The 57103-nt window shown below is 59.0% G+C and carries 50 protein-coding genes, 2 tRNA genes and 4 pseudogenes (2 of these 56 cut by a window edge); 28 read left to right on the forward strand and 28 right to left on the reverse strand.

Annotated elements, in window-relative coordinates:
- The 3 genes from C4J91_RS01460 to C4J91_RS01470 all read right to left on the reverse strand — a co-directional run.
- On the reverse strand, positions 1 to 361 hold the beginning of the coding sequence (locus C4J91_RS01460; protein ID WP_124360827.1) for a CHASE2 domain-containing protein. 983 nt of this gene lie to the left of the window's left edge; 361 of the gene's 1344 nt are visible here — the first part of the coding sequence; the start codon lies at positions 359 to 361; the stop codon falls past the left edge of the window.
- Between the two features lie 124 nt (positions 362 to 485).
- Positions 486 to 1484, reverse strand: coding sequence for an NADP-dependent oxidoreductase (locus tag C4J91_RS01465; protein ID WP_124360828.1), 999 nt, complete (start codon positions 1482 to 1484; stop codon positions 486 to 488).
- Positions 1485 to 1542: 58 nt separating this feature from the next.
- Positions 1543 to 2331: an SDR family oxidoreductase gene (locus tag C4J91_RS01470; protein WP_124360829.1), complete on the reverse strand. Its 789-nt coding sequence runs from the start codon at positions 2329 to 2331 to the stop codon at positions 1543 to 1545.
- A 192-nt stretch (positions 2332 to 2523) separates the two neighbouring features.
- Here C4J91_RS01470 and C4J91_RS01475 point away from each other — a divergent pair, with 192 nt between their 5' ends.
- A complete protein-coding gene (locus C4J91_RS01475; RefSeq protein WP_124365091.1) occupies positions 2524 to 3099 on the forward strand; it encodes a TetR/AcrR family transcriptional regulator in 576 nt (191 codons plus the stop codon).
- Positions 3100 to 3146: 47 nt separating this feature from the next.
- On the opposite strand, the gene C4J91_RS01480 is transcribed toward C4J91_RS01475, so the two are convergent.
- The 6 genes and pseudogenes from C4J91_RS01480 to C4J91_RS01500 form a co-directional block, all read right to left on the reverse strand.
- A complete protein-coding gene (locus C4J91_RS01480; RefSeq protein WP_124360830.1) occupies positions 3147 to 3428 on the reverse strand; it encodes a GNAT family N-acetyltransferase in 282 nt (93 codons plus the stop codon).
- A gap of 10 nt (positions 3429 to 3438) precedes the next feature.
- Positions 3439 to 4212, reverse strand: a pseudogene (xerC, locus tag C4J91_RS01485) (tyrosine recombinase XerC); the annotation flags it as partial.
- Positions 4173 to 4322: a hypothetical protein gene (locus C4J91_RS27475; protein ID WP_164484501.1), complete on the reverse strand. Its 150-nt coding sequence runs from the start codon at positions 4320 to 4322 to the stop codon at positions 4173 to 4175. The gene C4J91_RS27475 and the pseudogene xerC, both read right to left, overlap by 40 nt.
- A gap of 250 nt (positions 4323 to 4572) precedes the next feature.
- Positions 4573 to 5001, reverse strand: a pseudogene (locus C4J91_RS01490) (DUF4158 domain-containing protein); the annotation flags it as partial.
- A gap of 158 nt (positions 5002 to 5159) precedes the next feature.
- Complete coding sequence (locus C4J91_RS01495) at positions 5160 to 5423, reverse strand: bacteriocin immunity protein (RefSeq protein ID WP_124360831.1); 264 nt, start codon at positions 5421 to 5423, stop codon at positions 5160 to 5162.
- Positions 5423 to 7540, reverse strand: coding sequence for an S-type pyocin domain-containing protein (locus C4J91_RS01500; protein ID WP_124360832.1), 2118 nt, complete (start codon positions 7538 to 7540; stop codon positions 5423 to 5425). Before C4J91_RS01500 ends, C4J91_RS01495 begins: the two co-directional genes overlap by 1 nt.
- Before the next feature lie 320 nt (positions 7541 to 7860).
- On the opposite strand from C4J91_RS01500, the gene C4J91_RS01505 reads away from it, so the two are divergent.
- The gene (locus C4J91_RS01505; protein ID WP_124365092.1) at positions 7861 to 8628 is read left to right on the forward strand and encodes a DNA adenine methylase; all 768 of its coding nucleotides are present in this window, start codon (positions 7861 to 7863) and stop codon (positions 8626 to 8628) included.
- A 50-nt stretch (positions 8629 to 8678) separates the two neighbouring features.
- Here the strand turns inward: C4J91_RS01505 and C4J91_RS01510 are convergent, their stop codons facing one another.
- Together C4J91_RS01510 and C4J91_RS01515 are read right to left on the reverse strand one after the other, a co-directional pair.
- Positions 8679 to 9029 (reverse strand): hypothetical protein, encoded by a 351-nt coding sequence (locus tag C4J91_RS01510; protein WP_124360833.1) that lies wholly within the window; start codon positions 9027 to 9029, stop codon positions 8679 to 8681.
- A 150-nt stretch (positions 9030 to 9179) separates the two neighbouring features.
- Positions 9180 to 9255: transfer RNA gene (locus C4J91_RS01515), tRNA-Thr, on the reverse strand.
- A gap of 328 nt (positions 9256 to 9583) precedes the next feature.
- On the opposite strand from C4J91_RS01515, the gene bcsQ reads away from it, so the two are divergent.
- Positions 9584 to 10477: a cellulose biosynthesis protein BcsQ gene (gene bcsQ, locus C4J91_RS01520; protein WP_124360834.1), complete on the forward strand. Its 894-nt coding sequence runs from the start codon at positions 9584 to 9586 to the stop codon at positions 10475 to 10477.
- A gap of 241 nt (positions 10478 to 10718) precedes the next feature.
- Here bcsQ and C4J91_RS01525 read toward each other — a convergent pair whose 3' ends face one another.
- From C4J91_RS01525 to C4J91_RS01545, 5 genes are all read right to left on the reverse strand, one after another.
- Positions 10719 to 11906: a methyltransferase gene (locus C4J91_RS01525; protein WP_124360835.1), complete on the reverse strand. Its 1188-nt coding sequence runs from the start codon at positions 11904 to 11906 to the stop codon at positions 10719 to 10721.
- On the reverse strand, positions 11887 to 12576 hold the full coding sequence (locus C4J91_RS01530; RefSeq protein WP_124365093.1) for an ABC transporter permease: 690 nt from the start codon (positions 12574 to 12576) through the stop codon (positions 11887 to 11889). The genes C4J91_RS01525 and C4J91_RS01530 overlap by 20 nt, the downstream gene beginning before the upstream one ends.
- A 38-nt stretch (positions 12577 to 12614) precedes the next feature.
- Complete coding sequence (locus C4J91_RS01535; RefSeq protein WP_065883173.1) at positions 12615 to 13310, reverse strand: ABC transporter permease; 696 nt, start codon at positions 13308 to 13310, stop codon at positions 12615 to 12617.
- 74 nt (positions 13311 to 13384) lie between these two features.
- Positions 13385 to 14137, reverse strand: a complete 753-nt coding sequence (locus C4J91_RS01540; RefSeq protein WP_057725474.1) for an ABC transporter substrate-binding protein — start codon at positions 14135 to 14137, stop codon at positions 13385 to 13387.
- A gap of 13 nt (positions 14138 to 14150) precedes the next feature.
- Complete coding sequence (locus C4J91_RS01545) at positions 14151 to 14924, reverse strand: ABC transporter ATP-binding protein (RefSeq protein ID WP_124360836.1); 774 nt, start codon at positions 14922 to 14924, stop codon at positions 14151 to 14153.
- A 554-nt stretch (positions 14925 to 15478) separates the two neighbouring features.
- On the opposite strand from C4J91_RS01545, the gene gabP reads away from it, so the two are divergent.
- Entirely contained in the window at positions 15479 to 16870 is a 1392-nt protein-coding gene (gene gabP / locus C4J91_RS01550; protein WP_124360837.1) for a GABA permease, read from the forward strand.
- Between the two features lie 117 nt (positions 16871 to 16987).
- Here the strand turns inward: gabP and C4J91_RS01555 are convergent, their stop codons facing one another.
- Positions 16988 to 17401: a hypothetical protein gene (locus C4J91_RS01555; RefSeq protein WP_124360838.1), complete on the reverse strand. Its 414-nt coding sequence runs from the start codon at positions 17399 to 17401 to the stop codon at positions 16988 to 16990.
- A 140-nt stretch (positions 17402 to 17541) separates the two neighbouring features.
- On the opposite strand from C4J91_RS01555, the gene C4J91_RS01560 reads away from it, so the two are divergent.
- From C4J91_RS01560 to C4J91_RS01610, 11 genes and pseudogenes are all read left to right on the forward strand, one after another.
- Entirely contained in the window at positions 17542 to 18507 is a 966-nt protein-coding gene (locus C4J91_RS01560; protein WP_124365094.1) for an arsenic resistance protein, read from the forward strand.
- An 86-nt stretch (positions 18508 to 18593) separates the two neighbouring features.
- Entirely contained in the window at positions 18594 to 20201 is a 1608-nt protein-coding gene (locus tag C4J91_RS01565; RefSeq protein WP_124360839.1) for a glycosyltransferase family 39 protein, read from the forward strand.
- 238 nt (positions 20202 to 20439) lie between these two features.
- The gene (locus tag C4J91_RS01570) at positions 20440 to 22158 is read left to right on the forward strand and encodes a ShlB/FhaC/HecB family hemolysin secretion/activation protein (RefSeq protein WP_124360840.1); all 1719 of its coding nucleotides are present in this window, start codon (positions 20440 to 20442) and stop codon (positions 22156 to 22158) included.
- Between the two features lie 31 nt (positions 22159 to 22189).
- Complete coding sequence (locus tag C4J91_RS01575; RefSeq protein WP_124360841.1) at positions 22190 to 32572, forward strand: filamentous hemagglutinin N-terminal domain-containing protein; 10383 nt, start codon at positions 22190 to 22192, stop codon at positions 32570 to 32572.
- 15 nt (positions 32573 to 32587) lie between these two features.
- Entirely contained in the window at positions 32588 to 32836 is a 249-nt protein-coding gene (locus C4J91_RS01580; protein ID WP_124360842.1) for a hypothetical protein, read from the forward strand.
- A 210-nt stretch (positions 32837 to 33046) separates the two neighbouring features.
- A pseudogene (locus C4J91_RS01585) lies at positions 33047 to 33340 on the forward strand (IS4 family transposase); the annotation flags it as partial.
- An 83-nt stretch (positions 33341 to 33423) separates the two neighbouring features.
- Positions 33424 to 34572, forward strand: coding sequence for a DDE-type integrase/transposase/recombinase (locus tag C4J91_RS01590; protein ID WP_124360843.1), 1149 nt, complete (start codon positions 33424 to 33426; stop codon positions 34570 to 34572).
- Positions 34573 to 34621: 49 nt separating this feature from the next.
- Positions 34622 to 35521: pseudogene (locus tag C4J91_RS01595) on the forward strand (IS4 family transposase); the annotation flags it as partial.
- Positions 35522 to 35590: 69 nt separating this feature from the next.
- Positions 35591 to 35728 (forward strand): DNA/RNA non-specific endonuclease, encoded by a 138-nt coding sequence (locus C4J91_RS28020; RefSeq protein WP_164484505.1) that lies wholly within the window; start codon positions 35591 to 35593, stop codon positions 35726 to 35728.
- A complete protein-coding gene (locus C4J91_RS28025) occupies positions 35689 to 35847 on the forward strand; it encodes a DNA/RNA non-specific endonuclease (RefSeq protein ID WP_124360845.1) in 159 nt (52 codons plus the stop codon). The genes C4J91_RS28020 and C4J91_RS28025 overlap by 40 nt, the downstream gene beginning before the upstream one ends.
- Positions 35847 to 36176 (forward strand): hypothetical protein, encoded by a 330-nt coding sequence (locus C4J91_RS01610; protein ID WP_124360846.1) that lies wholly within the window; start codon positions 35847 to 35849, stop codon positions 36174 to 36176. The genes C4J91_RS28025 and C4J91_RS01610 overlap by 1 nt, the downstream gene beginning before the upstream one ends.
- Positions 36177 to 36241: 65 nt before the next feature.
- Here C4J91_RS01610 and C4J91_RS01615 read toward each other — a convergent pair whose 3' ends face one another.
- Complete coding sequence (locus tag C4J91_RS01615; protein WP_124360847.1) at positions 36242 to 37435, reverse strand: IS4 family transposase; 1194 nt, start codon at positions 37433 to 37435, stop codon at positions 36242 to 36244.
- Between the two features lie 176 nt (positions 37436 to 37611).
- Here C4J91_RS01615 and C4J91_RS01620 point away from each other — a divergent pair, with 176 nt between their 5' ends.
- Both C4J91_RS01620 and C4J91_RS01625 read left to right on the forward strand, forming a co-directional pair.
- Positions 37612 to 38097 carry a hypothetical protein gene (locus C4J91_RS01620; protein ID WP_124360848.1) on the forward strand — a complete coding sequence of 162 codons (486 nt, stop codon included), beginning with the start codon at positions 37612 to 37614 and terminating at the stop codon, positions 38095 to 38097.
- Positions 38098 to 38475: 378 nt separating this feature from the next.
- On the forward strand, positions 38476 to 38706 hold the full coding sequence (locus C4J91_RS01625) for a hypothetical protein (protein WP_124360849.1): 231 nt from the start codon (positions 38476 to 38478) through the stop codon (positions 38704 to 38706).
- Positions 38707 to 38887: 181 nt separating this feature from the next.
- Here the strand turns inward: C4J91_RS01625 and C4J91_RS01630 are convergent, their stop codons facing one another.
- The 5 genes from C4J91_RS01630 to C4J91_RS01650 all read right to left on the reverse strand — a co-directional run bounded on the left by C4J91_RS01630 (position 38888) and on the right by C4J91_RS01650 (position 43457).
- Positions 38888 to 39559: a hypothetical protein gene (locus tag C4J91_RS01630; protein WP_124360850.1), complete on the reverse strand. Its 672-nt coding sequence runs from the start codon at positions 39557 to 39559 to the stop codon at positions 38888 to 38890.
- 169 nt (positions 39560 to 39728) lie between these two features.
- Positions 39729 to 39804: transfer RNA gene (locus C4J91_RS01635), tRNA-Phe, on the reverse strand.
- A gap of 103 nt (positions 39805 to 39907) precedes the next feature.
- Positions 39908 to 40180, reverse strand: a complete 273-nt coding sequence (locus C4J91_RS01640) for an oxidative damage protection protein (RefSeq protein ID WP_124360851.1) — start codon at positions 40178 to 40180, stop codon at positions 39908 to 39910.
- Positions 40177 to 41244, reverse strand: coding sequence for an A/G-specific adenine glycosylase (mutY, locus tag C4J91_RS01645; RefSeq protein ID WP_124360852.1), 1068 nt, complete (start codon positions 41242 to 41244; stop codon positions 40177 to 40179). The genes C4J91_RS01640 and mutY overlap by 4 nt, the downstream gene beginning before the upstream one ends.
- Positions 41241 to 43457, reverse strand: coding sequence for an AsmA family protein (locus tag C4J91_RS01650; protein ID WP_124360853.1), 2217 nt, complete (start codon positions 43455 to 43457; stop codon positions 41241 to 41243). The genes mutY and C4J91_RS01650 overlap by 4 nt, the downstream gene beginning before the upstream one ends.
- Positions 43458 to 43781: 324 nt before the next feature.
- Here C4J91_RS01650 and C4J91_RS01655 point away from each other — a divergent pair, with 324 nt between their 5' ends.
- The 7 genes from C4J91_RS01655 to C4J91_RS01685 all read left to right on the forward strand — a co-directional run bounded on the left by C4J91_RS01655 (position 43782) and on the right by C4J91_RS01685 (position 49642).
- Positions 43782 to 45443, forward strand: a complete 1662-nt coding sequence (locus C4J91_RS01655) for an OFA family MFS transporter (protein ID WP_124360854.1) — start codon at positions 43782 to 43784, stop codon at positions 45441 to 45443.
- 279 nt (positions 45444 to 45722) lie between these two features.
- Positions 45723 to 46316, forward strand: a complete 594-nt coding sequence (gene hisB / locus C4J91_RS01660; RefSeq protein ID WP_003237513.1) for an imidazoleglycerol-phosphate dehydratase HisB — start codon at positions 45723 to 45725, stop codon at positions 46314 to 46316.
- Positions 46316 to 46954, forward strand: coding sequence for an imidazole glycerol phosphate synthase subunit HisH (hisH, locus tag C4J91_RS01665; RefSeq protein ID WP_124360855.1), 639 nt, complete (start codon positions 46316 to 46318; stop codon positions 46952 to 46954). Before hisB ends, hisH begins: the two co-directional genes overlap by 1 nt.
- Positions 46955 to 47215, forward strand: coding sequence for a DUF2164 domain-containing protein (locus tag C4J91_RS01670; protein ID WP_122305409.1), 261 nt, complete (start codon positions 46955 to 46957; stop codon positions 47213 to 47215).
- Between the two features lie 90 nt (positions 47216 to 47305).
- Positions 47306 to 48043, forward strand: coding sequence for a 1-(5-phosphoribosyl)-5-[(5-phosphoribosylamino)methylideneamino]imidazole-4-carboxamide isomerase (gene hisA, locus C4J91_RS01675; protein WP_124360856.1), 738 nt, complete (start codon positions 47306 to 47308; stop codon positions 48041 to 48043).
- 9 nt (positions 48044 to 48052) lie between these two features.
- Positions 48053 to 48823 (forward strand): imidazole glycerol phosphate synthase subunit HisF, encoded by a 771-nt coding sequence (hisF, locus tag C4J91_RS01680; protein WP_003171107.1) that lies wholly within the window; start codon positions 48053 to 48055, stop codon positions 48821 to 48823.
- 63 nt (positions 48824 to 48886) lie between these two features.
- A complete protein-coding gene (locus tag C4J91_RS01685; protein WP_124360857.1) occupies positions 48887 to 49642 on the forward strand; it encodes an ABC transporter substrate-binding protein in 756 nt (251 codons plus the stop codon).
- Positions 49643 to 49808: 166 nt separating this feature from the next.
- Here the strand turns inward: C4J91_RS01685 and C4J91_RS01690 are convergent, their stop codons facing one another.
- The 4 genes from C4J91_RS01690 to gpmI all read right to left on the reverse strand — a co-directional run bounded on the left by C4J91_RS01690 (position 49809) and on the right by gpmI (position 55023).
- Positions 49809 to 50582, reverse strand: coding sequence for a divergent polysaccharide deacetylase family protein (locus tag C4J91_RS01690; protein ID WP_124360858.1), 774 nt, complete (start codon positions 50580 to 50582; stop codon positions 49809 to 49811).
- 1 nt (position 50583) lies between these two features.
- Complete coding sequence (locus C4J91_RS01695; protein ID WP_124360859.1) at positions 50584 to 51912, reverse strand: S41 family peptidase; 1329 nt, start codon at positions 51910 to 51912, stop codon at positions 50584 to 50586.
- Between the two features lie 30 nt (positions 51913 to 51942).
- Positions 51943 to 53238, reverse strand: a complete 1296-nt coding sequence (locus C4J91_RS01700; protein WP_124360860.1) for a murein hydrolase activator EnvC — start codon at positions 53236 to 53238, stop codon at positions 51943 to 51945.
- Positions 53239 to 53496: 258 nt separating this feature from the next.
- Positions 53497 to 55023, reverse strand: a complete 1527-nt coding sequence (gene gpmI / locus C4J91_RS01705; RefSeq protein ID WP_124360861.1) for a 2,3-bisphosphoglycerate-independent phosphoglycerate mutase — start codon at positions 55021 to 55023, stop codon at positions 53497 to 53499.
- 151 nt (positions 55024 to 55174) lie between these two features.
- Between gpmI and C4J91_RS01710 the strand changes: the two genes are divergently transcribed.
- The 3 genes from C4J91_RS01710 to secB are packed head-to-tail and all read left to right on the forward strand — an operon-like array spanning position 55175 to position 56358.
- Positions 55175 to 55588, forward strand: a complete 414-nt coding sequence (locus C4J91_RS01710; protein WP_124360862.1) for a rhodanese-like domain-containing protein — start codon at positions 55175 to 55177, stop codon at positions 55586 to 55588.
- Between the two features lies 1 nt (position 55589).
- Complete coding sequence (gene grxC / locus C4J91_RS01715; RefSeq protein ID WP_124360863.1) at positions 55590 to 55844, forward strand: glutaredoxin 3; 255 nt, start codon at positions 55590 to 55592, stop codon at positions 55842 to 55844.
- 34 nt (positions 55845 to 55878) lie between these two features.
- A complete protein-coding gene (gene secB / locus C4J91_RS01720; protein ID WP_012721755.1) occupies positions 55879 to 56358 on the forward strand; it encodes a protein-export chaperone SecB in 480 nt (159 codons plus the stop codon).
- Between the two features lie 120 nt (positions 56359 to 56478).
- Here secB and C4J91_RS01725 read toward each other — a convergent pair whose 3' ends face one another.
- Positions 56479 to 56934, reverse strand: a complete 456-nt coding sequence (locus C4J91_RS01725) for a tRNA (cytidine(34)-2'-O)-methyltransferase (RefSeq protein ID WP_003171120.1) — start codon at positions 56932 to 56934, stop codon at positions 56479 to 56481.
- Here C4J91_RS01725 and C4J91_RS01730 point away from each other — a divergent pair.
- Positions 56933 to 57103, forward strand: the 5' portion of a protein-coding gene (locus tag C4J91_RS01730; protein ID WP_124360864.1) for a hypothetical protein. 270 nt of this gene lie beyond the right edge of the window; the window shows 171 of its 441 coding nt (coding positions 1-171); the start codon lies at positions 56933 to 56935; its stop codon lies beyond the right edge, outside the window. The genes C4J91_RS01725 and C4J91_RS01730 overlap by 2 nt on opposite strands.

Consider the following 57103-nt stretch of genomic DNA (forward strand, 5'->3'; position numbering starts at 1 on the left):
TTGCCAGCAACTGACTGCCCCGCGCCGGGTCGCCGAACGAATGGTCGTGGCTGTAAAGCAAATCCACAAACACAGCCCGTGGCTTGTATGCCAGCAAACGCTTGAACAATTTGCTTTGGTCGCTGTACGGCATTGGCCATGGGCTGTCATTGCGCATCAGGTAGGCATCATCAATCAACACCACCGCCACCTGCTGTTGTCCGAGGCTTGGGTAGTGGCTGGCGAACATACGATTGAGCCACTGCGCCGACGCCTTGTCGCTGGAACTGGCCAGGCCAAAAGGATCAAGAATCGCCAGCAACACGATGATGGCCGCCAGCCAATAGCGGCGGTATTTGAACAGCGGGGTGTTGGACAACATCCATGTCTCGATTAAATGCATAGCAAGGCGGGGTTTTTAACGGAGTAGAGAAGGGGTGTCAATCAAAGAGGTGGCTAAGTGCCATATTATTCGTGCGCGTGGATCGCCTTTCGCAAAAAAAAACTTATCGGAGCGTAATGGTCACCTTGCCTTTTGCTCTGCCCTGCTCGACGTACCGCAACGCTTCTGCGGTCGATGTAAACGGGAAGGAGCGATCAATGACCGGTTTGATGACGCCAGCCTCGATCAGCGAGGTGATTTTTTGCAGCTGCACCCCGTCGGCATGCATGAACAAAAACCCATAGCTCACCCCCTGTTTGCGGGCTTTTCTGCGAACGCCGCTGCTGAACAGGCGCATGACCTGCCCCAGCACCCAGGGCAGACCTTGCGCTTGGGCAAATTGCGCGGTCGGCGGCCCGGAGAGGGAAATGAGCTGTCCGCCAGGCTTGAGAACCTTGATCGATTTCTCCAGTACATCAGTGCCAAGGCTGTTCAACACCACGTCGAAATCGCGCAACTCTTTGGCAAAATCCTGCTGTTTGTAATCAATGACCACATCCGCCCCAAGTGCTTTCACCCATTCGACATTCGCCGTGCTGGTGGTGGTGGCAACGAATGCGCCGAGGTGTTTGGCGAGTTGGATGGCAAGCGTGCCAACACCGCCGGAGCCGGCATGGATCAACACCTTCTGGCCTTTTTTCAGCTGGCCGGTTTCAACCAGCGCCTGCCAGGCCGTCAAGGCGGCCAAGGGGATGGACGCCGCCTGGGCCATGTCGAGATTCGACGGTTTCAGCGCCAGCGCGTCTTCGTGCACGGCGATCAGTTCAGCAAACGTCCCGATCCGCGCCTCGGGAGGCCGAGCATACACTTCGTCTCCCGGCTTGAATCGCGTCACCGCCGCACCCGTACGAACCACCACCCCGGCCAGGTCATTGCCCAATATCAATGGAAACCGATAGGGCAGGATCAGTTTGAACGCTCCCGTCCTGATCTTCGAATCCAACGGGTTCACGCTCGTCGCATGCATCTGGACCAGCACGTCATGCACACCGACCGCAGGGTCAGGCACTTCGCCAATCATTCCGTTCTGCTTGCCGTAGCGGTCGATAAAAAATGCTTTCATGGTGCAACTGCTCTTGTCGGTGGAGTGAGCGAGGCGTGGTCCGGCAACGTCAAGCCGTTCAGGCCTGAGTCAAATAGCGCTGCGCCACCGTGGACTGCTTGATCTGCCCCAACAGCCCCCCACGCGCGGCTTGCAGCGCATCCCAACGCTCGCCTTCCTGCAGCGCAGGAATAGTCACCAATTCGCGTCGGTCGAAACCAAGCAGGGCGGCATCGACCAGCTCACCCACTTCCATGATTTCGCTCAGGGAGTTGATGTCGATACCGGCGCGGTCCCAAATCTCCGTGCGGGTGGCGGCGGGCAGTACGGCTTGTACGTAAACACCCTGGGGCGACAGTTCCAGGCTCAGGCCTTGGGAAAGGAACAGCACAAACGCCTTGGTCGCCCCATAGACCGACATGCCGAACTCAGGCGCCAGGCCCACCACCGAGCCGATATTGATGATAGAGCCTTCGCCTGCTTTGGCCAGGCGTGGCGCGATGGCGCTGGCGAGCCGCACCAGCGCGGTGGTGTTGAGTGCCACCAGTTGCGCAACGCTCTCGGTGCTTTGCTCGATGAACGTGCCGGATTGTGCGGCGCCGGCATTGTTGACGAGGATGCCGATGCGCACGTCATCGCGCAGGCGCGCTTCAACACTGTGCAAGTCGCTGAGTTGCGTCAGGTCGGCCTGAAGCACGTCAATGGCGACGTTGTGTTCGTCCTGCAACTTCGCGGCGAGCGTTTCCAGGCGTGCGTGGTCGCGGGCGACCAACACCAGATCATGCCCGCGTTGGGCGAAACGCTCGGCGTACACCGCGCCGATGCCAGTGGAAGCGCCAGTGATGAGAACGGTAGGGCGGGTAGTCATGATGTCAGCTCTTTATCAGGGATTGGGATTGAGGTGCGCATAAATCCAGGCTCGATCAGTCGGTGACTTTGGTAGAGGTCATGTCACTTGGGATTAGGATGATGATCGAAATCTAAACTGTCAACGGTTTTGATTATGAACGACATCTATGTATCATCAGCTCATGAATTCTGCGGTAGAGAGGTAGCGAACATGCGCGTGTCCAAGGCCAAGGCCCAAGCAAACCGGGAGCACATCGTCGAAACGGCTTCAGTGGTGTTTCGCGAGCGCGGTTTCGACGGCGTCGGCGTGGCCGACCTGATGGCCGCCGCCGGCTTCACCCACGGCGGCTTCTACAAACATTTCGGGTCCAAGGCCGACCTGATGGCCGAAGCCTCGGCCAACAGCCTTGCCCGATCCCTCGCCGGCGCCGAAACATTGAGCGTGAAGGACTTCATCGACATGTACGTGTCCAGGGCCCATCGCGACAGCCGCGCCACGGGCTGCACCCTGGCGGCGTTATGCGGCGACGCGGCGCGCCAGTCGAGCGAGTTGAAATCGACCTTCGCTGAAGGGATCGAGCACATGTTGCAAACCCTTGGCGGAAACTACCCAGCCGGCCCGGATGCGGCACCGGATGAGGCGAGGGTGAAAATGATTGATCTGCTGGCAAGAGCGGTTGGCGCGATTGTGTTGTCGCGCGCTTGTCCTGATGACTCGGCGTTGGCGGATGAGATTTTGGGGGTGTGTCGGGGGGAGATAATTGAGTCGTTGTCGGCGAAGGCGTAGAGTCGGTCGTTTAGCGCGTCTGCGAAATCTAGCGTTCACTCTGGTTTTCAAAATCGGATCGGTAAACCACTGAATGCCCAAGGAAAATGCTGCTGTGCTATCTGTCCAGGAGCCAAGAAGTAGCAATGCGGCTCAATAACCACGGCTCGTTCGGCGTAGGTCTCGACTACTTTTTCCCAAAACCCTTGCGAGTCTCCATGCATGTCAACAATTACCTTTTGTACCCCATAGGTATTGAATAGATGGTCCAGGGCCATCTGAGCAGCGGCTAAACCAATCCCGCCGGATCGAACTTTAGGGTGCACATAGAACTTATAAAGCTCTGCCATTTCTTCTCCGAGCAGCAATAATCAGGAAGCGCTGGTCTGCGCGGGTTGGTACCGGCACACGTTTTCGCTCCCACGTCTCCGACCTGACGGCCTTGGCTGCATCCCAGGCAGCGCGTAGCCGAGGCGTCCAGCGAACGATATTGTCCCGGCTACCCTTCCGGCGGTTGGTCAGCACGCCCTCGGCGAGCTCGTTCTCGTCGGTTAGGGTGATCGTCTCGATACCGCGTAGACGGCAGAGGTAGCCTATCTCCATCACATACCAGAGGTAAGGCGAGCAGGCCCCAGGCTGGCCGCTCTTGAGCTGACCTTGCTGCTGCGCGAACCTGATCAGGTTGGCCATGACGATGTCGTCGGGCAGCCGCCGCAGTTTGCGCTCTTTTGGCGACTCGATGCCCCTGGCCGGGTTGTCCTTCACGAAACCACGGTTGCGGCCCCACTGCATCACGCGGCGCAGGTAGCGCAAGGCGTGCGCGGCCTTTGATGGTTTGCCCTCCTGGGCGATCTTATCGATGATCCGCTGGATAAGCGCCGGCGTGAACTTGAGCACCGCCAGCTCGCCCAACGGCTTGCCGAGCTTTGTGGGGAATGCCAGAAGCACGTCGCGGGAGTAGACGTAGTCGTCGTGGGTTTTCTCGCTGAGAGCCTTGTACTGATCACTTTTGTGGAACTCGTTACAGAGATACTGCAGGCTGTCTCGGTCCACGCCGTTGCGCTCCTCGATCAGCCGGTGAAGCTCCGAAAGCGTCACGTTGCCCGCGCATAGATTCTGCCGCTGATTACGACCAGGCAGTTGACCGGCAGATCTCGCGCTGGCGTCAGATTCAGCATCAGGCAGAAATGCAACGCCAGGCCAAGGAAAAAGCCCATGCCATGCCTGCTGATGGTGACAGCCATCAGCCAGACGAGCCCACAGAGGGTGCGTATCAGCAACTGCCGAATACTGGGCAAAGCTGAACCTAAAAGAGCTCCAGATTGAGAAAGAGAGCGGGGTAGATCCAGCCACCAAAAAAATCGCGCTGCTGGCGAAATCTAGTATTTGGATTACATTTAGCTGTACCGCAGAAGGGCGGCGGACTGACGGATCATCCAGCAGTACACCTGTGCTGCGCTTTGCCAAGGAGCGTTACATGTCAAATGCTTCTAAAGACCGGTTAAACAACTCGCCCGGACGATCCGTCCCTGTCCAGCAGAGTGCATATAGCCAGCGGGTTAACCGAAAGCCGACACTGACGTCAGAAAGTACTCGATGACCGTAGCGGTCCTGAATCTCGACGGCATGGCGGTGACGTTGAAGTGTTTCGGAGTAGAGCAGGACGCAAGTCAAATCATTAACACCCAACTGTTTACTGAGTATTTGCAGTACCTCCTGTGGAATGGCTGAAAAGTCATCGGGGAAGGCCCCGAGATAACGAAGGCTGGTCAGTTGTACGGCGTAACCGAGACGGTTGTGTTCGCCACGCAGTGGCACGAGGACTTTGTAGTCGTCATCGCTCAGGTGAAAATAGCGCTCTAGCTCATCCCTTCTGGGGGACTCGACGTAACGCCCAAAACCATCGCGTTGCTCTTGGGTCAAAAAAAACGACTGGCATCGATCACAGCGCCTTGACGTAAAGTAACGGTTTTGCGCTTATACACTCGTGGCTGACGGTGCGGCAAATAAAATTTCAAAGGTCTGCAAATAGCGAAAAGCCCAGTCGCCTTTTTTTGGCGACTAGGCTTGGTTAGCTTTGATTAAGCTGTTTTGAAGCCTGGCTTGCCATTGGCGGCCCGCCATTCTTTAACCTTATTAGTTATTGCCTCGGGCGTGCTCTCTGCGTCCGTCGCTGCATAATAAATAAGGTCTGTGCTTTCAGGATGTTCGGTGATTCTTTCGAAATGCTCCAAAAGTATATCTAGCTGATCATCGGTCTTGGCGATATTCTCTTTAAATATCTCCTTCATGAACTCCAAAAACTCAGCTTCTGTATATTCTGAAATACTGCTTTTAAGTTCCATTATTTTACTTCCTTATGGATATCTATGTGACGCTTAGGTGTCAAAAAACGCATGTTTTCGATATTGTAAATATCTCCGCCTTTCGCAACTTCGTCAATATGATGAAGTTCAAAAGATGATCGTTTACCCACAGCATCAGCTTTTCTGGACTTTGCAGCTTTACCAGTGATCATGCGGTCTCTGTTTGTCAAAATAAATTGTTTCGCAAGTTCTGGGTCACTAGCTACGGCTTTCCAGAAGGTTTCTCGAAACTCTCTGAAGTTCTTAAATTCCTTCCCTCTAAGTTGATCGGCAATCTGCGACGGGATGGGTGCACCCTCACCTTGTGATGCAGCGCCTAACCAAGTCCCCGACACAGGTTGGCCAACACCTATCGCCACGCCTGGATCCTCTCGCCGGTCCCTGAACATCACATAGATTGGAGGCAGACCCGAGTCTGCCGGGAACACGGTGACGAAGTCATCAAAACCAGCGTCTGCAACCCCTGGGAAAGTGTCAATCCTTCCTTCAACCGGCGTTACACTAGCTCCAGTGTAGACCGGTGGAGCAGGTTGTTCGGCAGGTAGGGTGGTCGAGCTGTTACCAGGGTCGACAATCGGTGTCCAAGTCAAAGTCCTTGGTGGGGCGTCTCCTGTCGTCACACTGTACAGGTTCTGTTCGGCGTTATAAGTAGCAGCCACCACCCTGACTTTCGAAGGAATCGTCACACCATCAGTCTTTACCACAATGACTTCTGACTGCCCATCTGCAGCTGTTTTCGAGCTAAGCCGAACAGGCAAATCAACGGTACCACCGGCGGCGGCAATGGCTGGCAAATCTTGGCTTAGCTCAGGGGTAAGATCCGACACAGGGGTACTAAACGTATAACGTTCAGGCAACTCCCCATTAGCCAGTTTGGGCGAATAGATTAAAGCAGAAACCCCAACCAGAAGACCTGAGGCGGTGCCAGCTGCCAAACTGGTCAAGGCGGCAATTGCAGAGCGGATAGCTGTTTGCAAGGTCACTGCCGCCGCTTCAATGACAGCTATGGTTCCCGCCGAGGTTATAACAAACGGTGCAGCCGCTGACGCTGGGCCTGGAGCACGAAACGTATTGGCAACGCGAATAGCCTCTGCAGCTAAACGGGCTTGCTCAGCTGCTTCGGCGGCGATCCTGGCTGCCTCCGCTGCTGCCGCTTCATCCGCGATCCGCTGAGCTTCAGCCTCTGCCGCGACTTTCGCCGCTTCAGCAGCGGCAGCCTCATCAGCCACGCGTTTTGCTTCAACCTCAGCGGCGATTCTGGCGGCTTCAGCGGCTGCCGCTTCATCGGCAATGCGCTTGGCCTCGGCCTCAGCAGCGACCCTGGCTGCCTCAACTGCAGCCGCTTCATCGGCAACACGCTTGGCTTCGACCTCAGCGGCGATTCTGGCGGCTTCAGCGGCTGCCGCTTCATCGGCAATGCGCTTGGCTTCGGCCTCCGCCGCGAGACGTACGTCTTCTGCTGCCTGGGCCGTAGCAACATTCTGGGTCAGTAATGCGGACTTTTCTGTAAGAATTCGTATTTTTTCCTCAAGTATTTTTGCCGAATACGCCGCCGTAGCTGACGCTTCCCAGTTTTTATAAGTATCAAGGGGACTGTTTGGGTTTTTAGGTGATTGAAAGATATTTACAAAATAAACCGCACTTTTTTTCATTTCCACCGCGAGCACATTTCTACCAAAAAAAGCGGTAGCAGCTGCGTTAGCGTTAGCCAATTCTGCGGTGTTCTGCGCAATCAGGCCGTCTACAACGGATTTTTCCTTGTTGGCCTTCTCAAGTTCGGAGAGAGAGTTAGGTCCTACACCTGCCGCGATCTCTGCTTCAACATCAGCCGGCAATTGGGGCAAGTAGGCCGTATAGGATTGCTCCATACTTCGTTGAGCGCTAGCGACGGTTACAACCACAGACATTGTGTACCGATCGCTCGTAATTCGTTCCTGATTGAAAAATGCATCAACTTCAGGGCCAGAAGCGAACTTGCCGTCCCATGGCAGTGGTTTAGCAATGACCCCACCCCCTGGCAGAGGCCCTGGTGGATTGGGCAATGGTGGATCAGGGGTCACGATAGTGGGAGGCAGAGTAATATCTGGTGGTGACATGTGTTTCTCCTTGATGTTTAGATCCCTTACGAATGCCTTCCAGTGGCTATCGATAGCATGGGCAAGCAAACACTTAATGTGCAAACAGAATGTTCGCAAATCCACTGTACATAAGCACAGCTATCGCACCAAGCCAAAATATGCACAAATGCATAAATATTGGACGGACGGTATTGATTTCGATTGGCCATCACTCGAAACCAAACGAGCCCCACGATCAAGCCTTTACTGAAGTGATGCTATACAACGCGGCTTGATCAGCTATGGACGATCAGCTGCAAATAAGCACCACCACCAAAACCCATTGCAAAGGATTGCAAATGACAAACCCAATCGTTCCATGGATGGGCGGCAAGCGCCGTCTTTCGAAGCGCCTGCTGGCGCTGTTCCCAGACCACGAGTGCTACGTCGAAGTGTTTGCCGGCGGCGCTGCGCTGTACTTCAAGCGAGAGCAGCCCGCAAAAGTCGAGGTTTTGAATGATCTCAACGGCGACCTGGTGAACTTGTACCGTGTAGTCCAGCACCACCTTGAGGAGTTCGTTCGTCAGTTCAAGTGGGCACTCAGCTCCCGACAGATCTTCGAGTGGCAAAAGATGACAGCGGCCGAGACACTGACGGATATCCAGAAAGCGGCCAGATTCTTCTACCTCCAACACCACGCGTTCGGTGCAAAGTCCACGGGACAGACATTCGGAACCGCTACTACCGGCCGGGCCATCAACCTGCTGCGGATTGAGGAAAACCTATCGCTGGCTTGGCAGCGCTTGTCCGGCACGTACGTCGAGAACCTTCCGTGGCTGAAGTGCGCCCAAAAGTACGATCGGCCTCACACCTTTCACTATATGGACCCTCCGTACTGGGAAACCCAGGGCTACGGAGCTGAGTTTGGCTTTGACCAGTACGAGCTTATGGCCGAGTTCATGCGCGCCTGCGAAGGCAAAGTGATGGTAAGCATCAATGATCACCCGGATATCCGCCGGGTGTTTGAAGGGTTCCGCATGGAGGCAATGGATATCCGCTACAGCACGGCCAACCCTAGGAAGGGCGTAGCAGAAAGAACAGGTGAACTGGCGATCATGAACTGGTAGCGGTCGCTATCAGCGCAGCAACAGCAACAGTAGTGGTTGCTGAAACCTGATCAGTATCGAGGGCCAGGAGACGGTCTTGGCTTCAAGTCCAGCGACAAATGCTCGTTCTGTTTACGGATCAGTCTGGCCAGATATTCCAGCCAATCCGCGATAGCGTCGGCCGCAGCTGGGCGGTCCTCTGGCACCCATGACGACAGGTGTGCTTCTAGCAACTCCTGAAAGTCCAAGTCTTCCCCTGCTTCATGTATGAGGCCGACCAGAGGGGAGTAGTCTGGAAGACCCGACTCGATGGCCGCGTCCACAAGGTCCATTGCATCAAGCGAAATGAAAGGACGAATGCCGTCTTCTGCTTCGCTCTCGTCAGGAACTTCAAACGTAACTTTGATCTTTCCGGAGAGCATCTTCGGCCCTTTCGTGTCCCTTACCGCATGTCGGGAAATGGCGGTGGATAAATGGCCGAAAGCATAGCGGGTTGAATGCTGCCCGCCGCCTATTGTACGTATTGCAGAAACAACAAAGCCCTCACATTTCTGCGAGGGCTTCGTTTTGTATGGTGCCGGCACCAGGAGTCGAACCCGGGACCTACTGATTACAAGTCAGTTGCTCTACCAACTGAGCTATACCGGCGTGTTAGGGCGACGATTATAGCGATTGAAAAGGTTCTGTAAACCCCTGAATTCTGACTATTTTTGCAAACGCTGCGGTTTTTTGCGGTCACCGTGTTTTTTAACCAATGTCACTGCTTGAAAATGCGCGCAGGCAACACTCAGAAAAAAGCCATTAAATTGACTTTTTACCGTTCATCCAGAAAGCACAAAACAAAAACATCAAAATAATGACACGCCCTACCCGTTGCCACAGAATGCCCAAACAAGGACGCCTATAATAAGACCTGCGGTAAGTATCCGCGCTTGCCGAGCTTCACGTCTTAACGCTGCGTCGTGAGGAGCAGGTTATGAGCCTTAGCAGAGAAATCCTGGCGTTGTTCGGCAAGGATGTCGCCCATGACGCCGATGGCATCAATGCGCGAATGCACTTTTTCGGCAGTGTCCCTGAACAATCCCATCTCCAACCGCTGGTTACCCCTGTGTTGCGCCCAAAAATAGTGGCGCTGGTGTCGATCAATGGCGGTGTCGGGCGCAGCACGCTGGTTACGGCGTTGAGCAGCGGTTTGCAGCGCCACGGTGAGTCGGTGGTGGCGTTGGACCTGGACCCGCAGAATGCCTTGCACCATCACTTCGGCGTCAGTTCCATGTTGCCGGGGATCGGGCGCACCAGTCTGGAGCATGGGCAATGGGGGCCGCTGCAGCAGTTGGGGTTTGCCGGTTGTCAGGTGATCACCTTCGGCGATGTCGATATTCAGCAGCAGGAGAATCTGGAGCGTTGGCTCAAGCATGAGCCCGATTGGTTGGCGCAGCGTCTCGCGTCGCTGGGCTTGAGCGAGCGGCAGACGGTAATTATCGATACCCCTGCCGGCAATAATGTCTATTTCCATCAGGCGCTGAACGTGGCCGATGTGGTGCTGCTTATTGTGCAGCCGGACGCTGCGTGCCTTGGTACGCTGGATCATCTGGACACGCTGCTCGCCCCATACCTTGAGGGCCAGTGCCCACCGGCTGTGCACGTAGTGGTTAACCAGGTGGATGAAAGCAATGCCTTCAGCCTGGACATGGTTGAGGCATTCAAACATCGGCTTGGCACAGACCTGCTGGAGGTGCATCGCGACATGGCGATCAACGAGGCCTTGGCCTTCGCGGCCGACCCGTTGGATAACGTGACCAAGCGGCTCGCCAGTGACGATATCAATGCGTTGTGCCTGGTGCTGAAGGCTCCGAGGACAACCGCGTGAAAGCGCGGTTTATACGGTTTACGCCAGATGCTTATGCACAATCGGTTGGTAACGGTGGCTACTGAACGGCCATTTTGTGGAGCCGTTCTCAATACGCTGCAACTGCCTGTTTTGCGTGCGTTTTATTGTGCGAACAAAAAATGACCAGCGCTGCTTTTGGGCTGTAGCGCTGATGGCTACAGCTTTGGCAAAGAATTCATCAACAGAGTTATCCACAGGGCGCGGTAGGAAGTTTTGCCCCTTAATCGCGCTTGGCGAGCACCATCAGGTTGCGTGGGGTGAGGGTGGGTTCACAGAAGCTGCCGAGCTCGACGCTGTAGCCGTGCTCCACCAGAAATAACGCGCGATCCAGTACCAGCCACATTTCCAGCGGGCGGCGAAACAGGCCTCGGACCAGTTCCAGGTTTCGCACCTCGGCCAGCCGGCGCCAGCCGTGTGCTTCCAGCTCCCCCCAATCCTGTTCACCGGTGGATAAACCCTTGAGGCTCGCCAGCTCCCGGCAATAGTCAGCGAAGGATTTACCCAGCCACTTCGTGGGCAGGGACGGCGTGGGCAGGTAGTCGTCGCAGCCGCGTAGTTGCCGTTGCAGCCGGTCGAAGCCCAGGCGCCGGGCCATGGAGGTATCGCGTTGCTGGCGCACGCGGTTACCGGCAGTGACGGTTTCGCTCAGCGGCAGGCCCAGATCATCAATCGACAGCTGCAGGGCCGACGCGCGCCCGGTCGCGGACAGCGCTTGATAGCGGTCGGCGCCGATGCGGTTATAGCAGCACGGCGCCAGCGCCAGTTGCTTGCAGCCGGCAGCGCTGGCCAGTTGCAGCATGCGCACATGCAGGTCGCCGCAGGCATGCAGGGCGACGGGTGTGTGCTCGGGGCTGATCGCCACATCCGCCATCACGTCTTGCAGGCGATGGGTAGCGCGCAAGCCGTGGTGATCACTCAAGGCTGTGCCGGAGGCAATCAGGGCCGGGTCATATTCCAGGCAGGTCAGCTGTTGGCCGGGTTGCAGCAGGCGGCGGCCGAGATGGCCTTTGCCGGCGCACCAGTCCAGCCAGTGGTGGGGCTCTGCGGCAAAATTCAGGGCGGCGCCGAAGGCTTCGATCTGTTGCCACTTGCGCCCCGGAACGTCGACATCCAGGCGATGGCGAGCGGGTGCAATCGCGTGTGTCGGCAATTTATCCACGGCGCTGAGGCGCAGCGCCTGTGCGGCCAACTGTGGAAAAGGCGCGGGCGCCGGCAGGTCGTGGGGGTGATTGTGGCTGGCTTCGGCGTCGTCCAGCGAGCGTTGGCGTAGCCACTGTGCTAGCGCGGGATGTTCGGTTTCCCAGGGCAATCGAAGCTGGGTAAAGGGCCGCGGTCGCCACAGCCCTTGGTGCTCGATCAGAAACCCATCCAGTGCCTGGAAGCGTGCCTCAACGTCCTTGGCATGCATCGACGCGCAGCCATTTTTCCAGGAGTTTGAAACCGCGCACCAGCACGTAGGCCATCACCAGGTAGAACAGCCCGGCCGCAAAGAAGATCTCCACCGGCAGGTAGGTACGGGCGATGATGGTCCGCGCCATGCCGGTCAGTTCCAGCAAGGTCACGGTACTGGCCAGGGCGCTGGCCTTGAGCATCAGGATCACTTCGTTGCTGTAGGCCGGCAGGCCGATACGCGAGGCGCGGGGCAGGATGATGTAGAACAGTGTCTTGGGCCTGGACATGCCCAGGGCGCGAGCTGCTTCGATCTCGCCCGGGGGAATGGCCTGGATCGCGCCGCGCAGGATTTCAGCGATATAGGCGGCGGTGTGCAGGGTCATGGTGGCGGTGGCGCACCAGAACGGATCGCGCAGGTAGGGCCACATGAAGCTGCCACGCACGCTGTCGAATTGCGCCAGGCCGTAGTAGACCAGAAACAACTGCACCAGCAACGGCGTGCCACGGAAGAAGAAAATGTAGGCATAGGGCAGGGCGCTCACGTACCAGCGGCGCGAAGAGCGAGCGATGCCCAGTGGGATCGCCAGCAGCAGGCCGGCAATCACGGCGATTGCCACCAGCTCCAGGGTCAGCGTCGCGCCCTGGGCCAATTTGGGCAGCCATTTGATGATCACGGCCCAGTTCAGGCCCAGGTCGAAATGCGACAGCCAGCTGTAATCAGCGCTCATTGGGCGCTCCTTGCAAAGCCGCGGGCGGCGCGTTTTTCCAGGAAGTGCATGCTGGTCATGGCGAGCACGGTCAGGCCCAGGTACATGAAGGCGGCGACCATGAAGAAGGTGAACGGCTGCTTGGTCACGGTCACGCCGATCTGCGCGTGGCGCATGATCTCTTCCAGGCCGATCACCGATACCAGCGCGGTGTCCTTCATCAGGATCATGAACAGATTGCCCAGTCCCGGCAGGGCGATGCGCCACATCTGCGGCATGATCAGCCGCGTGAAAATCCGAAATTTCGACAGCCCCAACGCCACACCGGCTTCACGGTGGCCCTTGGGAATGGCGAGGATCGCACCGCGAAACACTTCCGTGGCATAGGCGCCAAAGCACAGGCCCAGGGCGATGACGCCGGCGGCAAAGGCACTCAGGGACAGGTCGGGGTTACCGAAAAATTCCCCAAGGGCGCGCATCAGGTTGACCGTGCCGAAATAAATCAGCAGCACCCACAGCAACTCGGGAATACCGCGAACGATGGTCGAATAAGCACCGCCCAGCCATTGCAACGGCTTGTACGGTGAAGTCTTGGCCAAGGCGCCGGCCAGGCCGAGCACCAGCCCAAGGCACAGGGCCGTGAGCGCCAGTTTGACGGTCATCAGCGCGCCGGCGGCAAGGGCCGGGCCGAATCCGTAGAGGTCGAAATTCATGGTGTTTTCATATCGCGGCAGGCATTGCTGGAAGCCGGCGCGCTCGGCTGAGCGCGCCGGTCAGGCCGTTCAGATCATTCGATGCTGAACGGGAAGTACTTGTCGTTGATCTTCTTGTAGGTGCCGTCTGCCTTGATCTCTGCCAGGGCTTTGTTCAGGCGCTCGCGCAGCGGGTCGCCCTTGCGCACGGCGATACCGATCTTGTCGCTCTCCACAACCGGGTCGCCCTTGAATTCATAGGCCGAACCGTCTTTGCTCTTGAGCCATTCGTACTGCACATACTTGTCGGCCAGGATGCCGTCCAGGCGGCCGGAAGTCAGGTCGAGGTAGGCGTTTTCCTGGGTGTCATACAGCTTGGCCTCGGTGTCCGGCAGCTTGTCTTCCAGGTAGGTGCCAGCCAGGGTCGCACGCTGTGCACCGATCACCTTGCCCTTGAGGTAGGCGGCGTCGGGCTTGAAGTCGGCGGTGGCTTTTGGCGCGATGAACTGCAGCTTGTTGGAGTAGTACGGGTCGGTGAAGTCGACAGCCTGCTTGCGCTCATCGGTGATCGACAGTGAGGACACCAGGAAGTCGAATTTCTTGGCGTTCAGGGCCGGGATGATGCCGTCCCAGTCGGACACATACACTTCGCACTTCTCGACTTTCATCTTGGCGCACAGGGCGTCGCCGATGTCTTTGTCGAAACCGACGACATTGCCGCTGGCGTCTTTATTGTTGAAGGGCGGGTAGGCCGCTTCGATCCCCATTTTCAAGGTTTCTGCCATGGCCGTGGCGCTGAACGCCATCGAAACGGCCGCGGCCAGAAGGAATTTTTTATAGGTCTGCATGCATGTTGCTCCGTTAGCGGTTGCTGGACATGAATTGTTTGCAGCGCGCCGAAAGCGGGTTGTCGAACACCTGCTGTGGCGATCCTTGCTCTTCGACCAGGCCCTGGTGCAGGAACACCACTTCGCTGGACACTTGGCGGGCGAAGCCCATTTCGTGAGTGACCAGCAGCATGGTGCGGCCTTCTTCGGCCAGCGCGCGGATCACATTAAGTACTTCCTGGACCATTTCCGGGTCAAGCGCCGACGTCGGCTCATCGAACAGAATGACCTTGGGCTGCATCGCCAACGTACGCGCAATCGCTGCGCGCTGTTGCTGGCCGCCGGACAGTTGAGCCGGGTAGGCGTGGCGCTTGTCGGCGATGCCGACCTTGGTCAGCAGGGCCTCGGCCACTTCTATCGCCTCGGCCTTGCTCTGGCCGAGCACGCGGCGAGGGGCCTCGATGATGTTGTCGAGGATGCTCATGTGCGGCCACAGGTTAAAGTTTTGAAACACAAAACCGATTTCGCTGCGCAGGCGGTTGATCTGCTTGCCGTCGGCGGCCATCAACTCGCCGTTTTTTGCGGCCTTGAGCTTGAGTTCCTCGCCGGCCACCAGAATCTGGCCCTGATGCGGGTTTTCCAGCAGATTGATGCAGCGCAGGAAGGTGGACTTGCCGGAGCCGGAGGAACCCAGGATCGAGATCACATCGCCGTCGCGAGCGGTCAGCGAGATACCTTTGAGTACCTCCAGCTCACCGTAGCGTTTGTGCAAGTTGCGGATTTCAAGCGCGGGCGCGGCCTCGGCCATGTGCGGTCCTCATTGTGTGCATTGCATTCCTGCTGTTGGGCCGCCTTCCTGGCGAGGCGCCAAGCTAGCATAGCGTTTGGATGACAGCCAACAGCGCTGCGGACGGTTAACAGGTGGTCTGCGGCAGGGTGTCGCATCGGCGCAGCAGCGTGTCGCGCCATCAACAACTAACAGACGTCTGGACCTGGCCAATCCACAGGCTTCGCGTAAAAAAGGGCGCGATGGTGCCAGCTTTGGCCGGGTGTTGGAAGGGTTAACCGGGTAAACGGTGTATATCGGCCCTTTTATAGAGCGCCGCCTACTTTTTGTGTGTGTTTTTGGTGCGCTCTTGCGCTATGAAAATGGGTCGCTCGGTAACGCTATAGCGAAATGCCATTGTTCTCAATGACTTGCGACGACTGAGGAATTGTCCTACAGCCCGCGTCAATCCAGGCTTTGTAACATTTTGGCGCAAAACTTGCGTAAAAAATAAAGAACGCCCTGTTGGTTTCTTTTCACGAGAAAGACTGCGGGCCGGGCGAACCGTTTTCGCAATTCCTCCCAAAGGTGTGTCAATGAGTAGTACGCAAAGCTGCAATGACCTCGAACAGGGGCTTAAACCGCGTCACGTGACCATGCTCTCGATTGCCGGGGTGATTGGTGCCGGTTTATTTGTGGGCTCCGGCCACGCGATTGCCGCCGCCGGCCCCGCTGTACTGCTGGCGTATGCCGCTGCGGGTACGCTGGTGGTACTGGTGATGCGCATGTTGGCCGAAATGGCCGTTGCCTCGCCGGACACCGGTTCGTTCTCTACTTACGCCGACCGTGCGATCGGCCACTGGGCCGGGTTTACCATCGGCTGGCTGTACTGGTGGTTCTGGGTGCTGGTGATTCCGTTGGAAGCCAACGCGGCCGCGACCATCCTGCATGCCTGGTTCCCGGGCGTAGCCATTTGGGCCTTTACCCTGATCATCACGTTGCTGCTGACGGCGACCAACCTGTTCAGCGTGAAGAACTACGGTGAGTTCGAGTTCTGGTTCGCGCTTATCAAGGTCGTGGCGATCGTGGGCTTTGTCATCCTCGGCCTGGCGGCGATTTTCGGCTTTTTGCCCACCAGCCAGGTCAGCGGTGTGTCGCACCTGTTCGATACCCAAGGCTTTATGCCGAACGGCATGGGCGCGGTGCTGGCGGCGATCCTGACCACCATGTTCTCGTTCATGGGTACTGAGATCGTGACCATCGCCGCCGCAGAATCGAAGAACCCCGGCCAGCAAATCACCAAGGCCACCAACTCGGTGATCTGGCGGATTGGTTTGTTCTATCTCTTGTCGATTTTCATCGTCGTGTCCTTGGTGCCTTGGAATGATCCGACGCTGGCTGCCGTGGGTTCCTACCAGACCGTGCTCGAGCGCATGGGCATCCCGAATGCCAAGCTGATCGTCGACCTGGTGGTATTGGTTGCCGTGACCAGCTGCCTCAACTCCGCGCTGTACACCGCCTCGCGCATGCTGTTCTCCCTGGGCCGTCGTGGCGACGCCCCGGCTGTGGCCAAGCGCACCAATAAAAGCGGCACGCCCTACTGGGCTGTGTTGCTGTCCACGGGCGCTGCGTTCCTGGCGGTGTTTGCCAACTATGTGGCGCCGGCGGCGGTGTTCGAATTCCTGCTGGCCAGTTCGGGCGCCATTGCCTTGCTGGTGTATCTGGTGATTGCCGTGTCGCAACTGCGCATGCGTCAGAAGCGTACGGCAGCGGGTGAGAAGATTGTGTTCAAGATGTGGCTGTTCCCAGGCCTGACCTACGCGGTGATGGTCTTTATCGTGGGCACGCTGACCATCATGCTGTTTCAGGAAGCGCACCGTGTTGAGATCATCGCGACAGGGATCCTGAGCTTGCTGGTGGTGTTGGCGGGGCTGTTTGTTGCAAATCGTCGCAAGGCCCAGAGAGTGGGCGCTGCCGTACTGAACTGACGAAATGTAGATCAAAATGTGGGAGGGGGCTTGCTCCCGATGACAGTGGGTCAGTTAACAAATAAGTGACTGACACACTGCCATCGGGAGCAAGCCCCCTCCCACATTTCGTATGTGTCAGTCTGCTGAATTTGTCAGCGTTTGGGATGCGGCTAAGTAGTCCGCCTGGAACTGCGGCGATTCGATCCACGCCAATGCGGCGGCCTCGTCATCGCTGTCAGTGGCCCATTGCCGATATTCAATCAGCGCGGCCAGGATAAAGTCGGTCGCTTCCTCTTCGCCTTCCTGCTCCAGCACCAGCGCCAGCAGCGGGTGCGCCAGGAATACCGCACACAGCGCCTGCTGGCTGATTTCGCCCGCCGTGCGCATTTCCACGAACAGCTCGGTCAAGTCCACCGACTCAAGGTCGATACGGCTGTCGTCGCCTGCGAACGCGTCCGGCTTGGTTGCGACGGCACGCTGGGTGCGGTTTTGCTTGGCCTTGGTTTTTGCCCGCTGGGCGCGTTTTTGCTGCTTGTTTGGCGAGGCCATGGGCGTAACGTCCTTGGGTTTGGGGCAGGTATTGAAGCGCAGGTTGGGAGAAATCCCAAGAAGGTTCGGTCGCTCATCCAACTCGACCGCCAGGCAATAGATGAATAGGCTTGGCCTTCGCAACCCGCCAGAGCGTCTTCATGACCCGCGACACCCTCGAGCACAACCAGATTCCCGTCTACTTTGGCGCCATCCTGCTGGCCGCTCTGTGTGGCGTATTCGCGCCATCATTCGCTCAGGGCCTCAGCGTGCTGATCACGCCGGCCATCGCGGTGTTGATGTACGCGATGTTTCTGCAAATTCCTTTTTTGGATCTGCGCCGCAGCTGGGGCAGCAAGCGCTTTATGGCGGCGTTGCTGCTGGCCAATTTCATCCTGGTGCCCTTGCTGGTATGGGCGCTGACCCGTGGCCTGCTGGAGCACCCTGCGCTGTTGGTGGGCGCGTTGCTGGTGTTGCTCACGCCGTGTATCGATTACGTGGTGGTGTTTACTCACATTGGCAAGGGTGACTCGCGGTTGGTACTGGCGGCCACGCCGCTATTGCTGCTGATGCAGTTGGCCCTGCTGCCGGTGTACCTGGGGTCGATGCTGGGGGCGCAGTCCGGTGTGGTGATCGCGGTTGGGCCGTTTATCCAAGCGTTCCTGTGCTTAATCGTGGCGCCGATGCTGCTGGCCGCGTTGACCCTGCTCCTTGCGCGCCGCTCAACACGCATAAGCCGGTGGAACAGCACCTGGGCCTGGCTGCCGGTGCCGGCGATGGCGCTCGTGCTGTTTGTGGTGATCGGGTCGCAAATCACATCGGTGATTCGGGACATCGGCGTACTGCTGCCAGTGCTCGCGATCTACGCAGGTTTCGTGCTGCTGGCGCCGCTGATGGGAATGTTGGCCGCGCGGCTGTTTGCGCTGCCGGCGGCCTCGGCGCGTGCGGTGACGTTCAGCGCATCCACCCGCAATTCGCTGGTGGTGCTGCCCCTGGCGCTGGCGTTGCCTGAGGGCGTGCGCGGGTTGGCCGCGACGGCGGTCATCCTGCAGACCCTGGTCGAGCTGGTCGCGCAGTTGATCTATATCCGCCTGATCCCGGCCCTGGTGTGGCCCGCCAGCCGCTAACGCGAGAATAATCAGGTTTGTTCAGGCGCTATTCAGGGAGGCGGCCGGCACCATAAGCGCGCGCTTCCCACCTGACAGGTCACCCGATGGATCATCGCAACCGCTATCGCCTGGAGTCACTGGGCATCTTTCTGATCGCCCTATTGCTGTTCACCTGGGGTATCTGGGACCAGCAGCCCCAAGGCTTTGACGGACGTTGGGCGCTGTTCCTGCAGGAAATGTTTCGCCACGGCGCGAGTCTTTTCCCCACCACCTACGGCCAGCCGTACGCCGATTATCCCGGCACCGCGACGTTCCTGAGCTTCGTTTTCGCACGCTTGTTCGACGCGCCCAACCATCTGGCGAATGTGCTGCCCACGGCGCTGGCTTCGGCCGGGGTGATTGCCTTGATCTATCGCCTGCTGGCGCCGTCCAGCCGGCCCTGGGCATTCCTGACGGTGCTGCTGACATTGCTCACCACCCAGTTGCTCGAAAAGTCGCGCTCGGTGTGCCTGGACCAGATGATCGCGCTGTTGTGCATCGGCACTTTCTACCTGCTGCACAGTGGTGAGCGCCTGGGCTCGCGGTGCAGGCAGCTTGCGGTGTTCCCCCTGTTTATCCTGGCCTTTGCGATTCGCGGGCCGCTGGGGTTGATCGAGGTGTGTGGCGTCGCCTGCGTGTACTCGGCGCTGGGCCGGCCGGGGGAGCGGGTCAGGCAGGTGTTGATTCACGGCGTTGTCGGGTTGGTGTTGCTGGCGGCGTGCTGGTGGCTATTGATGAAGCTCGCGCGCATCAGTGGTGGCGATGCCTTTGCCGATGAGGTGTTCAAGATGCAGGTCGGCGGGCGCCTCGATGAGTCCGGCGAGCCGTTCTACTTTTACTTCCAACTGAGTTTGTACCGCTACTTCCCGGTGGTGCCATTGGCGCTGGCTACCTTGATTGCGCTGCGTCACCGCTGGGCGCAACGCTGGGCCAACGAGGATGTGCAGTTATTGATACGGCTCGGCGCGTGCGGCCTGATGATTCTACTCGGCCTGTCCGTGCCGCATTTCAAGCGTGCTTATTACATTCTGCCCATGGTGCCGATGTTTGCTGCGGTAGCGGCCTATGGGCTGCTCCAGGCGCAAGGCTGGCTCGTTGGCGTGCGCCGCAGTTACGAAGGGCTCGTTGTAGCGCTGCCGGCGCTGTGCGTGGTGGTGCTGTTTGTGTGTCGACATGCCTGGCACAAGCAGGGTTACTGGCCCGACGTGTCCATGCCGCTATTGATCGGCGTGCTGGTGCTTCTGCAGGTGGCGGCGATCCTTGCGTGGTATCGGGCTACGCGATTGGTGTGGCTCAGCGCAATCGCCCTGGCGGCCCAGTGGTTGCTATTGGTGAGCGTCATCGAGCCGGCCAAGGACCTTCAGTTCGATACCCGGCGGTTTGTCAGCCAGGTGGAAGCGTTGCGGGATGCGCAGCCGGGGCCTTTGGTGTTTGTCGACCTGGCCCGGGACACCTGGGCGGTACGCTACATGATGAACCTGGACCACGATGAGCAGCCGCTGTTCGTTGGGCGTAACGAGCTGGAAAAGCTTGCCACACTGCCCCGGCCATCCTGGGTGATTGTCCCGCGCAAGGACACGGCCCTGTTGAAGGGCTCGCCCGTGGAGCCATTGGCGCCGAGCTTTCAGGGGCGGTTGAATGACAATCCGTTGATGGTGTTTTTGCTCAACTGAGAAGCCCTTTTTAGAAAGCATTTGAGGCGACGCTCAGCGCGTTACCGTTGCTCGTTCAGTTAGACCACCGCTACCGTCTATCGGAATCGCAACGCCGGATATTCGAAATTTATAATTTTTTATTTAAAAATCAGTTAGTTAAAAGTTATTAACGCATCTGCCAATAAGACAGTCGGGATATTGGCTGACGCATGCTTCGATGTTAATTTGCCACCCTTTGTAAATCGACGGATCGAACATGTACTTTCTCCTGCCATGGACTCGGCTGCTGGGCGCTTGCCTGCTGACTTGCTTCGCGCTGAACACTGCATTCGCCGCCCCCACCCCCGGCGACCAGGACCTGATCCGCGACCGTCAAAACCGCCTGCTCGAAGAGCAGCAGCGGCGTCTGCAGGAACTCCAGGACCTGCCCGGCAAAGCGGCCAAGCCCGAAGCCCCGGCCACCCCCGCCGATTCGCGCTGCTTCCCGATCAACGACATCGAACTCAAAGGCGCCGACAGCCTGCCGGCCGCCGACCGCGAGCGCCTGCTCAAGCCGTATATCGGCCAGTGCCTGGGCGTGTCCCAGCTCAACGAACTGCTCAAGGCCATCACCGACTACTACCTCGGCAAAGGCCGCGTCACCAGCCGTGCCTACCTGCCGCAGCAGGACCTTTCCAGCGGCCACCTGCAAGTGCTGGTGGTGGAAGGCAAGCTCGAAGCCCTGAAAAGCGCCGAGGGCAGCACGGTGACCGAGCGCGAATTGGCCATGGCCTTTCCCGGCAAGGTCGGCGAGGCGCTGAACCTGCGCGAAATCGAGCAACTGGTGGACCAGCTCAACCGCCTGCCGTCGAAACAGGCGCAGATGGAGCTGACCCCCGGCAGCCAGGTCGGCGGCAGCGACGTGGTGGTCAAGAACACCCCACAAAAGCCCTGGCGCGCCAGCCTGTCGCGCAATAACGACGGCCAGAAAAGCACCGGCGAACAGCAATGGGGCGCCGGCCTTGAGTGGGACAGCCCGCTCGGCCTGGGCGACCAGTTGATGCTGCGCGGCGGCCACGACGCCATCAGCGACCACCAGAAAACCTCGAAAAACACCCTGCTCTACTACAACGTACCGTGGGGCTGGTGGAACTTCAGTTACAGCTACAACGAGAGCGACTACCGCACCTACATCGTGGCCGATAACGCCAAGTACAAGCAGGACGGCGACAACCAGAACCACCAGCTGCGCGCCGAGCGGGTGATCCATCGCGATGACGTGAGCAAGACCTCGGTCAACGTCGGCCTGGCGCACCTGCGCACCAACAACTACCTCCTCGACGTGCGCACCGCGCCCAGCAGCAACCGCCTCAGCGAACTGCAACTGGGCATCAACCACGGGCGGCGTATTGGCAGTGCCTTCGTCAACCTCGACCTGGGCATGCAAAACGGCATCGGCCTGCTCGACGCCCAGTCGCAGGAAGAGCGCGACGAGTTCGGCCGACGCCAGCCGAATTCGCGCTACCGCAAATACACCGCCACCGTCAGCTACCTGCAACCGTTCAGCCTGTGGGGCGAGTCGTTCAGCTTCAGCAGCCTGGCTACCGGCCAACGCAGCGAAGACATCCTGTTCAGCCCGCAGCGCATGAGCCTCGGCGGTTCGGCCTCGGTGCGCGGCTTCAAGGACCAATTATTGACCGGCGACAGCGGCGGCTACTGGCGCAACGAAGTGCGCTGGGCGCGCCCGGTGACCCTCGACTGGATGCGCCCGGCCTTCTTCGAGTACGGCGCCAGCGTCGGCTACGACCAGGGCGTGATCAGCAACGACCGCTACAACGACAACCTGCATGGGCGGGTCTCCAGCAACTCCCTGGAACTGTTCGCCCGCGGCAAAAACGTCAGCACCAGCGTGACCTTTGCCCATTCGTTAGAAAGACCTGGGGTCGTGACCGAGCGCGAAGCGCCGATCTACTTCCGCATGGATTTCTTCCTGTAATTCAACGCCCCGCTGCAATGAGAACCTGACAATGGACGTTCGCCAATTCGCCTTCCTGGCCCGCCAACCTTCTGCCGCCCTGAAGCCGCGCAACGCGTTCTTCGGCCTGCCCAAGCGCGGGCTGGCGTTGATCCTCGCCAATGCGCTGTTCTGGCAGCCGCTGCTGGCCCAGGCCGAGGGCATTGTGGTCAGCGCGCCAGGCACCACCGTGGGTGCGGCGGGCAATGGCGTGCCGGTGGTGAACATCGCCACGCCCAACGGCGCGGGTTTGTCCCATAACCAGTTCCAGCAGTACAACGTCGGCCCCAACGGCGTGATCCTCAATAACGCCACCGGCACCCTGGTCAACACCCAGCTGGGCGGCTACATCGTCGGCAACCCCAACCTCAAGGGCGGCGCAGCCAGCGTCATCCTCAACGAAGTCAACGGCGGCAGCGCCAGCCAGTTGCGCGGCTACACCGAAGTGGCGGGGCAGTCGGCCAAGGTCATCGTCGCCAACCCGTACGGGATTACCTGCAGCGGCTGCGGCTTCATCAACACGCCGAACGTGACCCTCACCACCGGCAAACCGGTGCTCGACCCGACCGGCCAGCTGAAAAGCTACCAGGTCGACGGCGGCGCCGTGACCATCGACGGCGAAGGCCTCAACGCGAGCAACGTCGACCGCTTCGACATCATTACCCGCTCGGCCAAGATCAACGCACAGATCAACGCCCGCGAACTCAACGTGATCGCCGGGCGTAACGACGTCGATGCGCAAAGTCTGAACACCACGCCACGCGCTGACGACGGCAGCGCCAAGCCGGAGCTGGCGATCGACTCCTCGGCCCTGGGCGGCATGTATGCCGGCGCGATCAAGCTGGTGGGCACCGAGGCCGGTGTGGGGGTGAAGCTCGACGGCACCCTGGCGGCCAGTGGTGGGGATATTCAGCTCGATGCCAATGGGCGCTTGAGCATGGTCAATGCCAAGGCCAGCGAAGCGGTGGTGATCAAGGCCGACCAGCTTGATGCCACGGGCGCGATCTACGCGGGCACCCGAATCGATGCGCAAACCACCACAGGCTTGAGCAACCAGAAAAGCCTCGCCGCGCGCGACAGCATCAGCCTGACCAGCAGCGGGCAGGTGATCAACAACGGCATCATCGAAGCTGGCGTGAATGGCGATGAAAGCCGCAATGCCAGCGGCGACGTCAACCTGACCGCGGCGGGTGTGCAAAACACCCAAAGCGTGGTCGCCAGTCGCACCCTGACGGTGACCGCTGCGCAGACCCTGAATAACCAGGGCGGCACATTGAGCGGTGTGAACACCGTGGTCAGCGCAGGCCAGCTCGATAACCGGGGCGGCCGGGTTCTGGGGGCCGAGGCGCTCAAGGTCAACGCCACCGGCCTGGATAACCGCGCGGCTGGCTTGGTGCACAGCGATAACAGCACCGACGTCACGGTGACGGCTGCCCTGGATAACCAGAACGGTCGAGTGATAGGCCTCAAGAGCCTGACGCTCAACGCCGGGCAATTGACCAACGATAACGGCTTGGTCGCAAGCCAAGAGCAGGCCCAGGTAACCGCCGGGGCGTTGAGCAACCGGGCGGGCGAAATCTCCGCCCAGCAAACCACCCTTAACGCCACGTCGCTGGATAACCGTTCCGGCAAACTGCTGGGCAGCCAACTCAACGTGACCGCCAGCGGCGCCATTGATAACCGCCTGGGGATTTTCTCCGCCACCAGCCTGCTGACGGTGCAAGCCGCGAGCCTGGATAACAGCGACCAAGGCTCCGTCGCCAGCCAGGGCAACCTGACCGCGACCATCGCCGGGCTGTTCGACAATCACAATCAAGGCAACCTGGTCAGCCAAGGGGCCCAGCAGGTTCGGGTCGGGCAGCTGAACAACGCCCAGGCTGGGCTGGTATCGAGTAAAACCACCCTGGCGCTGCACGGCGATACTCTGGCCAACCAGGGCGGCCAGGTGATCGCCGATGGGGCATTGACCCTGACCGGCGGTAGCGTCGACAACAGCAATGGCGGCCAACTGAGCAGTCATAGCGGGTTGACGCTCAATGCCAACCAACTCGATAACAGCGCCGGTCGGATCAGTGCCAAGGGTGATCTGCAGGCCACCGTCGGCGTGCTCAACCAGCAAGCGGGTGAGCTGGTCAGCGAAGGCGCGCTGAGCCTTATTGGCACCTCGGTGGACAACCGCAACGGCGGTTTCATCGCCGCCACCAACGGCGTTGATTTGCGCAGCCAGAGCGTGCTCAACCAGCAAGGCGAGATCTCCAGCCAGGCCAAGGTGCTGCTGGTGGCCGACCAGTTGAACAACAATGCTGGCAAGGTGATTGGTGACAGCGGCTTGAGCCTGACCGTGCAACGCCTGCTCAACCAGAGCAAAGGCCTGCTGGCGGGGCGCGACGGCCTCGTGCTGAACGGCGGTCAACTGGATAACAGCCTGGGCGGCCGCATCACCAGCCAGAAAGACCTGAATATCAACCTGAGCGGCGACCTGCTCAACCATGACCAGGGCACCTTGCTCAGTGAAGGCACGTTAACGGTCAAGGCTGGCACGCTGGACAACCGCCAGGGCGGTATTCTGTCCGCCGCCAACGCCCTGTCGATCACAACGGACGGCCAACTGAACAATCAGGCGGGCAAGCTGCTGGCCGATGGCGCGGCCACGCTGGTGAGCGCTGCGCTGAACAACAGCCAGGGCGGTGTGATCAGCGCCAAGCAACAGGTTGACGTGCGCAGTGCTGGGCTGGACAACAGCCAGCGCGGCAGCATCAGCAGTGACGCCGGCATCACCCTGAATGCCGGGCAACTGGACAACAGCCAGCAAGGTTCGATCTTCGCCAAGTCAACCGTCAAGGCCACCCTGACCGGGCTGGACCAACATGATCGTGGCGAGTTGGTCAGCGATACCCACATCGATCTGGACTTGAACCACGGGCAACTGATCAACCGCGACCACGGCCTGATTGCGACCCCCGGCCAATTGCTGCTGAGCAACCTGGGCAGCGTCGACAACAGCCAGGGCGGCGAGATTTCCAGCACCCAGTCCTTCCTGTTGACGGCCGACGCGCTGAACAACCGGGGCGGCAAAGTCATCAGTGGCGACAGCCTTCAGGTGCGCATCGCCAAGGCGCTGGATAACAGCGTTGAAGGTGTGTTGTCTGCCAAGAACCTCTTGCAGGTGGATGCAGGCAGCCTGGACAACCAGGCCGGCGGCGCCCTCGCCAGCCGAGGCGCGCTGGGCCTGAAGGTCACAGGCCTTCTGGACAACCATAACCAGGGGCTGATTTCTGCCGCCACTGCCCTGAATGCCACGTCGGGCGCATTGAACAACAGTGACAAGGGCCGGCTTTCTGCCGGCACGTTCCACACCCTTAATACCGGCGCACTGAATAACTCCCAGGGCGGGCAACTGGTCAGCGATGGCAGCCTGACAATCACCGCCGCCAATGTGGATAACCGCAGTGGCGTGATCGGCAGCCAGCACGCCTTGAACCTGACCGTCGCCAACCTCGACAACGGCGCGGGCCTGATCAACAGTCAAAGCGACCTCACCCTGGCGGGCCAGCGTGTGGACTCAAGCCAGGACGGTGAAATCTCGGCCAAGGGCGACTTGAAACTCACGATCCAGAAGCTGATCCAGCGCCAGGGCCGCTTGATCGGCGAGCGCGCCGTGAGCCTCGATCTGCAAGGCGGTGATCTGGACAACAGCGCGGGCTTGATCAGCGCCAAAGGGCCGTTGACCTTCGCGCGCCTGGCCAACCTGACCAACCGTGAACAAGGCGAAATCTCCAGCCAGACGGCATTCAGCGTGGCGGCCAAGCGCATCGACAACGGCGATCGCGGGGTCATCCTCAGTGCCGATCAATTGCGTCTTGAAGCCGATGCCGTGGTCAACGCTGACAAGGGTTTGATCTCTGGCTGGAATGGCCTGACCGTCGTCGGCGGCAGCCTGGACAACAGCGCCGAAGGCACGTTGTCGAGCAAGAGCGGCATCTTGCAAACCACGTTCACCGGCACGCTGGATAACCACGCGGCAGGTGCCCTGGTCAGCCAGGGCAAGCAAACCATCAGCGCGGCCAGCCTGAACAACGATCAAGGGATTATTTCAGGCCAGGCGGATGTCAGCCTTACCGTCACCGGGCGCCTGGACAACAGCAACGGCGGCTTGATTTCCGCCGGTCAGCACCTGGGCTTCAACCATGGCCAGAGTGAAATCCTCAACCGTGGCGGCCAGATCAGTGCTGCCAACATCACCCTGGTTGGCCAAAGCCTGGACAACAGCGCCGGTCAACTGATCAGCCAGGGCACCCTGGAAGGCACCCTCAGCGGTGCGCTGATCAACGCCAACAACGCCCGCCTGGCCAGTGGCGCAGCTTTGCTGCTGAACGCATCGAGCCTGGATAACCGGGGCGGCCAACTGGTCAGCCAGGACCGACTCGACCTGACCCTCGCCGACGGTCTGGATAACCGCGACAAAGGCACCCTCGCCAGCCAGAAAGACCTGGTGATCAAGCTGTTGGCCGGTGACATCAACAACCAGCAGGACGGCCTGATTTTCAGCCAGAAGGGCAAGCTTGATCTGGCTGCGCGTACCCTGAATAACCAGAAGGGCACGTTGCAAAGCCAAGCCGATAACCGGCTACGCCTCAGTGGCGCCCTGAACAACCAGGGTGGCCGAGTCGACAGCCTCAGTGGCAACCTGGACCTGGAAGCAGCCAGTGTGGCCAACACCGCCGGCGGCATACTCAACAGCAGCAAGGGCTGGATCAAACTGGTCAGCGGCCTGTTCGACAACGGCAGCGGGATCACCCAGGCGCAATCGCTGGACATCACCGCCAACGGCGGCTTGCTCAACCAACTGGGGCACCTCTCGGCCCTGGGCGGTGAAAACCGTATCGTCACCAGCAGCTTTAATAACCAGGGTGGCGGTGTGTATGCCGACACCTTGCTCAAAGTCACGGCCCAGGATTTCGATAACCAGGGCACGGCTGCCGGCAACGGCGGCAAGGTCGGCGCGCGCACCATCGACTTCGGCCTGACAGGCGCCCTGAGCAACCGCTTTGGCCTGATCGAAAGCGACGACACCCTAAGCCTCACCGCGCAAACCATCAGCAACGTGGGCGGTACCCTGCGGGCCATGGGCCGCAGCGGTTCCACCCGCATCAGCACACTGGGGCTGTTCGATAACCGCCTGGGTGCGCTGGAAAGCGCCAACGAAGAACTCAACTTGCAAGCGGCCAGCCTGGACAACAACGGCGGGCGCATCGTGCACACCGGCAGCGGCACATTCGACCTGACTTCCGACCAAGTCACCCGAGCCGGCGGCAGCTTCATCACCAGCGGCCAACTGGACATCACGGCGGCCAAGTGGACCAACAGCAGCGTGATTCAGGCCGCACGCCTGAATCTCGACATCGGCGAGTTCACCCAGACCGCCAGCGGCCAGTTGCTGGGCGCACAAAGCCTGACCGGCATCGGCGGCACCTGGACCAACGAAGGCCTGCTGGCGAGCGATGGCACCCTCAACCTGACACTGACCGGTGGCTACAGCGGCAATGGTCGGGTCAGCAGCCTGGGCGCCATGAGCCTCACCAGCGCCGGCATGGACCTCGGCGATAACGCACGCATTGCCGGTGGTGCACTTACCCAGATCAACAGCACCACCCTGAACAATCGCGGACGCCTGACCGCCATCGGCGACCTGACCGTCAACGCCACCACCTTGAACAATTACGGCACCCTGGGCGGCGCTGGAAAGGTCCGCCTGAACGCCACTCACCTGCTCAACGACAAGGGCCTGATCTTCAGCGGCAACGACATGACGTTGCGCGTCAATGATTTCAGCAACCGCTATGGCGACGTCTACAGCCTGGGCGGCCTGGACATCGCTCGCGACGACGCCAATGGGCGCAGCACCCTGATCGAAAACGTCTCCGGCACCCTGGAAAGCACCGGCAACATGCGTTTGCTGGCCGACACCCTGAGCAACCGTCGCGACCAGTTCAGCACCGAAATGAAACTGGTGTCGGGCAGCTTCGACACCTACTACGACGACTTCTGTGACGGCAAAGGGTGTGAAGTGCACTTCCGCTCGGTTGAGCGCTACGAGGACGTCGTCACCGGCAGTTCCCCCACGGCGTACATCTCGTCGGGCGCAGGCCTGACCGTCGGCGCGCAAACCGTCGACAACCTCTACAGCTCAATCTCGGCTGCGGGCAATATCCAGATCGATACCGGTGTACTGAACAACACAGGCGCAGCCGGTGGCGAGGATCGTCACTTCGACTCGGAGTTCTATACCCGCAACGACAGCGTCTACAACACGTTCATCATCCGCAGGAACCAGTTCAACCTCTACAACAACCCCAACTCGGCCGACTACCGTCCCGGCGAAATGACCATCGCCAAGCTGAGGGACGGGATCGGTAACTTCTACAACGATTCCAGCTATGTCGTCGCCACCGCCGGACGTGTGATTGCCCCCGCTGTTATTCAGGCGGCCGGCTCTGTCACCGTTAACGCTACGCAGCAAATCAACAACAGCGTGATCCGCGCCAACGCCACGGATATCAATACGCCGGCGCAAAACCGCAATACCAACTCCGACGTGTTTGCCTCCACGGTCAAACCGGCGATCACCGCGCAACTGCCGCCGGACCTGGCCCAGCGCCAGGTCAACCCGGTGACCTTGCCCGGCTTCAGTTTGCCGACCAGTCAGAACGGCTTGTTCCGCCTCAGCGGCCAGGCCGCGAAGGCCGGCGCAGCGGGTAAAACCGCCACCGGCAGTGGTAACTTCAGCGTGAGCGGGCGAGTGGTCAGCGCCGCCGAGCGCGAGAAAACTCTCGACTACAGCGCCGTGCAAGAGCGCGGCTTCAGCCTCGATGGCCAGCCGGTCAGTGGCGCGGTCAACGGCCAGGGCCCGCTGGTGCTGGACGGCCGCGCGCCTTCGGTCACCCGCGTGCAGGGTGTGCCGGACATTGCCCCGGTGGATAACAGCCACAAATACCTGATCGAAACCAACCCGGCGCTCACCGACCTCAAGCAGTTCATGAGCTCCGACTACCTGCTCGGCAAACTCGGCTACAACCCCGACGCCAGCTGGAAGCGTCTGGGCGACGGCCTCTACGAGCAACGCCTGATCCGCGAAGCCGTGGTGGCGCGTACCGGCCAGCGCTATATCAACGGCATCGCCAGCGACGACGCGCTGTTCCGCTACTTGATGGACAACGCCATCTCCTACAAGGACTCGCTCAACCTGCAGCTCGGCGTGTCGCTCACCGCCGAACAAGTGGCGGCGTTGACCCACGACATCGTCTGGATGGAAGAGGCCGAGGTCAACGGGGAAAAAGTCCTGACCCCGGTGTTATACCTGGCCCAGGCCAACAACCGCCTGGCGCCCAACGGTGCGTTGATCCAGGGCCAGGATGTCAGCCTGATCAGCGGCGGCGACCTGCACAACAGCGGCACCCTGCGCGCCACCAACAACCTGAGCATGGTCGCGGGCAACATCGACAACAGCGGCCTGATGCAAGCCGGCAACCGCCTGGAAATGCTCGCCACCGACTCGATCCGCAACAGCCGTGGCGGCATCATCACCGGTCGCGACATCAGCGCCACGGCGGTGACCGGCGACATCATCAACGAGCGCACCGTCACCACCTTCAAGCGCGACGGCGAGAAATTCCAACTGCGCGACGACGTGGTCAGCGATGCGTCGCGCTTCGAAGCAACCGATACCTTGCGGCTCAACGCCGGCCGGGATGTGCTCAACGTAGGCAGCAATCTAAAGGCTGGCGGCAACGCCAGTGTGACCGCAGGCCGCGACGTAGTGATCGCCAGCCAGACCGAAGAAGACAGCGCCGCCTACCAGCGCCGCCGGGTCAAGAGCACCGAGCAAACCCTGCTGCAACACGGCTCCAGCGTGGAGGTGGGCGGCAACCTCGCCATCGACGCCCGACGCGACATCGCCGTGGTCGCCAGCACCGTCAGCGCGGCCAAAGACCTGAGCGTCAAAGCCGGCGAAAACCTGACCCTGGCCGCCGCCGCCAACGAACAGCACGACTACTCCAAAGGCAAAAAAGGCGACACCAAAACCACCACCCAACTGGACAGCGTCACCCAACAAAGCGCCGAACTCAAAGCCGGCGGCGACCTGATCGCTGTGGCCGGCACCGACCTGACCCTGGTCGCCAGCAAAATCAGCGCGGGCAACGAAGCCTACGTGCATGCCGACAACGAACTGCAACTGCTCGCCGCGCAAGACAGCAACTACTCGCTGTATGACATGAGCAAGAAAGGCGGGTGGGGCAGCAAGAAGACCCAGCGGGATGAAGTGACCGATGTGAAAAATGTCGGCAGTGAGATCAAGACTTGGGGAGACCTGACGCTGGAAAGTGGTGGGAATCAGAAGTATCAAGCGGCGAAGCTCGACAGTGGCGGGGATATAGCGATTGTCAGTGGTGGGGCGGTGACGTTTGAAGCGGTGAAGGATTTGCACGACGAGAGCCACACCAAGAGCAAAGGTGACTTGGCGTGGACGAGTTCCAAAGGCAAAGGCAACACCGACGAGACGTTGCGCCAGACGCAGATGATTGCAGAAGGTAGCGTCGTGATCAAAGCCGTCGATGGTTTGAAGATTGATATCAAACACATCGATCAGAACACGGTTAGCCAGACGATTGATGTGATGGTTAAAGCCGACCCGCAACTGGCTTGGCTGAAAGAAGCTGAGAAGCGTGGAGATGTGGATTGGCGCCAGGTTAAAGAGCTGCATGACAGTTTCAAATATAGCAATTCAGGCTTAGGCGCCGGCGCACAAATCATCATTGCGATCATTGTTACGTACTTCACGATGGGGGCCGCCAGCGGCGTAATTGCCTCTGCGGGGGTGGGGACGTCGATGGCTGGTGCCACGGCTGCTTCTACCGCCGTGTCTGCTGCTGGCTGGGCCAATGCTGCGGGCAGCGTCATAGCGGGTGGCATGGCGAGTAACGCTACGATCAGCGCCATCAATAACCGGGGCAACCTGAGCACCGTCTTGAAGGATGTTACTTCCAGCGACGCGATGAGGGGCTATGTAGTATCCGGCGTCACGGCTGGCTTGACTGCTGGTGTCTATGACAAGTGGACCGGCACTCAGACCGGTACTTCCACTGCACTACCCAACTCAGGTGCGGTTGCGACCGTGAGTCCATTGAGCACTTGGCAAGGCGTGGGGCAGTTCACGACTAACCAGGTACTGCAAAACGGTACGTCCGTATTGCTGGATCGAGCGCTGGGAGGGGAGGGCCGCCTGGGTGATGCGTTGCAAAATAGCTTGGCCAATGCATTCGCTGCCTACGGTTTCAACCTGATTGGCGATACCACCAAAGGTCACTTGGCCGATGGGGGCATCGCCAAGATCGGGCTACATGCAGTGATGGGCGGGTTGGCGGCTGAGGCCTCTGGGGGGGATTTCCGTACGGGCGCGCTGGCAGCTGGCGTGAATGAGGCATTGGTAGATAGCCTCTACAAGAACTACGCCGACATGCCCGATGACCAGAAGAAACGTTTGCTGGTCATGAATTCGCAGGTGGTCGGCGTGCTAGCGGCGTCGGTACAGAGCGGTGCTGACGCTGAAAGTCTGCAAACGGGAGCATGGGTGGCGGGTAGTGCGACACAGTACAACTACCTGTTTCACCAGGAAGTGGAGGAGATGACTGAGGAGGTTGCTAGCAAGAAAACCGAGGCTGAAAAAAACGAGGTACGTGCCCGCTACGCGCAACTTGACGAAGCTAGAAACGCGGAGCTGCGGTCGGTTTGCCAAGCTGCTCCCGCTGCATGTGATGCAGTATCAAATCGTTTAATCGCGGATGAGCCCAAGCTGCGTGAGTTGGCCAAATCGCTCTATGCACAAGGTCATACCAGTGAAGCCACTACGATTGCGGCAATTATCATCAGCAATAACACCACTGCGACTTTAACGATAGCAACGGAACTGGCGGCATTGCGGGATGGTGACCAGTCTTCATTCTGGGACGCTGCTGCTGGTACACTGCTAGGCGCATCACTTGGAGGAATGAGGCCGAGTGGAGGTGGCGTCGGTCCAAAAGGGATAGGCGAAGCTTCAGGGTCGGCAAAAAACTTCTCAATTGCCGATCGCGTCTTTGGTCAGCTCAATGATCCTCGAATGGGGCAACTTGCAGGAAAGCTTGATGTCGATGCCTTACAGAAGCTTGCTAATAATCCCAGCGCTACTCGGTTCATGGACGCAAGGACAGGGCATATCAATGTAATTCAAGAAGTTGAAGGGAAGCTGATTCGAATTACCGTGCCAAGAGACGAGATGAAGATTATTTCTGTTGGCCCAATTAGACCTAACCAAGTTAAAAATTTGTTAGGCAAGGGCGATTTTGTCCCGTTACCTTGAATTTTCGGAGGGCTTGTGGCTTCAATTCATATTGAGGAAATTCAAAAAATCCTGTTTGCGCAAGGCAATAAAGATTCCTTGCCAAATCAAGATAATGGGGAGGGCTACTTTCTAGAGATTAGATTTGACAGTTCTACTCGCAAGGCATCTGGGATTGTTGATGAAGAGTATAAGGATAAAGTAATAACTCTGGATTGCCCTTACGGCACAGTAGTTATTTTGTGTGATGAGGAAGGGCAGTTAAAATCAATTGAGTTAAGTTAGCTGCACTAAGTTGACATTCCCAGCACCGGCCTTGCGCCGGTGTTTTTGCACCCTGTTTGCCCTCTGGCAGGGGAAATAGGGGTGAAATAGGGGCCAGACCCTGAGGGATCCCCGAATTTTCTTACTTAAAATCAAGAAGTTGGAATATTGAAGAGGCCTGCATGAGCCGGCAACTTGGTTTGCACCACACAAAACTAAGAACCCGAACCCATGCAGGCCATCCGATTTTTACACAGAGCGCTCGCTCAAGCACTGCCCTCGATCCATTCTCGCCGCCTAACGACGCTGATGAGTTGTGTCAGTTCGTTACTGCAAGGCCGTCGCCTGACGCTAACAGCGCTGGGACGTTTTATGCCAGGTCAGGCGTACCCCAAGCATGCGATCAAACGAGTGGACCGATTACTGGGTAATCAACACCTCAGAGCAGAGCGCCCGCTGTTCTACTGGGTGATGCTGCGGGCGTTGTTAGGCTCCCTGAAGCACCCTTTAATCTTGGTGGACTGGGGTACAAACCGGGGACATCGTTTACATTTCTAACCGGGGACATGGTTTACAGGTTAATACGCATGATCAGGAGGTAACTGATCATGCCCTGGAACCAAGAGTCTCCGATGAATCAACGAATCAGACTGGTCGCTGACTGGCTTTCTGGTAATTACACCAAAAGCCAGCTGGCGCGCCGCTTTAACGTAAGTCGGCCTACCGTCGACAAATGGATCGGCCGGCACAATGGCGATTTAAAGTCGTTAGCCGAACTGTCCCGACGCCCTCACAACAGCCCCAATAAAACCGACGATGAAATCCTGGCCCGTGTGGTGGCGATGAAGGAGGCGCACGATAAATGGGGTCCGAAGAAGCTTCTCGAGCTATTGCGACTTGAAGATCCCTCCATCGCCTGGCCTTCCCCAAGTACAGCAGGCCAATGGCTTGATCGACTTGGGCTCGTCCAAAAGCGGCGCTTCAAGCGCAGACACGGTACTTCCCCTGTAGTAATGCGCGAGGCCAACGAACCTAACCAGACGTGGTGCGCCGACTACAAAGGGCAATTCAAAATGCATAACGCGCAGATGTGCTTCCCTTTGACCATCACAGACCACGCTTCCCGGATGATTTTGGCGTGCAGGGCTCATTCAAAGATCAAGACTGAACCTGTTAAACAAGCCTTTGAGAGACTGTTTCAGGAGTATGGCATGCCCGAAGTTATTCGGTCGGACAACGGTGTTCCGTTTGCCTCTCCTGGCCTGGCAAGAATATCCACGCTGGCAGTTTGGTGGATACGTCTGGGCATCTATCCGGAGCGCACCATGCCAGGAAGACCGGCCCAAAATGGTCGCCATGAGCGGATGCACCGTAGCTTGAAACTGGAGCTGCCCTTAGGAGAAAACTTAATCGAGCAGCAGCTTTTGCTGGAGCATTTCAGGCATGAGTTCAATTACGTGCGCCCTCATGAAGCGCTCAGTATGAAGCGTCCAGGGGACGTGTATGTGCCGTCTACCCGGCCTTACCCAGGATGCTTGCCGGATGTGGAGTATCCGTCCGAAATGAAGGTTCGAAGCGTCAGACAGGACGGGTCGATCAAGTGGAACGGCAAGTTGGTATTTATCAGCGAGGCGCTGTCAGGGGAGCAGATAGGGCTTAAAGAGGCTGAGGATGATGTTTGGGATTTGTACTTGTGTGATTATCCCCTGGGAAGGCTTGGGCGAGGTATGACCCGCGTCCAAGCCTCAAATGTGTAAACGATGTCCCCGGTTTCAGATGTAAACGATGTCTACGGTTCTACACCGGTCTCGAATTGATGCTCCTGGCGATGCGTTTTTGTTGAGAGCCGCGGTCCCGTTTGCGGGACGCTCGTTTCCTATTTATGAAAGCGTTCATGAGCGTGAGAGCTGTCCCAAATATCAAAGCCGCCTGCTCAAAATGTTAGCTGAGTTACTGCCTGACGGATGCGTTCCAGTCTTGGTCACGGATGCGGGTTTTCGGCGTCCGTGGATGAAGGCTGTGGTAGCGAAGGGCTGGTATTACGTGGCTCGCATACGCAACCGTGAACTTTATCGTCGAGAAGCAAACGACTGGCAACCCGTGAAGAATTTGTACGCTCTGGCCACTTCATCACCTAAATCGCTGGGGCGCGTTGAGATGACGCGTAGCGCCCCTCACTTCGTCGATTTGTACTGCGTTCGCCATTCAGCCAAGGGCCGAAAACACCAACGAGTCACGGGTTCAATCGCCAGAAGCAAGCTCAGCCGACAGTCCGCCAAACGTGAGCGTGAGCCGTGGTTGCTTGCCAGCAATCTTGCGCAAAGTGAGTGGAACCCGGTACAGATTGTGGCGATTTATAAGCGGCGTATGCAGATCGAGGAAGGTTTCCGAGATGTCAAAAGTGAGCACCTGGGATTCGGTCTGAATTTGCATCGAAGCCACTGCCCAAAGCGCATTGAGGTGCTGTTGTTGATTGCGGCATTGGCCAACTACCTCATATTTTTAACAGGGCTGCAGGCGCGAGAAAATGGTTTGGAACGGTGCTATCAAAGCAATAGCCTCAAAGAGAAACGAGTGCTTTCATTGTGGCGATTAGGTTTGGAATACTGGCGCAGTTGCACCGAGTTCGGTAGTCAAAAACACCTGGAGATATTGGAGAAAGCTCTGCGTGATGAGGTGCACCATCAGGCGCAGAGCTTGGAGTAAATTTGTGGGGATCCCTCAGGGTCTGACCCCTATTTTTCCCTCGGCGTCACTGGGGACGAGGGTGGGCACTTGATTGCTAGTATATTCAACGGACCTGGGGAGAGATTGAACCTCCTTCCCATGAATGGGAACTTGAATAAAGGTACTTGGAAATCTATGGAGAATACATGGCGTCCGCACTTAAGGAGGGCAAACAGGTTAGCGTGAAGATTGAGCCTGTGTATTCTGGTAAAAGTGTTCGGCCAGATAGCTTTAATGTGGAGTATTCAATAGGCGGTGCTCGTCCAAAAGAGATTGTATTTAAAAACTCACCGGGTGGAAATTGATGCGTAGTGATAATGATATTTACAATGACATTGGGGGTATTTTATTTGAGATTGCTCCCAGCGGAGCCTGTAAAATTATAATGCGTGCACAGCTATCCCAAGAGCTAGATAGCTGTGAGTATGAGTATGACTACATTGATGCACAAGGTAACGTTGCCTGGTTCACGGCAGGCGGGCGAGCCAATACAGATATTTTAGATCTTTTAACAGAGCTGCGTAGTTGGTATGTTGAGAATAAACTTACAGGAGGGCTGCCAGCGTGGAGTGGCTGTGAGGTGACCTTGGACTTAGTTAAGGTTAAAATTAGTATAGATTTTATTTATCCTTGAGAACTAAGCGGAAAGTTTAGGTGTAGTGGAAAAGCGGGGTCAGACCCTGAGGGATCCCCACAAATTTACTCCAAGCTCTGCGCCTGATGGTGCACCTCATCACGCAGAGCTTTCCCCAATATCTCCAGGTGTTTTTGACCACCGAACTCGGTGCAACTGCGCCAGTATTCCAAACCTAATCGCCACAATGAAAGCACTCGTTTCTCTTTGAGGCTATTGCTTTGATAGCACCGTTCCAAACCATTTTCTCGCGCCTGCAGCCCTGTTAAAAATATGAAGTAGTTGGCCAATGCCGCAATCAACAACAGCACCTCAATGCGCTTTGGGCAGTGGCTTCGATGCAAATTCAGACCGAATCCCAGGTGCTCACTTTTGACATCTCGGAAACCTTCCTCGATCTGCATACGCCGCTTATAAATCGCCACAATCTGTGCCGGGTTCCACTCACTTTGCGCAAGATTGCTGGCAAGCAACCACGGCTCACGCTCACGTTTGGCGGACTGTCGGCTGAGCTTGCTTCTGGCGATTGAACCCGTGACTCGTTGGTGTTTTCGGCCCTTGGCTGAATGGCGAACGCAGTACAAATCGACGAAGTGAGGGGCGCTACGCGTCATCTCAACGCGCCCCAGCGATTTAGGTGATGAAGTGGCCAGAGCGTACAAATTCTTCACGGGTTGCCAGTCGTTTGCTTCTCGACGATAAAGTTCACGGTTGCGTATGCGAGCCACGTAATACCAGCCCTTCGCTACCACAGCCTTCATCCACGGACGCCGAAAACCCGCATCCGTGACCAAGACTGGAACGCATCCGTCAGGCAGTAACTCAGCTAACATTTTGAGCAGGCGGCTTTGATATTTGGGACAGCTCTCACGCTCATGAACGCTTTCATAAATAGGAAACGAGCGTCCCGCAAACGGGACCGCGGCTCTCAACAAAAACGCATCGCCAGGAGCATCAATTCGAGACCAGTCCACCAAGATTAAAGGGTGCTTCAGGGAGCCTAACAACGCCCGCAGCATCACCCAGTAGAACAGCGGGCGCTCTGCTCTGAGGTGTTGATTACCCAGTAATCGGTCCACTCGTTTGATCGCATGCTTGGGGTACGCCTGACCTGGCATAAAACGTCCCAGCGCTGTTAGCGTCAGGCGACGGCCTTGCAGTAACGAACTGACACAACTCATCAGCGTCGTTAGGCGGCGAGAATGGATCGAGGGCAGTGCTTGAGCGAGCGCTCTGTGTAAAAATCGGATGGCCTGCATGGGTTCGGGTTCTTAGTTTTGTGTGGTGCAAACCAAGTTGCCGGCTCATGCAGGCCTCTTCAATATTCCAACTTCTTGATTTTAAGTAAGAAAATTCGGGGATCCCTCAGGGTCTGACCCCTATTTTTGCTGTTTTTGAATATTCAAATGGCTACAATAGGCTTGAGATATTTAAGATGAAAGAATGGTCATCGCTGTGCAAGTCAAAGGTTGGGGACACCGTTGATGTACGGGAGCAATGCGTTATCGCTATGGACGACGGTGCATACAAAATTTCAGACGATCAGTATTTTTTAGCTGACGCTTTTTCTGATGAGGGAGAGAAAAAACTTCGTTTGCTATCCCTCTACTGGGCCTGCAGTGAGCCTGCATTTAGAAGAGCCTACTACAGGGATGTTGAAAATGATGACATGGCCGTATGCCGGCCGCCGCCTGAATTGCTTCCAGTTGGGGCGGGGGGGACCTATAGTCAGATTAAAAATGCTCTTAGCTCTCTTGGTTCTGACAAATTTATGGAGTACGCTTCTTATCGTGTTATGTCTGATGGTGCGTTTGTTCATAAGGGCTTAGAAAGCTCATTGGCTGTTTATTATTTTCGCTCGTCTGATATTGTTGATGATGAGCTGCCTTACGCGATACTGTGGAAGCTTTCTACTGTGTGATTTAATAAGAAACAACGTCCTGTTGCCGGGTTAAAGCGGTGCAAAAGGACCAGGGCAGGTTATCCCTGATGCAATCAGCCCACCCAAGATCAGCCGGGTTCAAGACCTGTTTGGGCAGACATTTGAAAGTATCCCGCTGTCGCACCTTCCCAATTGGAAGACCGGTTCGCTTGTAAATGATGGGGTGTTGGGCGAGCAACTGGATTAGTTTTGTTACAGACTACAGAGTTCCCTTAGAAGATGCGCCAGAAAAAGTTATCAAGTTCATATCAATACATGACTGGTCTTTTCGATAAGAATAGTGGGCGGATCACGTTTTTAAAAAGCCCATCAAAATAAATTTGCCAACCAGAGCAGAGCTAAAGAGTTGGGGCAACGATGAGCATGGAAGACGTGGTGGCTGACAGGCTTGGAAGAATCGCTGCGGATGGGTTTGATATTTTTAAAGTATCAAAAGAAGCGCATGATATTTATCAAGATCCTAATTTTTTACTTACAAAAAAATTAGATCTTGCGTTGTTGTCACTAATGGTAATGATCGAGGGGCCAGAGTATGAGATGACAGAAAAAGAGTTTCATGAACTTTTATCTGATATTCGCCAAATGTAGTCTCTTCAATATACCTATGTCAGGCGTTATCGACACCGGCCTTGCGCTGGTGTTTTTGCACGTGCGCCAGGCATGGCGCGCTGCGCGCGAGCGCAACCAGCTTGGCTGTGGTGGCCTCGCTGGTGACTGACAGTCCTCTACACACCCGGCAAGCCCATCCGAATGCCCTTAGAAAACCCTTCTACTTACAACGAAACCCCTCCGGCATCGTAACCGTGTAATTACGCTGCACCCGATCCTGAAAATTCAGATTGCGCAGCCCCTGCTCCACCAAAAAGGCTTCCACCTTCGCGGGCTGGCAGTCGTCGTTGTAGGACGATGCCCGCAGCAGATACACCGCGCGCTTGCTCGTTTCATCCCGGGCGGTGGCCCTGAAGGTGGTGAGGGTGGTGTAACCGGTGCGCTCAGAGGTGCCCACAGGGCCGTAGGTGGTGTTTGGGGTGCTGGTGCAGGTCAGCTGGTCGGTTTTCTTTTTGTTCTTCTTGCACTCGGTGGTGGTGCTGTTTGCCACCTGGCCGTATTCGGTGGCGGTATAGCGGTAGGTGACTTGCTTGCTGTCGACGTCCAGGGTGACGGTCATTTTGATGGGGGTGTGGTTTTTGGGCAGGGTGGTGTCGGTGAAGACATTCTGAAAGCCCTGGTCCTTCATGGCGCTGACCATGTCGCGCAGGTAGTAGCGGGCGTTGAGTGCGTTTTCGTCGCTGCCGCCGGTGGATGTCACCAGTACCGTGGCCTGGCGGTCGAAGTGGTAGTCGGGGTCAGGTGTTGCGTTGATCGCTACGTCCATTTGCGTGGCGCATCCACTGAGCATTGCGGTCAGTAGCAGTAGCGTGCAGAGCAAGAAGCGGGTCATGAAGGAAACCTTACAGCGGCGAATTGGGTAAAGGCTGAACGATCGGGCCCAGCGAAAAAACCCTCAATCGTCTTGCTGCGACACCGTGACGCCGTCAGGTCGGTCGCCATCAAATCGCAGGCAATAAAAAACCCCAAGGAACATGGTTCCTTGGGGTTTTTCGGTATTTTGGTGCCCAGAGACGGAATCGAACCGCCGACACGGGGATTTTCAATCCCCTGCTCTACCGACTGAGCTATCTGGGCAACGGGGCGCATTAAACGGGTTTTTCAGGGGGTCGTCAAGCAAGTTTTCAAAAAATATTTAATTATTACCGTCGCTTACGTGCCGACCCCGGTTTTTGATCAATTATTGAGCAGGCGGAACGTAGCCTTCGGCTTGGGCGTATTCCTCGCCGGAAAAGAACTTGTCCATTTCGCCCTGCAGGTATTTGCGGTCTTCGGCATTCATCATGTTCAAGCGTTTTTCGTTGATGAGCAGGGTCTGGTGTTTTTGCCAATCGCCCCAGGCTTTGGCGGAGACGTGGTCGTAGATGTCCTGGCCCTTGGCACCCGGAAAAGGGGCGCGTTCGAGTGCGGGCAGTTCTTCTTTGTACTTGCGGCACATGATGGTGCGGGTCATGACGACTCTCCTGCGTTCAATACTTCAGCCGCGCGCTTCAGCAGTTTTTTTACCGGGGCGGCAAGGCCCAGGCGCGGCGGGGTGGCGAGGTTATACCAGAGCCAGTCGGCCTCGGCCACGTGATGGGCGCTTTCCTCGACCTGGACCAGCCAGGGTTCGATGGCCAGCTGGAAGTGGCTGAAGGTGTGGATCAGCCCCGGCAGTTCCTGGTGCTTGCCCAATGCCAGTGCGTGCTGGTTGGCCAGATGATCGAGGTCTTCCAGGTCGTCCAGCTCCGGCAGGCTCCACAACCCCCCCCACAGTCCCGTGGAGGGGCGACGGTAAAGCAGGATCGCGCCTTCGGCATTGGCCAGCATCGGCATCAGTGTGCGTTTCTGCGGGATGGTCTTGCGTGGCTTGGGGATCGGGTAGCGCGTTTCCAGGCCGAGCATGTGCGCTTCGCAGCCTTTTTCCAGCGGGCACAGCAGGCAGCTGGGTTTGCTGCGGGTACAAAGGGTCGCGCCCATGTCCATCATCGCCTGGGTGTAGGCGTTGACGCGGTCATGGGGCGTGAAGCGCTCTGCGGTGGCCCACAGCTGCTTGGCGACCTTGGGTTCGCCTGGGTAGCCCTCTTGCGCGGTAAAGCGTGCCAGCACGCGTTTTACGTTGCCGTCGAGGATCGGCGCGCGCAGGCCCATGCTCAGGCTGGCGATCGCTCCGGCGGTGGACAGGCCGATGCCGGGCAGCTCGGTGAGCTTTTCGACATCCCTGGGAAACTCGCCACCGTAGTCGGCTACCACGATCTTTGCGGTCTTTTGCAGGTTACGCGCCCGGGTGTAGTAACCCAGGCCGGTCCACAGGTGCAGCACTTCGTCTTCCGGCGCGGCGGCCAGGGCTTCGACCGTCGGCAGGGACGCCATGAACCGGTCGAAGTAATTGAGCACAGTGCTGACCTGGGTCTGTTGCAGCATGATTTCCGACACCCACACCCGGTAAGGCGTGATGCCTTGTTGCCAGGGCAGGTCGTGGCGACCATGGCGGTCGTACCAGTCGAGTACCGCCGCTGAAAACTGCTCGTTTCTCATCGGTTGAACAAGCCTTTCAGTGCGTCTTTGAGCTTTGGATTCACTTTGTCGAGCTTCTCTTCGAGCTTCTCGTTAAGACGATTGCCCGCCGCCTTGATGGCGACCTGGCCAAGCCCGTCCTTGTCCAGGCGGCAGGCCTTGGCGCCCAGTTCCAGCGGGCCACGGCAACGCAGCGGCACTTCGATGCCCTGGAAGTTGGCGCCGACCTGGCAGGCCGGGTCCGGCACGTCGCGCTGATCGCCTTCGACGATGATGCCCACGCGGTAGTCCATGCCCAGCACGCGCAGGTCGACATCGCCATCGCCGTTGAGCGTCAGCCCCGGAATGCGCACCTTAAGGTCAGGGTTGCTGGCCACGCCATTGCTGAACGTCAGGTTGCCGCGCAGTTCCTGGAAGGGCGTGTCCTTGCCTTGTGGCGTGGTGCTCAGGGTCTTGCGGTTGAGCAGGGCGATACCGGTACACAGTTGCTGCTCGATGTTGGCGTTGAGCAACACACCGTTGTTGATCACGACGTTGGCGGTACCGTTGAGGCTGTCGATCAGGGCCTTCTGGCTGTTGCCTCGACCACTCAGGTTGCTGTCGAGGGTGATCAGGCCTTTGACCGGCGGGGTTTTCCCCTGGGCCTGCAGGATGCGTTCGACGGGCACCTGCTTGATATGGCTTTGCAGCGCCAGCAGCGGGATGTCCTGGCGCACGTCGAGGCTGCCGTTGGCCTGGAATGTACCGTTGTAGAGGCCGCCGCTGAGGCTGTCGAGCTTGAGCTGGCCGTCGATGCCGGAGGCTTTCAATACTGCATTCTGGATTGGCAACTGGCTCAAGGTCAGCTGACCAAAGGCGAGGTCTGCGTTCACATCCAGGCTGCGCAGGCGGGTCAGCGGCAGCAGTTTGTCACTGCTCCAGGCGCCCTTGGTCGGTGCTTCCGGTAGCGGAGTGCTACCGCCGGCGGCCATCGCCCCGGCTTCGCTGCTCTGCACTTCGGCCTGGCGTGCGGCGGTGGCGCCTTTGGCGGCTTCGGATTTGGCCGGCAGGTAATTGTCGGCGTTGAAGGTATCGCCCTTGAGTTGCACGCGCAGGGACTGTTTGGCGAAATCATCCACGGCGACGCGACCGGTGAAGGTGCTGCCGTCGAGTTTCAGGTTGAGGTCTTCCAGCGCAACGCTGGTCGGGGTGCCTTGGAGGCGGCTGACCAGTTCGACTTTGCTCAGGCTATCCGGCGCCATGGCCGGCAGCGGGTGGCCGACGCTCTCCAGAAACTTGGCCAGGTCGAACTGGGCGACCGACAACGCGCCGCTGACCTGCGGGGTTTTGTCCAGGTCATTGACCCGCAGTTCGCCCAAGGCGCGCAGTTGGTTGGCCGAGAGTTTCAGGTTGGTCCATTCGGCGAAGTTGGCCGCCAGGTCCACCAGCACCTGGCCCTGGGTGGAGAAGGTCAGGGTCTTGCCTTGCAGGGGCTCGCCGGTAGCTTCGCCACTCAGGCGCATGTCTTCGAACTGGTAGCGCTTGAGGGCGCGTTGGATGCGTAGATTGCCGTTCAGCTCGGTCTTGAGCCGCATGACCGGTTGGTTGCTGCCCAGGAACGCGGTGAGTTTCAGCGGGATGTTGGCGCCTTCGTGGATCGCGCCGGCACTGAGCTGGATGCTTTCGGCGCTGAACTGCTTGCCAGTCTGTTCATCGTTGTATTCAACGCGGGCGTTGTTGATGGTCAGGCTGTCGATGTCCAGGCGGATCGGCTGCGGCGGTTTTTCCGGCTTGGTTTCAGCAACCGGCTCGACCGGCGCGGGAGCGGGGGTACCCGTGGGTTCATCGGGCAGGTTCTTGCCGATGTCTTCCCAGTTGCCGTGGCCGTTCTTGTCGCGGTTGAGGCGCAGGTTCAGGCCTTCGACGCGCACATCGCTCATCTGCACTTCGCGGCGCAGCAGCGGCAGCACGCGTACCGACAGGCCGAGCATCTGCAGGTCGGCGAATGGTTGGGTCGGGTTGGTCAGGGTCGCCACCCCGGCTTCGTGCAGCTCCAGGCCCAGCCAGGGGAACAGGCTCCAGCCGATGTCGCCATTGAGCGTCAGCTCGATGTGGGCCTTGTCGCGGGCAATCTGGCGAATTTCTTCTTTGTAGTCGTTGGGATCGAAGAGGTGGGTCAGGGCAAAGCCGAGAGCCACAATGATCAGCAACAGCCCGAGAAATACCAGACCCAGGATTTTGCCGAACGCTTTCATGGGCGAGTCCTTGTATGTCGATTGCAAAATTTAGCCGCAGAGTATAACGCCCGACGGCCTGCATCAGTTCGTGGATCGTTACATTGTATCTACGACCGCCGAAACAAGATTCTGGCGTCAAAAAAAACCGATTTGCTGAAAAAAGTGATGTCACTTTGGTTTTTCTCGCGCCTGCAAGTGCTAATCTCTGCGCGTTCGTCCGCCTTCTGCGACCTATCGTCGCGCCAAAATGGAGTTTCACCCAAAAAAACGGCCACGCTTTGCGTGCAAGGCCGAGGGGGAGAGCGCCTGACGGACGCATACCAATAACTGGGGGAAACACCAATGAGCACTAGCACTGCGGCCGATATCAACGCCGCACAGCCTGCGTTCCTGTCCAAGGAGCGCATTATCGCCAAGCCCGGCTTCAACCGCTGGCTGGTTCCGCCGGCCGCCCTGGCCATTCACCTGTGCATCGGCATGGCCTACGGTTTCTCGGTGTTCTGGTTGCCGCTGTCCAAGGCGCTGGGTATCACCGCGCCAGTTGCCTGTGCGCCGGACATGGGCTTCATCGCCCAAGTCTTTTCGTCCCAATGCGACTGGCCCATCTCCATGCTGGGCTGGATCTACACCCTGTTCTTCATCTTCCTGGGCTGTTCGGCAGCAATCTGGGGCGGCTGGCTGGAACATGCCGGGCCACGCAAGGCCGGTGTCGTATCGGCACTGTGCTGGTGTGGTGGCCTGCTGATCTCGGCCTTGGGTATCTATACCCACCAGATCTGGCTGATGTGGATCGGTTCCGGGGTCATTGGCGGTATCGGCCTGGGCCTGGGCTATATCTCGCCGGTATCGACCCTGATCAAGTGGTTCCCGGACAAGCGCGGCATGGCCACCGGCATGGCGATCATGGGCTTCGGTGGCGGCGCGATGGTCGGTGCACCGCTGGCCGCAGCACTGATGGGCCACTTCGCTTCGCCGACCAGCGTGGGCGTATGGCAGAGCTTTTTGGTGATGGCTGCGATTTACTTCGTGTTCATGATCGGCGGCGCACTCTCGTATCGCGTGCCGCCGACCGGCTGGAAGCCTGAGGGCTGGACCGCGCCGGCGAAAAAAGCCAGCAACGCGATGATCACTCACCGTCATGTACATGTGAACGTGGCGTGGAAAACCCCGCAATTCCGTCTGGTATGGCTGGTGCTGTGCCTGAACGTGTCGGCCGGTATCGGCATCCTCGGCATGGCGTCGCCTCTGTTGCAGGAAGTGTTCGGCGGCAAGCTGCTGGGTGTGGATGTGCCGTTTGGTCAGCTGGATGCCGGGCAACTGGCGTCAATTGCAGCCATCGCGGCAGGCTTCACCGGGTTGTTGAGCCTGTTCAACATCGGTGGCCGGTTCTTCTGGGCGTCGTTCTCCGACTACCTGGGCCGTAAAAATACCTACTTCGTGTTCTTCGCCCTGGGCTTTGCCCTGTACGCGCTGATCCCGAACCTGGGGCACCTGGGCAACGTGGCGCTGTTCGTGGCGGCGTTCTGCATCATCCTGTCGATGTACGGCGGTGGTTTTGCGACGGTGCCGGCTTACCTGGCGGACCTGTTCGGTACGCAAATGGTCGGCGCGATCCATGGCCGCCTGCTGACCGCGTGGGCTGCGGCCGGCGTGCTGGGCCCGGTGTTGGTGAACTACCTGCGTGAATATCAGCTGAGCATCGGCGTCGAGCGCGCTGCGGCCTATGACATCACCTTGTACATCCTCGCCGGCCTCCTGGTGCTGGGCTTTATCTGCAACCTGCTGGTGCGTCCGGTGGCCGACAAGTACTTCATGACCGACGCGGAACTGGCTGCCGAACAGGCGCTGGGCCATGACAAAGGTGCTGATGCCAGCACTTCCCTGGAGTGGAAAGCGGCTCCTGGCACCGTGCCCATGGCGATCGCCGCCTGGCTGGTGGTGGGCATTCCGCTGGCGTGGGGTGTGTGGGTGACCCTGCAGAAGACGGCTGTACTGTTCCACTAACACTGCAAAACCTTTGTGCCTGATCGTTCCCGCGCTCCGCGTGGGAATGCATCCCGTGACGCTCCGCGTTACCAGCGCGCAGGCTCGGAGTCTTACACCCGTTGGCGGGACGCGGAGCGTCCCAGGCGGCATTCCCACGCAGAGCGTGGGAATGATCTTCGCGCACCATGCTGGGGCGCTTTGATCAACTCGTCAGTCTTATCCCCTCCGATGTTTCTGTTTAGCGCCCGCGCCCCTATAATGGCTGCCTTTTTCGCCCAATGATTTGCGGAGCTGGTGATGGTCGAACGTATGGCGTCCGTCGAGCGCGACACTCTGGAAACCCAGATCAAAGCCTCGATCAACCTGGATGGCACCGGAAAGGCCCGATTTGATATCGGTGTCCCTTTTCTTGAGCACATGCTGGACCAGATCGCCCGTCACGGGCTGATCGACCTGGATATCGTCAGCAAGGGCGACCTGCATATCGACGACCACCACACGGTGGAAGACGTAGGCATCACCCTCGGCCAGGCATTTGCCAAGGCCATCGGCGACAAAAAAGGCATTCGTCGCTACGGCCACGCCTATGTCCCGCTGGATGAAGCGCTGTCGCGCGTAGTCATCGACTTCTCCGGCCGCCCAGGCCTGCAGATGCACGTGCCCTACACCCGCGCCACCGTGGGCGGCTTTGATGTCGACCTGTTCCAGGAATTCTTCCAGGGTTTCGTCAACCACGCACTCGTCAGCCTGCACATCGACAACCTGCGCGGCACCAACACCCACCACCAGATCGAAACCGTGTTCAAGGCCTTTGGCCGCGCGCTGCGCATGGCCGTCGAGCTCGATGACCGCATGGCCGGGCAAATGCCGTCGACCAAGGGCGTTTTGTAATGCAGACGGTCGCGGTTATCGATTACGGCATGGGTAACCTGCACTCGGTGGCCAAGGCCCTCGAGCACGTAGGGGCCGGCAAGGTGCTGATCACCAGCGATGCCAATGTGATTCGCGAAGCCGACCGCGTGGTGTTCCCAGGCGTGGGTGCGATTCGCGACTGCATGGCCGAGATCCGCCGCCTGGGCTTTGACAGCCTGGTGCGTGAAGTCAGCCAGGACCGCCCGTTCCTCGGCATCTGCGTGGGCATGCAAGCCTTGCTCGACAGCAGTGAAGAGAACGATGGTGTTGACTGCATCGGCCTGTTCCCAGGCCAGGTGAAGTTTTTTGGCAAGGGCCTGCATGAAGACGGCGCCCACCTGAAAGTCCCGCACATGGGCTGGAACGAAGTGCGCCAGAGCATGGATCACCCGCTGTGGCACGAAGTGCCGGACATGGCGCGCTTCTACTTCGTGCACAGCTACTACATCGCCGCCGGTAAACCGGAGCAGGTGGTGGGTGGCGGGCACTACGGCGTCGACTTCGCCGCCGCGCTGGCCGACGGTTCGCGCTTTGCCGTGCAGTTCCACCCGGAGAAGAGCCATACCCATGGCCTGCAGTTGCTGCAGAACTTTGCCGCGTGGGACGGTCGCTGGTAAATGGCCAAGAAGCCGAAGCCGCCGATCTTGAACCTCACGCCCGAGCAGGAGCGTGAGGCTACCGACAAGATCAAGCGTTTCATGGAGGACCGCTTCGAGCTCAAGCTGGGCTCGTTCGAGGTCGCCGAGATTCTTGAGCTGTTCACCACCGAAGTGGCGCCGCACTATTACAACAGGGCGATTTTCGATACGCAGACGCTCCTTAAAGAAAGGTTCGAAAGCATCGAAAGCGACTTGTGGTCGCTTGAAAAGAGCAGCTGAGAGCGTCAAGCCCCAAGCTGCAAGAATTGATACGCGTGCTTGCTTGCAGCTTATAGCTTGCAGCTTGCAGCTCTTTGACGAAGGAAAAGCATGCTCATTATCCCCGCTATCGATCTCAAGGACGGCGCCTGCGTACGTCTGCGCCAAGGCCGCATGGAAGATTCCACCGTGTTCTCCGATGACCCGGTGAGCATGGCTGCCAAATGGGTGGAAGGGGGCTGCCGTCGTCTGCATCTGGTGGATTTGAACGGCGCCTTCGAAGGCCAGCCGGTCAATGGCGAGGTGGTTACCGCCATCGCCAGGCGCTACCCGAACCTGCCGATCCAGATCGGCGGTGGCATCCGTTCCCTGGAAACCATCGAGCACTACGTCAAGGCCGGCGTGAGCTACGTAATCATCGGCACCAAGGCCGTGAAAGACCCGGCCTTCGTTGCCGAAGCCTGCCGCGCCTTCCCAGGCAAAGTGATCGTGGGCCTGGACGCCAAAGACGGCTTCGTCGCCACCGACGGCTGGGCGCAGATCAGCACCGTGCAAGTGATCGACCTGGCCAGGCAGTTCGAAGCCGACGGCGTGTCCGCCATCGTTTATACCGACATCGCCAAAGACGGCATGATGCAAGGCTGCAACGTGCCGTTCACCGCAGCGCTGGCGGCGGCGACGAAGATTCCGGTGATTGCGTCCGGTGGTATCCACAACCTGGGCGATATCAAGTCGCTGCTGGACGCCAAGGCGCCTGGCATCATCGGCGCCATCACCGGCCGCGCGATCTACGAAGGTACCCTGGACGTCGCTGAAGCCCAGGCTTACTGCGATGCCTACAACGGCTGAGGACTGACCATGGCGCTGGCCAAACGCATCATCCCTTGCCTGGACGTCGACAACGGTCGCGTGGTCAAGGGCGTCAAGTTCGAGAACATCCGTGATGCCGGCGACCCGGTGGAAATTGCCCGTCGCTACGATGAGCAGGGTGCCGACGAAATTACCTTTCTCGACATCACCGCCAGCGTCGACGGCCGCGATACCACCCTGCACACCGTCGAGCGCATGGCCAGCCAGGTGTTTATCCCGCTGACCGTGGGCGGCGGCGTGCGCACCGTGCAAGACATCCGCAACCTGCTCAATGCCGGTGCGGACAAGGTCTCGATCAATACCGCCGCGGTGTTCAACCCGGAGTTCGTCGGCGAGGCCGCGCAGCACTTCGGCTCGCAGTGCATCGTGGTTGCCATCGACGCCAAGAAAGTCTCCGGCCCTGGCGAAACCCCGCGCTGGGAAATCTTCACCCATGGCGGGCGCAAGCCCACCGGTTTGGACGCGGTGGAATGGGCGATGAAAATGGAAGGCCTGGGCGCTGGTGAAATCCTGCTGACCAGCATGGACCAGGACGGCATGAAAAACGGCTTCGACCTGGGCGTGACACGCGCCATCAGCGACGCGCTGGGCATCCCGGTGATCGCTTCCGGCGGGGTCGGCAACCTGCAGCACCTGGCCGATGGCGTCATCGAAGGCCACGCCAGCGCGGTGCTGGCGGCGAGTATTTTCCACTTCGGCGAATACACGGTCCCCGAGGCCAAGGCCTACATGGCCGCGCGCGGTATCGTCGTTCGCTAAACGCTGGACACCATGGCAGGCTCGCGGCACTCTCTGCGCTTGCCATGGATTCCGGTAGCCTTCATGTTCAAACACCTGCTGCTCGCCCTCGCCAGTTCCTCCATGCTCATGGTGGCTACGGCACACGCCGAAGAATCGTCCGACGCCTCCCTGGTGTTACTGACGGAAAATTTCCCGCCCTACAACATGGCGAAGAACGGCAAGAATTTCGCCAAGGACGAGAACATCGAAGGCATCGCCGTGGACATCGTGCGGGAAACCTTCAAGCGCGCCGGCATTTCCTACAATCTCACGTTGCGGTTTCCTTGGGAGCGAATCTACAAACTCGCCCTGGAAAAGCCAGGCTATGGCGTGTTCGTCATGGCGCGTTTGCCGGACCGTGAAGCCTTGTTCAAATGGGTCGGCCCCATCGGCCCGGACGACTGGGTGCTGCTGGCCAAGGCTGACAGCGAGATCCAGCTCGACGGCCTTGAGCAGGCGCGCCGCTACAGGATTGGCGCCTACAAGGGCGATGCCATTGCCCAGAGCCTGGACAAGCAGGGGCTCAAGCCGATTGTCGCCTTGCGTGACCAGGATAATGCGCAAAAGCTCATGGAGGGCCAGATAGACCTGTGGGCCACCGGCGATCCTGCTGGCCGTTACCTCGCGCGGCAGGTGGGGGTGAACGGGCTCAAGACGGTGTTGCGGTTCAACAGTGCGCAGCTTTACCTTGCGTTGAACAAGGACGTGCCGGATGAGCTGGTCGCCAAGCTCCAGGCGGCGCTGGATGAGTTGCGCAAGAGCGGTCGAGTAGACGAAATCATGGCGCGTTACCTCTAAAGGTTGCAGTTCCCATGTGCAGCGCAGGGGAATCAGCAGAATAAACGCGCTCAAAAATGTAGGAGGGGGCTTGCTCCCGATGGCGGAGTGTCAGTCAATACATTAGGGGCTGGCTCACCGCATCGGGAGCAAGCCCCCTCCCACATTGGATCTTCGCAGCCTTCATTTAGCGGTAAATGCCGTCCTTGCCGTGCCCGGCCATCGCCCGGTTACTGCGCACACTGATCATCAATTTGATATCAATCCACTCCACACCCTGGGCCTTGAGCTTGGGCAGCTCGCGCTCGAGCACCGCCAGCGTTTGCGGATAAGGATGCCCGATCATCACCGCCGAACCCTGCTTGTGCGCCAGCTTGATTGCGGTTTGCAACTGCGTGGTAATCGCCGCCTCGGTGCGTTCGTCATCCAGGAACACATCCCGCGAAACATGCGCCAAACCGATTTTCTGCGCCTCAGCCGCAGCCACCGTTTGTGCGCTGGTACGGCTGTCCACAAAAAACTTGTGGCGCCGCTGCAGTTCGCCCATTAACCAGGCCATTGCCTGCGGCTGCGCGGTCATGCGGCTGCCCATATGGTTATTGATGCCAGCGGTGTAGGGCACGGCCTCGAAGGCCGCGTCCAGGCGCTTTCCCAGCTCTTCGATCGACAGCTCGGGGTGCCAGGCAAACGGCCCGGTGGCCGGGTCCATGGGCATGTGCAGGATGACAATCTTGCCGGCCTTGTGGGCTTCGCGGGCGAATTCGGCGGCGTGAGGGGTGTCGGGCATGATCGCGGTGGTGACCGGCCCAGGCAGGGCCAGCACGCGACGATCCCTGGGCAGGTTTTGCCCCAGGTCGTCGATGATCAGGGTCAGGTAGGCTGTGTGCGGCTCGCCGGCCGGCGTCGCTTTGGCGAATCCGGCCAGGCTGCACAGCACGGCGATAATCAGTGCAACACGCATATCAACGGCTGCGCGTGATGCTCAGGCCCTTGAGCAGGCTCAGCGCCTGGGCCAACTGGTAATCGTCGTCCTGCGGCATCGGCTTGGCTTTGGCGCCGCTGCCGGTCGGCTGGTCGGCCCCGCCGTTGCCATTGCCCAGGTGGCCTTGCAGATCGGCTTCCTTGTAGTACTCGCTGTCGATCTCGTTGGTGATCTTGGCCCTGCGCACTTCGATGTCCGGCACGATGCCCTGGGCCTGGATCGAGCGCCCATTGGGCGTGTAGTACAGCGCCGTGGTGATCTTCAGCGCACGTTCGTTATTGAGCGGCAGCACCGTTTGTACCGAACCTTTACCGAAGCTGGTGGTGCCCATCAGCACGCCGCGCTTCTGGTCTTGCAGGGCGCCGGCGACGATCTCCGATGCCGAGGCGCTGCCGCCGTTGATCAGCACGGCCAGCGGCACGTTCTCGCTGAGGTCGTTGCCGGTGGCCGAGAAGCGCAACTCGGAATTGGCGATACGGCCCTTGGTGTAAACGATCAGGCCCTTGGTGATGAAGTGATCGACCACTTCCACCGCTGACTGCAACACGCCGCCTGGGTTGTTGCGCAGGTCGAGCACGATGCCGTTGAGCTTCTTGCCATTGTCCTTGCGCAACTTGGCCAGGGCCTTGGCCACTTCGTCGCCGGTCTTGACCTGGAACTGGGTGATGCGGATGTAACCGTAGCCCGACTCCAGCAACTGGCTCTTCACGCTCTTGACCGTGATGGTCGCGCGGGCCAGGGTCACGTCGAACGGGTTGCCGCCGTCGCGCACCAGGGTCAGGGTGATTTTCTGGCCGAGCTTGCCGCGCATCTTGTCGACGGCTTCGGTCATGGATTGGCCGCGGGTCGGCTGGCCGTTGATCTTGACGATCAGGTCGCCGGCCTGGATGCCAGCCTTGGACGCTGGGGTGTCGTCGATGGGCGAGACCACTTTGATCTGGCCGTCTTCGGAGCCCACTTCGATGCCCAGGCCGCCGAACTCACCGCTGGTGCTTTCCTGCAGTTCGGCAAAGTCTTCCGGGCCCAGGTAGGCGGAATGCGGGTCGAGGTTGCTGAGCATGCCCTTGATGGCATTTTCCAGCAGGGTCTTGTCGTCTACGGGTTCGACATAGGCTGCCTTGATCCGGTCCATGACCTCGGCAAAGGTGCGCAGCTCGTCCAGCGGCAACGGCGCCTTGGTGGTCGCGGCAGAGGTCGCGGCCGGGGCGGCGGGTGCAGCCGGTGCGGCCTGATCGGCGAAAGCCAGAGGCGCGCCGATCACCAGGGCGATCGTCAGGGCCAGCGAAGTGAGGCGGGACAAATGCAGCATGTCGAACGAACTCCTAATGTAGATGCGACCCTATCCTTGGGATCGGCACCATTGTGCGGGATCGCTCGGGCGACCCTGCTGACGAATAGCGAAGTACAGCGCCGGCGTGTCCTGGCCACCACTGTTACCGACAGTGGAGATGGATTCACCGGCTTTTACCACATCACCTGCCGACTTGAGTAACGTCTGATTGTGGCCATAAAGGCTCAAATAGCCATTACCGTGGTCGAGAATCACCAGCAAACCGGCCCCGCGCAGCCAATCGGCGAACACCACACGCCCGCCGTGAACGGCATGGACCTGGCTGCCGGCAGAGGCGCTGATCATTACCCCATCCCACTTGGCGCGGGTGTCATCGCCACGGGTTTCCCCAAAGCGTGCCAATAGTCGACCATCAACGGGCCATGGAAGTTTTCCGCGAGCTGAAGCAAAAGGCCCGCCGAACGACTCGCCGCTGCTGGAAACCAATGGGCCAGGCGCTGCATGTGCCGGCTTGCGTGGGGCCGGCGCATCGCTAGTGGCTGCCAGTTCGGCCTCACGCTGGCGCTTTTTTTCGGCTTCCTGCTGCGCGATCAACGCCTTCTGCCGCGCTTCTTCGGCCTCGCGCGCCTGGCGGGCAAGGGTTTCTTCGATAGTCTTGAGCACTTTGGCCAAATCGGCCTGGTCTTGCTCGCGCGCTTGCAGCTTGGCGTCGCGGGCTTTCACGTCGTCGTTGAGCTTGGCCAGGGCTTGCTGGCGTTCCTTGCGGACTTTATCGAGTTCGTTGCGCTGGGTGTCGAGTGCGGTTTTCTGGTCGAGCAGCTGTGCCTGCTGATCGTTGATCTCCTGCTCGACATTGGCCAACTGGCGCAGGGTTTCATTGAAACTCTTCAATTGCGCCAGGCGTGCCTGGCTCACGTAATCGTAATAGGTGAGGGTGCGGGCGAATTTTTCCGGGTTCTGCTGGTTGAGCAGCAGCTTGAGGTATTCCTGGCGGCCGCTCTGGTAGGCGGCGCGGGCCTGGATCGCGATCAGGCGTTGCTGCTCAACGCGTGCGCTCTGGAGTTTTTTTTTCTCAGCGTCGAGTCGCTCCAGTTCCGACTCGCTCTTCTTTAATTCTTTTTGCAGCTCCTGGACCTGCTTTTCCAGCTTGCCCATTTCGGTTTCCGTGCCGCGCAGGTCTTTCTGCACGCCGGATTTCTCTTCCTGGAGCTTGCCGAGCAGTTTTTTCAGCTCGGTAATGTCCTGACGCGTAGCGTCCAACTGTTGTTGGGTTTGTGCGCGCTCATCGGCAAATGCCGGTTGGAGCAGGCAGACAAGAGCAAGGGTAATCAAGGCGCGAAGCATAGAGGCGGGCGACACCAGGGGAAAGGGACGGCCTAGTATGCCCGCCAAGCGCTGCAAAAAAAACGCCCAATTGGGGCTGGCGGGCAAGATAGGTGCCGAGTGGCGGTGGTATGGCAAAAAGATATCTACCAAACGCTGCAAAGCTAATGTGGGAGGGGGCTTGCCCCCGATTGCGGTGGGTCAGCTAAATAGGTGCTGGCTGAGCCACCGCTATCGGGGGCAAGCCCCCTCCCACACTGTTTTGTGGTGTGTTTTGGATTAGACCAGGATCGAGGTCCCGGTCATCTCTTTCGGCTTCTCCAGCCCCATCAACATCAGCATGGTCGGCGCCACATCCGCCAGTACGCCGCCGTTACGCACTTTGAAGTCGCGCTTGCCGACGTAGATGAACGGCACCGGCTCTGTGGTGTGCGCCGTATGCGCCTGGCCGGTGGATTCATCGGACATCTGCTCGCAGTTGCCGTGGTCCGCCGTGATTAGGGCTTCGCCACCGACCTTGTCCAGGGCATCGACAATGCGACCGACGCACAGGTCCAGGCATTCCACGGCCTTGACCGCCGCTTCCAGGTTGCCGCTGTGACCGACCATGTCGCCGTTGGCATAGTTGACCACGATCACGTCGTAACGCTGATGCTCGATGGCGTCGACGATCTTGTCGGTGACTTCCGGTGCGCTCATTTCCGGTTGCAGGTCGTAGGTGGCGACTTTGGGCGAGGGGATCAGGATGCGCTCTTCGCCGGGGAACGGTTCTTCACGTCCGCCGGAGAAGAAGAAGGTCACGTGGGCATATTTTTCGGTTTCGGCAATGCGCAGTTGCGTCTTGCCGTTTTTCGCCAGGTAGTCGCCCAGCACGTTTTCCAGGCTGCCCGGCGCGAATGCCGAGGGGGCCGGAATATTGGCAGCGTATTGGGTCAGCATGACGAACTCGACCTTCGGCTGGCGCGCGCGCTCGAAGTCTTTGAAGCCGTCGTCGACAAACACATGGCTCAGCTCACGGGCACGGTCGGCGCGGAAGTTCATGAACACCATGGCGTCGCCGTCTTCGACCTTCACCGGCTCGCCGATGGTGGTGGCCTTGACGAATTCATCGCTCTCGCCACGCGCATAGGCGGCTTCCAGGCCTTGCTGGGCGGTAGGGGCGTTGAATTCGGCCTGGCCGTCGACGATCAGGTTGTAGGCTTGGGCCACGCGGTCCCAGCGGTTGTCGCGGTCCATGGCGAAGTAGCGGCCCACGATGCTGGCGATACGGCCCTTGCCCAGGGCGGCGAAGGTGGTGTCGAGCAGTTCGATGGACGACTGCGCGCTTTTGGGCGGGGTGTCGCGGCCATCGAGGAAGGCGTGCAGGTAGATTTTGTCGGCGCCGCGCTTGAAGGCCAGTTCGGCCATGGCCACCAGGTGGTCCTGATGACTGTGCACGCCGCCATCGGACAGCAGGCCCATGAAGTGCACGGCCTTGCCGGCGGCGACGGCTTTATCCACCGCAGCGCAGATGGTCGGGTTCTCGAAGAACTCGCCATCGCGGATCGCTTTGGTCACACGGGTGAAGTCCTGATAGACCACTCGTCCGGCGCCGAGATTCATGTGGCCGACTTCCGAGTTGCCCATCTGGCCGTCCGGCAGGCCCACGTCCATGCCGGAACCGGAGATCAGGCCGTTGGGTACGGTGGCGGTGAGGCGGTCCAGCACGGGCTTGTTCGCTGCGTACACAGCGTTGTCGTGGTGGCTTTCACTGTGTCCGAAGCCATCGAGAATAATCAGGACCAAAGGTTTAGGCGTGGTAGTCATAGATCCTCTCGCGGCGGTAATAAAGGAAGACAATGGAAAAGGGAGTGGCAGTTTAAAGCGAAGTTCCAACCGCGTCACCGCTTTACGGGGGTTGGCCGCCCCTGGCGGCTGTGTATACTTACCGCCATTTTAACGCCCTGGAACCTCCTTGATGGTTGATCACCTGATTGCATTTGCCACTGCCCACTATCTGCTCGTGGGTGCCTTCGTCATCCTGCTGGCGCTGCTGATCGCTCACGAATTGAGCCGTGGTGGCCGCAGCCTGAGCACGTCGGAGCTGACCGCGCTGGTCAACAAGGATGAAGCGGTTGTCGTGGATATCCGCCCGGCCAAGGATTTCGCCGCCGGCCATATCGTCGGCGCCCTGAACATTCCCCAGGACAAGCTGATGGCGCGCCTGGGCGAGCTGGAAAAGCACAAGGCCAAGACCATCATTCTGGTCGACGCCCAGGGCCAGCATTCCGGCACTCACGCGCGTGAAATGCTCAAGGCCGGCTTCACTGCCGCCAAACTGTCCGGCGGTATCGGCAGCTGGAAGGCCGATAACCTGCCGCTGGTGAAGTGATATGAGCCAGGTTGTCGTGTATTCCAGCGATTATTGCCCTTATTGCGTGCGAGCCAAGGCTTTGCTGGGTAAGAAGGGCGTTGCCTTCGAAGAGATCAAGGTCGATGGCAAGCCCCAGGTGCGCGCCGACATGGCCCAGAAGGCAGGGCGCACGTCGGTCCCGCAGATCTGGATCGGCACCCGGCACATCGGTGGCTGCGACGACCTGTTTGCCCTGGAGCGCGCCGGTAAACTTGATGCGCTGCTGTCCGCCTAACCCCTAAAAGCCCCAAGATAGAGAAGGATCTGCGATGACTGATCAACAGAACACCGAAGCAGCAGAAGCCCAAGGCCCACAGTTTTCGCTGCAGCGCATCTATGTGCGTGACCTGTCGTTCGAAGCACCGAAAAGCCCGGCCATCTTCCGCCAGGAGTGGACCCCAAGCGTTGCGCTGGACCTGAACACCCGTCAAAAAGCCCTGGAAGGTGACTTCCACGAAGTCGTGCTGACCCTGTCGGTCACCGTCAAGAACGGCGAAGAAGTGGCCTTCATCGCTGAAGTGCAACAGGCCGGTATTTTCCTGATCCAGGGCCTGGACGAAGCGTCCATGAGCCACACCCTGGGCGCGTTCTGCCCGAATATCCTGTTCCCGTACGCCCGTGAGACCCTGGACAGCCTGGTCACCCGTGGCTCGTTCCCGGCGCTGATGCTGGCACCGGTGAACTTCGATGCCCTGTACGCTCAAGAGCTGCAGCGCATGCAACAGGAAGGTTCGTCGACGGTTCAATAAGTCGATGCGGTAAAAAATGTGGGAGGGGGCTTGCTCCCGATGGCGGTGGGTCAGCTACAGATATGCTGGCTGATATACCGCTATCGGGGGCAAGCCCCCTCCCACATTTGCTATGCGGTGTTACTTGAAGCCGAGTTGGCGCCAGCCTTCATAGACCGCCACGGCGACGGTGTTCGACAGGTTCAGGCTGCGGCAGCCTTCGCGCATCGGCAAGCGCAGGCGATGGCCGTCGGGCAGGGCGTCGAGCACTTCGGCCGGCAGGCCCCGGCTCTCGGGGCCGAACAGAAACGCGTCGCCCTCGGCGAAGCTGGCATCATGAAACGGCCGCGAGCCCTTGGTGGTAAACGCGAACAAGCGCGGGTGGCCCAGGCTTTCCAGGCAGCTTGCCAGGTCGGCGTGGCGCTTGAGGGTGGCGTACTCGTGGTAATCCAGCCCGGCGCGGCGCAGGCGTTTATCGTCCATGTCGAAGCCCAGCGGCTCGATCAAATGCAGGTGGCAGCCACTGTTGGCGCACAGCCTGATAACGTTGCCGGTATTCGGCGGAATTTCTGGTTGAAAAAGGATGACGTGAAACATGCACGGCTCCGAAGGTAAAGATGCGCTGCATTCTACCCCCGAAGACGACCCGAGGCCGAAGCTATTGCCACGGGTGCTCGGCTCACTGGCGATTGTCGGCTTGATGATTGGCTTGATGATTGGTCGCTTGACCACTGCGGACCCGGTCGAGCTGCAACAGGTGGAAGCT

It is taken from the genome of Pseudomonas sp. R3-52-08 (assembly GCF_003851745.1).
Lineage (GTDB): Bacteria > Pseudomonadota > Gammaproteobacteria > Pseudomonadales > Pseudomonadaceae > Aquipseudomonas.

Coding starts and splice junctions, on each gene's coding strand:
- C4J91_RS01710 (WP_124360862.1), top strand. CDS start 55,175: ATGGTTGATCACCTGATTGCATTTGCCACTGCCCACTATCTGCTCGTG.
- C4J91_RS01560 (WP_124365094.1), top strand. CDS start 17,542: ATGACCCGCGACACCCTCGAGCACAACCAGATTCCCGTCTACTTTGGC.
- hisA (WP_124360856.1), top strand. CDS start 47,306: ATGCTCATTATCCCCGCTATCGATCTCAAGGACGGCGCCTGCGTACGT.
- C4J91_RS01500 (WP_124360832.1), bottom strand. CDS start 7,540: ATGTCACCACCAGATATTACTCTGCCTCCCACTATCGTGACCCCTGAT.
- C4J91_RS01670 (WP_122305409.1), top strand. CDS start 46,955: ATGGCCAAGAAGCCGAAGCCGCCGATCTTGAACCTCACGCCCGAGCAG.
- C4J91_RS01640 (WP_124360851.1), bottom strand. CDS start 40,180: ATGACCCGCACCATCATGTGCCGCAAGTACAAAGAAGAACTGCCCGCA.
- C4J91_RS01540 (WP_057725474.1), bottom strand. CDS start 14,137: ATGCAGACCTATAAAAAATTCCTTCTGGCCGCGGCCGTTTCGATGGCG.
- C4J91_RS01495 (WP_124360831.1), bottom strand. CDS start 5,423: ATGGAACTTAAAAGCAGTATTTCAGAATATACAGAAGCTGAGTTTTTG.
- hisB (WP_003237513.1), top strand. CDS start 45,723: ATGGTCGAACGTATGGCGTCCGTCGAGCGCGACACTCTGGAAACCCAG.
- C4J91_RS01470 (WP_124360829.1), bottom strand. CDS start 2,331: ATGACTACCCGCCCTACCGTTCTCATCACTGGCGCTTCCACTGGCATC.
- hisF (WP_003171107.1), top strand. CDS start 48,053: ATGGCGCTGGCCAAACGCATCATCCCTTGCCTGGACGTCGACAACGGT.
- C4J91_RS01535 (WP_065883173.1), bottom strand. CDS start 13,310: ATGAATTTCGACCTCTACGGATTCGGCCCGGCCCTTGCCGCCGGCGCG.
- secB (WP_012721755.1), top strand. CDS start 55,879: ATGACTGATCAACAGAACACCGAAGCAGCAGAAGCCCAAGGCCCACAG.
- C4J91_RS01465 (WP_124360828.1), bottom strand. CDS start 1,484: ATGAAAGCATTTTTTATCGACCGCTACGGCAAGCAGAACGGAATGATT.
- C4J91_RS01575 (WP_124360841.1), top strand. CDS start 22,190: ATGGACGTTCGCCAATTCGCCTTCCTGGCCCGCCAACCTTCTGCCGCC.
- C4J91_RS01505 (WP_124365092.1), top strand. CDS start 7,861: ATGACAAACCCAATCGTTCCATGGATGGGCGGCAAGCGCCGTCTTTCG.
- C4J91_RS01695 (WP_124360859.1), bottom strand. CDS start 51,912: ATGCTGCATTTGTCCCGCCTCACTTCGCTGGCCCTGACGATCGCCCTG.
- C4J91_RS01555 (WP_124360838.1), bottom strand. CDS start 17,401: ATGGCCTCGCCAAACAAGCAGCAAAAACGCGCCCAGCGGGCAAAAACC.
- C4J91_RS01525 (WP_124360835.1), bottom strand. CDS start 11,906: ATGCATGCCAAGGACGTTGAGGCACGCTTCCAGGCACTGGATGGGTTT.
- C4J91_RS01545 (WP_124360836.1), bottom strand. CDS start 14,924: ATGGCCGAGGCCGCGCCCGCGCTTGAAATCCGCAACTTGCACAAACGC.
- C4J91_RS27475 (WP_164484501.1), bottom strand. CDS start 4,322: ATGGCTGTCACCATCAGCAGGCATGGCATGGGCTTTTTCCTTGGCCTG.
- C4J91_RS01685 (WP_124360857.1), top strand. CDS start 48,887: ATGTTCAAACACCTGCTGCTCGCCCTCGCCAGTTCCTCCATGCTCATG.
- grxC (WP_124360863.1), top strand. CDS start 55,590: ATGAGCCAGGTTGTCGTGTATTCCAGCGATTATTGCCCTTATTGCGTG.
- C4J91_RS01510 (WP_124360833.1), bottom strand. CDS start 9,029: ATGCTCTCCGGAAAGATCAAAGTTACGTTTGAAGTTCCTGACGAGAGC.
- hisH (WP_124360855.1), top strand. CDS start 46,316: ATGCAGACGGTCGCGGTTATCGATTACGGCATGGGTAACCTGCACTCG.
- C4J91_RS01565 (WP_124360839.1), top strand. CDS start 18,594: ATGGATCATCGCAACCGCTATCGCCTGGAGTCACTGGGCATCTTTCTG.
- C4J91_RS01480 (WP_124360830.1), bottom strand. CDS start 3,428: ATGGCAGAGCTTTATAAGTTCTATGTGCACCCTAAAGTTCGATCCGGC.
- C4J91_RS01650 (WP_124360853.1), bottom strand. CDS start 43,457: ATGAAAGCGTTCGGCAAAATCCTGGGTCTGGTATTTCTCGGGCTGTTG.
- C4J91_RS01655 (WP_124360854.1), top strand. CDS start 43,782: ATGAGCACTAGCACTGCGGCCGATATCAACGCCGCACAGCCTGCGTTC.
- C4J91_RS01625 (WP_124360849.1), top strand. CDS start 38,476: ATGAGCATGGAAGACGTGGTGGCTGACAGGCTTGGAAGAATCGCTGCG.
- C4J91_RS01590 (WP_124360843.1), top strand. CDS start 33,424: ATGCCCTGGAACCAAGAGTCTCCGATGAATCAACGAATCAGACTGGTC.
- mutY (WP_124360852.1), bottom strand. CDS start 41,244: ATGAGAAACGAGCAGTTTTCAGCGGCGGTACTCGACTGGTACGACCGC.
- C4J91_RS28025 (WP_124360845.1), top strand. CDS start 35,689: ATGGCGTCCGCACTTAAGGAGGGCAAACAGGTTAGCGTGAAGATTGAG.
- bcsQ (WP_124360834.1), top strand. CDS start 9,584: ATGAGCCTTAGCAGAGAAATCCTGGCGTTGTTCGGCAAGGATGTCGCC.
- gabP (WP_124360837.1), top strand. CDS start 15,479: ATGAGTAGTACGCAAAGCTGCAATGACCTCGAACAGGGGCTTAAACCG.
- gpmI (WP_124360861.1), bottom strand. CDS start 55,023: ATGACTACCACGCCTAAACCTTTGGTCCTGATTATTCTCGATGGCTTC.
- C4J91_RS01690 (WP_124360858.1), bottom strand. CDS start 50,582: ATGCGTGTTGCACTGATTATCGCCGTGCTGTGCAGCCTGGCCGGATTC.
- C4J91_RS01700 (WP_124360860.1), bottom strand. CDS start 53,238: ATGCTTCGCGCCTTGATTACCCTTGCTCTTGTCTGCCTGCTCCAACCG.
- C4J91_RS01630 (WP_124360850.1), bottom strand. CDS start 39,559: ATGACCCGCTTCTTGCTCTGCACGCTACTGCTACTGACCGCAATGCTC.
- C4J91_RS01620 (WP_124360848.1), top strand. CDS start 37,612: ATGAAAGAATGGTCATCGCTGTGCAAGTCAAAGGTTGGGGACACCGTT.
- C4J91_RS01725 (WP_003171120.1), bottom strand. CDS start 56,934: ATGTTTCACGTCATCCTTTTTCAACCAGAAATTCCGCCGAATACCGGC.
- C4J91_RS01475 (WP_124365091.1), top strand. CDS start 2,524: ATGCGCGTGTCCAAGGCCAAGGCCCAAGCAAACCGGGAGCACATCGTC.
- C4J91_RS01570 (WP_124360840.1), top strand. CDS start 20,440: ATGTACTTTCTCCTGCCATGGACTCGGCTGCTGGGCGCTTGCCTGCTG.
- C4J91_RS01610 (WP_124360846.1), top strand. CDS start 35,847: ATGCGTAGTGATAATGATATTTACAATGACATTGGGGGTATTTTATTT.
- C4J91_RS01615 (WP_124360847.1), bottom strand. CDS start 37,435: ATGCAGGCCATCCGATTTTTACACAGAGCGCTCGCTCAAGCACTGCCC.